The following is a 57,671-nucleotide window of genomic DNA, read 5'->3' on the forward strand; positions in this document are numbered from 1 at the left end:
ATGCTAACATATAGATAATTTAATTTAGGCGGTGGATATGTATTGGACTCAGACGTTGACTCGGATAGTTGGCTAAATAACCTCGATTTTCTTAGAGTACCTCTTATTATTTTGAGAATGTAGATTGTAAACAATCTTATATTACACGCAGTTAATAAATAGTAAGTAGGGAAAGTGAAAATATATTAGGAGGTGAATCCTTTAGTTTTTACGAAACTAAGGGGATTAGTTGGACATATTTAATTTAATTATGGTAGCGGTTTTAGTCGCATGTACCGCGTTTTTCGTGGCAATTGAGTTTGCTATTGTAAAAGTAAGAGGATCAAAGATTGATCAATTTGTATTAGAAGGAAAGAAGGGTGCGTTGGCAGCTAAGAAAGTAACGTCAAATCTGGATGAATATTTGTCAGCTTGTCAATTAGGTATTACAGTGACAGCAATGGGACTAGGGGCATTAGGTGAACCAACCATTGAGAGACTTTTACATCCTTTATTTGATAAGTGGAATATCAACCCTTCCATTGCAGGTGTATTATCTTTAGGAATTGCTTTTACTTTTATGACGTACTTACATGTTGTAGTTGGTGAATTGGCACCCAAAACATTTGCGATTCAAAAGGCTGAGAAGGTTACTTTATTGCTTTCAGCTCCGCTTATCTGGTTCCACAAAATCATGTATCCGTTTATTCGATTGTTGAATGGCTCTGCAAGGATGATAACAAGACTATTTGGTTTAAAACCAGCATCAGAGCATGATGTCGTACATACAGAAGAAGAATTACGATTGATTCTTTCGGAAAGTTATCAACGTGGAGAGATTAATCAAGCTGAATATAAATATGTAAATAATATTTTTGAATTTGATAATCGTATTGCAAAAGAAATAATGGTCCCTCGTACAGAAATTATAGGGCTTCATGTAGAGAATTCTTTAGCGGATCATATAAATATAATCCGTAATGAAAAGTACACACGCTACCCTGTATTTGGAGAAGACAAAGATGAAATCATTGGCATGGTGAATGTGAAAGATTTCTTGATTCGTTATATGAGTAATGAATCAAAAGAATTTAAATCTATTTCCTCGTATACGCGTCCAGTAATTGTAGCAATAGAAACCATACCAATACATGATTTATTATTAAAAATGCAAACGAAACGTATTCCATTGGCTGTATTATATGATGAATACGGCGGTACAGCTGGTTTGGTAACAATTGAGGATATACTAGAAGAAATTGTAGGCGAAATCCGTGATGAATATGATGGAGATGAGCTTTCACCAATTCAAAAAATGAATAATGATCATATTGTCGTAGAAGGTAAAGTGCGTATTAGTGAAATAAATGATTTGTTAGGATTACATATGAATGATAGTGATGTTGATACAATTGGTGGTTGGATTCTAATGCAGAATTATGATATCCAGGAAGGACAAACCTTATTTAGTGAAGGATATGCTTTTACAATTCTTTCAAAAGACCCCCACCAAGTTAAGCGTGTTGAAATACAAAAAGAAATTTTAGAAGCAGCAACTGTATAGTTGCTGCTTTTTATAGGGGTAGCAGAAAATGAAAGCAAAGATACTTGTAACATTAACCTTACCTGTTATGTTATTAGCAGGTTGTACAACCGAAACATATGGACTTACACAGTCAGAGTTCAGACAAGTAGATAAAGAGTTTAAAGCAGATAAGATGATAAAAGACATGAAACAGTTGCATTATAGCGATGAACAAATTGAGAAACAGCTAAGAATGGCGTTAGCACAATTAAAGTATGAAGAGGAAATGAAGAGGAAAGAGAATGACAAGTACAAGGGTATAGAGACGGAAGAAGACACCAAGAAAGACAAGAAGAAAGAATCAATAGGGGACAATGAAACAGTCTATGAAAAGAAAGCAAAAGAAAAAGTAACGGTAACGGAAAAAAGATATCCGTATCAGTTATACGAAATCTATGCCAGACTTCAGTATCAAATTGAATATCTAGGTAAGGGGATGGAAAAATCAATTAATGAGCGTAGTGCTACCGTGAACTACACAAGAGAAGAATCAAAACTGGTTGATATGCAACTAAACTACATACTTAACCTGGTGCCAATCGGAAAGTACGAATCAAACTATCCTTTACTCGAAGAAGGTGTATCAAAGTTAAGAGAAGCTTTAGAACTCATTGTAGACTTTGGTATGAGAGCGCAAAATCCGTTATATCCTGATAACAAATTACCTGAGGGATTCGACAAAGCCAATGATATGATTATAGACGTACTGAGCACATGGCAACCGATTTTTGATGAAATAGATAAAGATTTCCCTGATGCGAAACGTAAAGCAGAGAAGAAAGTAGAAAGGAATTTAAATGATGATACAGAAGGTGGATTCCGTATTCATAAATTAAATCCTAAAAAGGTAAGCAGAGAAGAAAATAACAACGATTATTAACGGGGGGATGACGTATGAAATCGAAGAAACTAATCACGTTAGCGATTCCGGTTATGTAATTAGGGGGTTGTGCTACGATTCAAGATTCACCAAAGAAAGAAACAAAGACAGAAGAGTCAAGCAAAGCGAAAGCTACTGAACAAGATAAAAAGTCTACTAGCGTGAACTACCCGCCACTTAACATCCTAACGGACTGTTTGAAGTGGGGGCTTCTCGGTTAGTCGTTACTTTTGGTAGCTAACGAATTCGTCCTAAGACAGCCGAGCTAACTCCCTTGTTCCAAGGGTTATTTTATTGCTATCTATGCTAACGCCAATAGGCGTATTGCTTCATTTTTGATATTGATAGCTGCGTTATAATCTCTATCGAGATTTACACCGCATATACAAGAATAGACTCGCTCAGACAATGACATATTTTTCACATTTCCACAACTGCTACATGTTTTTGTGGAAGGAAACCATTTGTCTATTTTCACAAGCTGTTTGCCTTGTTCATTTAGTTTATAAGCTAAGAAAGAAGTGAACATACCCCAAGCATTATCAGCGACGCTTTTTCCAAAATGAAGTGCTTGCGATATTCCCTTCATATTTAGATCTTCAATAGCTACAACATCAAAATGAGTAGCTAACTCTTTAGACTTATGATGAAGGAAATTCTTACGTTGGTTTGCTACTTTTTCATGCAGCTTAGCTACACGGATACGTTGTTTATCCCAACGCCCTGAACCTTTTGTACGTCTTGATAATACTCGTTGCGCCTTTGCTAATCGGTCTAACATTTCACGATAGAACTTAGGATAATTGGCTCTCTCATCCTCAGAACTGACGTATAATTGATCCATCGCAAAGTCTAATCCAACAACTGTTTCTACTTCTTTTTGTACGATCTCTTTTTCGTATTCAGTCAAAATGGACACATAGTATTTACCAGTAGGTGTCATAGAAATCGTACATGACTTGATTATATGGTCTTGTGGTATTTCTCTATGCTGTTTGATACGTACCATTTTCAGTTTTGGCAATTTGATATGACCGTTAAGCAACATAATATTTCCGTTCACTACATTCGTTGTATAAGACTTTCTGTCTTTTTTGCTTTTGAATGTTGGGAAGTCATTTTGACCACTAAAGAAATTTTTATAGGCAGTTTGCAAGTTTAGTTGAGCATTTGCCAAAGCTAATGAATCCACTTCTTTTAACCACTCAAATTCTGCTTTGTATTTTGCAGGCGTGGGAAGCTTTTGTTTCTTTAGTTGATCCTTATCATCTTTATGTTTTTCATACGCTTCTTTCCGTTCAGCTAACATTCTGTTATACACGAAACGTACACAACCGAAGGTTTTACATATAAGATGTGCTTGGTCTCCTGTTGGATGCAAACGGAATTTATATGCTTTATTCTGCTTTGTCATATCATTTCACCTCACTTTTCACTTTGATTTTCAATATATGTTTTTACTACGTCTATTGGCGAACCACCAGTAGTTAGCAAGCAAAAACTTCTTGACCAAAACATCTCTTTCCAAAGTTTCTTTTTCACTTGTGGAAAGTCTCTTTTAATAAGTCGAGAACTTGCACTTTTATAAGCATTGATGAATTTTGTCATTTCTGTATTAGGGTGTGCCTTGAACAAAATATGAACATGATCTACATCAAGATTCCATTCAACTAATGTGATGTTATAGTTTTCAGATAGTCGAACAAACATATCTTTTGCATAGTCTGACATATCATCATCAAACACATTTCTTCTGTATTTCACGACCAACACAAGGTGATAATACAACAAGAATACTGAATGGTTATTACTATCTAATTTCATTTATATACCAGCCTTTATCATTTATAAGACTGATTATATCAGAGGCAAAATAAAAAGGAAAACCTTTGGGCTACGCCAAACCGAAATTCATCTCCCACCTACCGTTGGGCTACGCCCTTCACACGCTTGAGGAAGGAGAATTCTTTCGGGAAATTCGTTAAAAATGAAAGGTCTATTGTAGGTAAGTATGGTATTGATTTAGGAGAAGGAGTCAAAACAATACTCGATTTAAAAGATGATATGACATTTGCTTTTTATAAGTATGGGGATTTCTCAAGTAGAGATAGTCTAATGAAAGGAACATACGGGTTAGACGTACCTTCTTTACAATTAACATTAAAATTAACAAGCGTAACTGAGAATGGTCATAAGACTCAAAGAACTGAGAGTTTTAGATATCAGGTACAAAATTATGATTTAAATATGTTACAACTTTATAGTGCAGACGAAGATGTCCGTATGAGATTGATTAAACAAGGGTAAATATATTAGTAGGATTAGGTGAAAAAGCCTAGCTCTTATTTTAGGGGGATATTGCATAAATGGAGCGGGTTATACAAGAGTTTTTTTCTCCAAGTAAAAACTATAAGGTTCAAATCATTAAAAGAAAAGATGGTCTATATACAACAGAAGCGTATAGATGGATGGAGGATTGTGGATATGAATTTTGGAGTTATATATCACAAGGATTGACTTTGGTAGATAGTGAGGAACATGCGCGGAAGATTGCTATGGAACAACTAATAGAATGTTCAAGAGAAAGGTTTAAAAATACATAATTATATTTGTAAAATTATAAAGAAGTATAATGTTTTATTATTAGTGAAAGAACAAAAATCATTTGTAAGTGAACTTAGTAGTATCAATTTCTAGATTTATATACTTTTATGAAAATACATGAAGTAAATTCCATTTTATCTTATTTGTTTTATAGGAATTATAAGGTATACTAAAAGTAGGTACAAAATGTATCATTTGAAAAAGAGTGCAAGGCAAAAAGGAATCCGTAAAGGATTCCTTTTTGGTTTTTTTTAAATGAAGCAACGTTCTAATTATCTATTTATTTTTTATGAATGAACTACCACTGTATAATATTAAAAGTGATTTTTGGAAAATTCTCATATTCCTGCAACAAAGCAAAGGTATGTTATGTGTGTTAACTATAAAGAGAAAGAAGGGGAAGTTATGAAAAAATTTTGCTAATTATTGCGTTATTAGGCATAATGAGTTTTGGAGTTCAGGAAATGAATATAAGAGATGATGCATACCACAAGGGCGATTCAAAAATTAGTTTTTGGGATTTGAAAAGAACGGGTACTAATTTCATGAATAGTACGTCATTACCTGAAAACTATAAAAGTGTAAAAGAAGCTAATATTGAATATGTACGTTTACCACCTGATAAATGGGCAAAAGATAAAGATTTTCTATTTGAGGATAAACCAGATATTTCTGGAAAGAATTTACTGATAGGTAATGCAGATAACTATCAGGGAGTAGTAAAGGAGGATTTAGAAAAATTAAAGGCGGATGTAGATGCCGCACAATCACAAGGAATGAAAGTTGTTCTTACAATGTTATCCTTACCTGTTGATCGATGGCGTCAATTTAATAATAACAAGAATGACGACAGAATATGGGAAGAGGAGAAGTATCAAGAACAAGCAAGTCAATTTTGGAAGGATCTTGCTTTGGAATTAAAAGATCACCCCGCGATTGATGGTTATAATGTTATAAATGAACCACATCCAGACACAACTAAAGATAATAGAGATTATGGTTTTTTTAACAAGAAGCATAAGATGACCGTTTTGACCAAATTATGCTTCCACCAATTTAAACCTTCTAATACTCCTTTTTATAAAAAAGCATATAAATACTTTACTCTTTCCAAAACTGTTCCAGTAGAATGACAATCATGGTACCTACGAGTAATCCATTACTTAAAACATATTGTAAGGAAGGTGGAATTCCGCTAAATGCACTTTCTGGAAGAAACATTATTCCCAAACTGATTAATAATGCAATTCCTAATATAGTTAATCGCCGTTGATTTAATTCTTCACGTAAAATCGATTGAAATGAAATTCCTATCATTTGGACAAATGTTGCTAAAAGTGCAGCATTAGCAATAGGACCTGGTAACATGGATATAAAGCTGACAATTGAGGGAATAAAGGAAATTCCTGCTAACATAAGACTTGCTATAAGGAACGACTTCACTTTTCTTTTTCCTGTTAGTTGAATAAATCCTGCTGATGCAGGTAATGGTACAATTCCAATTGTAGAGAACAACGACGAGATAATATGTGAAATACCTCCGACCCATACACCACGGTTCAGTGTTTGCCTTTCATTTTCTTTAGATAACGGAGCCACTTGTTTTACAGCAGAAACAGCAGCAATCGTATTTGCAACTAAAAGGAATGTAAATAAAGTTGCAGTTAGAGTCATTCCAATATCAAATCTAGGTGTCCCACAAGCAAATATCTATGGAAAGAACTTGGTCAAAAAATAAATATGACGGGGTAGGCTGTAGGAAATCGAATTCGGAGATTAGAGGATTTAGGGATTATTGAACAATATACAATCGCAATAAACCGAATCAAACTAGGACAAACAATAACTGCATTTGTTACTTTGTTTGTAACAACAGATAACCACCAAAAGTTTATGAATTTCTTTCAAAAAGAAGAAGGGATTTCTGAAGTACATCGTATAAGTGGTGAAGGATGTTATTTGTTAAAAACACATTTTGCTTCTAATGAAGAATTGGATAACTTTTTAGGGCGACTATTAAAGCATGGGAATTATCGTGTTAACCTATCAATAGGAAAGTTAAAATAAGGTTTCTTTTCTTCGGAGGGGATAGTAACGTTATTTGCTAATCCTTATTTGTATAGAGATAATAAAGTCGTTAACTTTTTATCTTGGATAGTAAGAGACTTACTACAATTTGTGTGTAGTAAGGCTTTTTAACAATGTTTGAAAAATGCGAGTCATTCTATTCAACAATCGGGCTAAATTTTTGAGGGAAACAGGAGACGGTGTTTTTCAAAGGGAATCATAAAACATTGTGCTTAATAACAGGTATACATCCGATTTCTTTAAGAGCTATTCTACGGAAGTCACGAAGGCTACCGTAGAATAGCTCTCTTATCATTAAGTTATTACACAAAACCCCTTTTGGGGAATTAATGGGGCTATCACGTAAAGGACCTAGTGAATAAGCTAGTAGTTTTGAATATCCTATGTAGCTAATAGGTGTTTTTATTTGCTGTTTTGTAGAATTCATGGCCAGCATATGGGTTAATAATTAAATTACGGCAAATTTATGCTTCCAACTGCGGCCAACTTATAGGTGAAGTGACAATTTTTGGACGGAAGATTACGAAAAATGGCATGTTTAGTTTGTAGAAATGCCTAATACAAGTGTATATTAACGTGTAAAAGGGCTGCAAGTAATTAGCAGTCCTTTTTGCATGTTAAATAAGGACTTACTGAGGTTATAATGAGAAGAAAAAGAACCCTATAGGGTTCTTTTTCAAGGCATATTAACAGTAAGGAGAATCATGAAATGCTACTTCAAATCTTTATTAGGGGAAAGATTTTGAAAAAGCTTAACATACATCTATTTTTACATAAATGTAATATATAGTAAATTGATAATATTTATACTTATTATTACCAATATTTAATTAAGATAGTTAACACTATTTATATAGTGTTAACGAAGTGCATATTTAGAAAACTAATAATAGCCCCAAGTTAGTTATATATGTCTAATATTATATTTTATTTGCTAAAAGAGCTTATAGATATATCATTTCGAAATTTAATTAACATATAAATAATTTTAACTGAAATTGGGTATGTATTAACTAAAAGTAAAAAAATAAACAAAGACCCTGTAATAAATACAGGGCCGGATACAGGGTTAAGGGAACGCATAGTTTCTTAATATCATAGTAGCATATATTCTTTGTATAGCTACATGAGGACTTTGACAAAATTAAGAACAAGACAGAAAATCTGTAGGAAAGTAAATATAGTGCTGGAAATGTGATTTTAAATTAAACTATAGGCATATTGAAATGGATGAAAACTCTTGAGTACCATGATTAAATTGCCTTTAAATATGAGGTTTAGGTTAGAGGGATAATTGGATCTTATTGAAAAGGAAAAATGTTTTTTAGATTAAAAGAAGAAAAGATACCTTTTGGGTGTCTTTTCTTTAGGTAAACAGTTCACATATTGCTGAATTAGATACGAAACCATAATTCGACTACGAATTAAATCCTAACATAATCTGAACAGAAAAAATATGTAATATTATATTTTTAGTTTTTAATTATTTTATTCAATATAGAGAAGCAACGTAAATAAAAGGGCATGCAGTCGTATCAGCAGCCCTTTTTAGGAGGAATTCAAGACACCATTAGGACACGTATTGGTAAACAGGTTCAAAAATAGTATATGTGAAAAGAAAAAGTCCTATACCAAAAGTAGACAGGACCTTATTTTTTTACATTTTAAAAAATGAAATTCCGTCCTTTTGAAATCAGTACAGCACACACTTGGTTTGTAATGAATTTAGAAAAAGTATACATGAAAATGGCAGACAACTATTTTGTTGCCTGCCGGTGCCAGTGGGTTGAATGAGTTAGTCAATTCAATAAATTGTGCTATCCCATTACCAGAAGAGTGAAGCCGCTAGTTCAAACGGCTTAGATATAGTTTGCCTAACAAAGAAAAAATTATAAGTAGAGATTTTGTTTACTCTATATGAAAAGATAAATAGATATTCATCAGACAAGGATAATTTAGCATACCTTGAATAGGGTGTAGGAACGAATTAAAGAAAAGGATATTTGTTTAGGAAGGGACTGACTCAGGAATGGGACTTTCGGACAGGATTTGGGGAGCGATGATTGCCTTTGGCATTGCGACTAATATCGTTGCTTGTATAATGGCAGTATACATTCAAAAATATGAGCTAATGATAAATGAACTTACAAATATTTTATTTTTAATAATTATCTCTTTAACGTTTATTAAGATGAAAATTAACAAATGGGTGGCATTAGGATTTACATTGGTTGTAATAGAGAAAGGTATTCAAGCGGGATATGACTTCTACACACATAATTATTATAGTGTCAGTTGGAGTTTAGCTATCATTGTCTATTGCATATACGAGATGGAAAAGTATTATATTGAAATAAATGAATAGGCGCAACAAAAAGGTGTTAGTAGGCGGAATTCTTTTTAAAATACTATAAAAAAGACACTACAAGAGTGTCTTTTTTTTGAAAATACTCTATAATTAACTTTGGGGAAGGTAATGTTAGAGTATTCGTTTAGCATTATCTTTATATTTGATAAACCATGAAATCGAAAGATTTTGTGGTTTATTTTATGAACAATAGATATTACAGTATTGGCAGTGAGCTATTGATCATTATAAGCATTAGGAGAGAGGGGTTCAAAGTCTAACATCGAATAACGGTTCCGGAATATAGTGTTGCGAAATGATCTCCCATATCCCAAACGGTACTTGCCTGTATATAGCCCTTAAAGCCTTCTGAAGAATAATAAATCTCTTTTGGTATACTTTCTTCAGTTTGGAAATGTGCTTTAGAGTACTTTACATAATGGTTTTTAATAACTTTTGATTCGGGAACAATAGTGTTTTTTTGTTCCATTGTTTGCCTAGCACTAGAAGTTGGTATGAATTTTACAGAATCTTGGTAATTAGTATCTAAGGTGTCAGCTTGTACACTGTGTGACGAAACAAAGGTACTTAAACTACTTCCCACGATTAAAGTTGCAAATGCTAACTTTGAGAATTTTGCTAATCTACTCATTTTATAATCTCCTTTTCATAATTTTGTAAGGTACCTCCTTACACCTCACAGTCTATATCCACTACAAAAGGGTGTACATACATATTGATAGACAAATTTCTACAAAATACCTCATGTTTTGGCGTTTATGTATAATAATCCAATGTCTAATAATCTATCAAAAGTAAAAAGGTAGGTCTTATATAAAAGAAAATGAATAATTTATGCAGAGTTTGTATATAAGATTATTGTTTAAATATTCTAAAATGAGTTGATAAAGATGTTGGTAGGTTTTTTGGAAAAGAAATGATTCCCTAGGTGAAATTTGAAAGAAAGATTCTCTGTTAGAGTTTTTATAAGGGAATTCATTTTCGTAGATTTAAAATGTAAAATTAACTAAAGAATTAAGTACAAGCACACATTTTAAATAAAGGCTCTGTCGGTGGTCGTCTAATAAATGAAATGACTGATGCTTATGATAGTTTGCGTCTAGCAACATTCAGTGTATAAACGAATGAATCAAGAAAAGGGTGAAATATTGGATAACTCGAAATGGATGCCTTTAAGTAATGTTGATGATGATGAGGAAATTTGGGCAGGAGCAAGAGTTAGGTTGTACAATGTTGATATGAATAGAGAAGACAAAGAAAATAATTTCTATGAATATATTATTTCTTATATCTATGACAACAATAACTACTTACAATTAACTAATTTAACAAGAGGAAAAGCAGGCTATGTTATTTGTGTCATTGAAAAAGAATTACCAAATAATTATGCATTGGGCAAAACATTAAAGCAAAGAATAGGCTTAGAAAATACCTATTTTAGATTTGAATGTGAATAATCAACAACTAAGAGAAGTACCAACTCTAAGGTGTCTTCCCATATTTAATACTTTTTATCAATAATTAATATTAACAGAGCCAAAATAAAAAAGTGAGAAAAATGATAAACATTCTTCTCACTTTCATCAATTAGGGTGGCATATACATAAATATGCGTCTGGGTAGATTTTCGGATGAAAAATCCACATGCATAGTATAACAAAAAAATTAAGGTTTTTTGCATGTAATATTGCATATAAAAAATAGTAAAGTTTTAAATTTAAATATTAAAAACTTATATATACATGTTACAATGTAATTCTCTAATTTATTTTATTCTCCTATTTAGAATTTGTGGTTTAGTGATTCAATAATACAAAAGTGGTTGTAATAAATAGATAAATCAATGAAGTAATACAGTTAGAATGGTTAAAAGGCAGTTAAATATAATTATTAAAAGAATAAATGTACTTAGTTAGGTTTTGTGAATTTATTATGGTAAGGATTTCATCTGATTGGAATAGCGCTAAACTAAATTTTTATCCAAACGAATCCAATAATTATTTTCAAAATGAGTATATGTTTCATCCAGTTTATATTGAATAATTCGTATTCTAATAATTGCTCAATATAGAAAAATAACATATTTAAAAGGAGGATAGATAAAACTCTACCTGTGAAATTTAAATTGCTAAATTATAAAGTATCAATAATAGGATGTAATTATAGTTCCGTTTCTAATGGTACTATAAATGAATGTGGAAAAAATAAAGGAGAAAAATTTAAATAGACTATAAAAGTAGTAAAAATGAAAAGGAGAAGTAGCTAGTGTTTAATATAAAAGAAAGATTGGGACAAATAAAGCTTAAAACGAAGTTGTCTATGGCATTTATAGCAATATTAATTATACCAAGTCTTATTGTAGGAGTATCATCTTATAATAAAGCAAAAACAGATCTTAATGAAACAATTCTACAATCAGCAAAAGATAATATAAGTATTTTAGATAAGATTGTTGATGATGAATTAGAAAATAAGCATACAGATGTCACTCATTTTGCAAAGGTACTTACACAAGGTGATTATAATCCTGAACAATCGCAAAATGTACAGAGTAAATTTGATCAATATATACAGTTACATCCAGAAATAGAAACGATTTATACAGCATCCAGTAACAATCAATTTATTCATGCACCTGTTGGAAAAATACCAGAAGGGTTTAATCCGTTAGAAAGCAGTTGGTATAAGGATGCAGTAAAAGCAAATGGAGAGATTATTGTTTCATCTCCATATAAATCAAAGGCTACAGGAAATATGGTAATTGCAATTGCAAAGCAAAATGCAGATAAAAGTGGTGTCATTGGCGTAGATTTGAATATTACAGATATCGTAAAAACATCCAAAATGATTAAAATTGGAAAGCAAGGGTTTGTATCTATAGTCAGTCAAGATAAAACAATAGTTGTTCATCCATCACTAAAGCCAGGAGAGAAATTAGAGAAAACTTTAGCGGATGAACTGTACAAGAAAGAAGATGACGTAATTACTTATAGCCTTAACGGGGAAGATCGAAACATAAGCTTTAAGACAAACAAAAAAACAGGTTGGAAAATAGCTGGCGTAATGCCTACGAAAGAAATTGAAGAAGCTACCAATCCTATTTTTTATAAAACGCTCACTATAATAGGGGCTTCATTATTGTTAGGTGGCATTGTAATTTTATTCATACTTAGATCTATTATTAATCCACTAAGACAATTAGTTATTTCGGCCCAAAGAATTAGTCAGGGAGATTTGACCGAGAAAATAGATATTCGTTCAAAGGATGAACTTGGTCAATTAGGCGGTAGTTTCAATACAATGGCAGAGTCGTTACGTAATATTATTTCTCAAATTAACACATCTGCAGGACATGTAGCTGCGTCTTCTGAGGAACTAACTGCTAGTGTAGAACAAGCAAGTGTTGCGACGGAACAAATTACAAAAGAGATGGAAGAGATCTCGAACAGTGCAGAGGTTCAAAATAATGAAGTTGAGTCTGGAGCTGAATTAATTGGTGAGGTAACACGAAATATTCAATATGTAGCTGAGAATGCATCTGAAGTATCGGCTTCATCCATATACACAAAACAAAAAGCCAATGAAGGTGAACAATTAGTAGAACAAACTGTAACACAAATGCAGTCTATCCATCACTCTGTTTCTCAATCCGATAATGTAATAAAATTATTAGATAAGAAATCGCAACAAATTGGAAGTATATTAGAAGCGATTCAAAATATTGCGGAACAAACAAATTTATTAGCATTGAATGCAGCAATTGAAGCAGCTAGAGCAGGAGAACAGGGACGAGGGTTTGCAATTGTTGCCGATGAAGTTAGGAAGCTAGCAGAGCAATCGTCCGATTCTTCGATGGAAATTGGCAGTTTAATTAAGGAAATACAAGCAGACGTACATGAGACTGTAAAAGCTATGAATGAAGTAGGAGTAGAAGTACAGTCGGGAATTAAGGTTGCGAATGATACAAAACAAAGTTTTTATGAGATTTCAAAATCTGCAAATGATATTGTATCAAAAGTGCATGGTATGGTAGAACTATCAAATAAAATGACAACTGATGCAATGAAAGTCGATACATCAATTGATCAAATATCTATAGCTGTAAAAGAGAATTCTTCAAGTATGCAAACGATAGCTGGTTCATCTGAGGAACAACATGCTTCTATGGAAGAGATAAATTCTTCAGCAATACAATTAGCGCAGATGGCGGAAGAACTTCAAGAGTTAATTGGTGGATTTAAGATTTAAAGAGTGGAAATGAAAAAAATTATAACATAGTAAATAAGTATAATATGTACTCTCTACACGTATTGAACAGGCAGATAAGCCATTTAAAAACCCTCCATTTGGAGGGTTTTTAAATACATTTACATTAAATTTGTTGCGGTGCACCAACATCACTATATGAAGGAGCGGGATAATGTCCATGAGTAGCAAGTTGATCTGTTTTAGAAAACTGAGAAATTCCCACCGTTAACACCCCAATGAAAGCAATGCCAGATAATAATAAGCTGATTTTTTTCATCATTTTAAGACTCCTTTTTCAATTAATTTTAGTCTTGCTTGATAACAAATATGGAAATAGTCACTTACCTTTTTGTGGTTCTCTAATTGTCTACATTTTGTGGCAAATAATTCAGCGTATTCGACAACATATTCCCATAACTCTTCTTTCTCAAAGTATAAGATTCCTTCTTGAATGATTTTTTCTAATTCTTCCAATGGAATGTTTTCGTTTAATCTTTTTAAAATAAAGAAGTGATGTAGATATTCTTCGTTATGGATTTCTCTGCAGATCTTTAATCCCTTAACAATGAGTTTGCTAGCCGTTGATTGTTCTCCTAATTTATAATGTTCCTTAGCTTGTAGGAAGATAGCCTTGAAGTGTGTAGGGATTTTCTCTGTTACTTCTGAAAGGTGACGAATAGCTAAAGTAGACATACTTTGATCAGAGTACAGCCACCCCATAGTACTTTTTACGTATAACAAAGAATCTTCTGCCTTATTCTTTTGTAGTAAATCAATTGCACTTTGTAAATATTCTTCAGCTTGTTCGTACTGTTTTAAATAGATGCAGCAACCACCTAACAAACTATTACAAAAGGCTGTTTTTACTTCATAGCCTTCATACTTTGAAAAGATTGCTCTCGATTTATTTGCGTATTCGATAGAAGCGAGCATGTTATAGGTATGGTGATAAAAAGTAGCAATTCTATAGTAGAATTCAGCGTGTTCAATTTCATCTGGTATGTCTACTAGTATCTTTTCTGCCAGTTTATAATGTTCCTCTGCCTCAGTATAATTTGATATAAAAGTGGAATGGATGGATTTAAAAAAGTGATAATAGAAGCGTAGAAAATGGTCTGTAGGCATATCATAGTCACTAATGGCATCAAAGCTATTTTGTTGAATACCAAGGCTATCTGTTAAGACATTGTAACGGAATTCAAGTAGTGAGTAATATAGTAATAAATTTTGATCTTGATGTTCTTGATTTGGCTCAGTGCTTAATTTGCTGATTTTTTCATCAATTTTCTTTTTTAGATTAGTAGCTTTTATAACTTGTTGAGATAGCATAGATCGATACCAGTCGTTCAATAGAGCGGTTAACTGCTCATTTCCTTTTACTGAGACACTCATAATATACGCCCCCATCTTATAGAAATATCCTAATCCCATTTAATTATAAACATCATAACAAAATAGAAGAAAAAATGGAGTGATTTTACAATATTTTTCAAGAAAATTCATAAAAAACAATCAATTCGTGTCGAAAATACTTAGATTATAATACCAAAAGGTCACTAAAAAGATGATACGAATCCTCATACTTTCTATTAGGTGAACCAAGAAACTGTGATTGAAGATTTATGAAGTTTCGTTCTCTTAAAACGGATTAATTACGTATTAATTTTAAAATTATTTTATTTGGTACTATAATGTGTATCACAACGAAATGTCTAAACTTTGCGTATGTAAATAAGAAAAGAATAAAGAAAGCAAAGAAGAACTTGTAGGAATTCCTACAAGTTCTTCTTTAGATAATGTAAAAAGGTGAAACAGACTATCTTATTATTCGTAATAGGGAAATTATCTAATTTATAGCTGGATTTCATTATATAACGGGTATCAACATTTAGAGTTTTGATGTTTGGAAATTATGTGATTTCAAAAAAAGATGTACTGTTTTGAAGGTTTGTTTTTATTTTTGATTAAAGACAAATTAAAGACTGGTAGGGGAAAAAGTTTATAAAAGAGAAAGTCTCCTTGACTTGTTCTAAAAAGATGATTCTAAAAGTTATTTGTGTATAGAATAAGTAAGTCATGAATTCATCACCATTGGTGATAGTAAACATTCGGTTCAATATATTAGCAAGCAACTTGGTGGAATAGCTACAAGAAGGGGGAATTATAAAATTGTTAAAGCTCGGTATAATTCTAAAATATCAGATATAAATAGTGGAGTTTTTACCTTATTTACTTTTCGGGTAGGATAAGTACAAAAAAATAGGGGGGTGTTTCTTTGGCCGAAGCTCTTTTGACAGGGATAGTTTTTTTCATAACTAGAACAAATAAATTAATAATCGCATATACTGTATTGTCGTTAAATCAAGGCATTATTTTCTCAGAACAAAGGAATCACATATTTTTTAGTGATTCCTTTATTATACAGTATAAAGTCAATAATTTATTTAAAATATAACCGAAGAAATACAATCTTTGTGAATGGACGATTACATCATTCTAGGTATAGTAGGTTTATAATTTAGACTATAAAATTTAATGTGTCTGTTATTATTTTAGCCAAGAGGACTCCTTACTTAAGGAACTCACAGCAGGTATGAGTGAGAGTAATTCAAAGCATGCAATATTGTTTAATTTGGCTAACACATAGATTTATCATCTCTGTACTGGTGTAAGAATTATAATGCTTATACCAATCTATTGTATTTTCTAAAGTCTGTTGTAGGGACCATTTTGGCTGCCAATCAAGATTGAATTTTGCTTTGCTAATATCAAGGTTTAGTAAATTTGCTTCATGAAAATTTATTGGACCTATATTTTCTGCTGTCCAATCCCCGCCGCCCCAAATATCTAGTAAACTGGTCACTAATTTTTCTACTGGAACAATATTGCTAAGGGATGGTCCGAAGTTCCATGCTCCTGAATAAATGGTACCATTATTTATAATTTTTTCTGTAAGGAGTAAATACCCGCTTAAGGGTTCTAGTACATGTTGCCAGGGTCTAATAGCAGTAGGGTTTCTAATTATAATCTTTTTGTTTGACTCTAATGCTCGTATACAATCAGGAATAATTCTATCTATTGACCAGTCACCGCCACCAATTACATTACCAGCTCGAACGCTTGCAATTATTTTCTTGTGATGAGAAAAGTTTTCTTCTGGAAAGTAAGAATTTCGATAGGAAGAAATTAAAAGTTCGCAGCATCCTTTGCTTGAGCTATATATGTCATGGCCGCCCATAGGGTCAATTTCACGATAACCCCAAGGCCATTCTTTATTTTCATAGCACTTGTCACTTGTCACCATAATTCCTATTTTAGCTGATTCATGTAATCGAATTGCCTCAAGTACATTCATAGTTCCTACAACGTTTACCTCGTATGTTTCTCTAGGATATTCATATGAATACTTAACTAGAGGTTGGGCAGCTAAATGGAATACAATTTCAGGTTTATAATCTGTAAAAACCTTATTTAATTTATTAAAATCTCTAATGTCTCCACGGATATCAATTATATTATTTTGAAGGTTAGTAATGTTAAAGTTATCATTTTTATTTTTAGGATCCAATGAATATCCAATTACAGTAGCACCTAATTCATTTAACCATAGGGATAACCAAGAACCTTTAAAACCAGTATGTCCAGTAATTAAAATTGTCTTTCCGTAAAAAGCATCGTTAAAGTTTTGGTTTAACAATTAATCCACCTCCTTTAGTACCCTATTTTTAGGGGGTTAGGTATAAATGTTTATTATTTTTATACCAATTAACTGTTTTTATAATTCCTTCTTCAATATTAATTTTAGGTTCCCAGGAAAGAGAGTTTTTTATTTTTTGGACATCTGCTTCAGGAACCCATCTTTCATTTGTTCTAGAGGAAATTGCACCGTAATTTGGTCTGGAATTGGTTTTCAAATGTTTGAATAATAATTCTACATAATGTTTTAAGGGGTGAATAGTGCCGCTCCCAATATTGAAAATTTCATTTTGTACAGTAGTATTTTCTACTGCTAGGATACAGGCATCTATTATATTTTCTATATAACAATAATCTCTTAATTGATTACATAAAGTTAAATTTACTTCTTTGTTTTGTAATACTTGCAAGATTATATAGCTAAAAATTTTATGTGGCTCCTCGCCTTCTCCGAATATGCCAAAAGGTCTTAATGTTATAAGATTAATGCTGTTTTCGCTAGCAATTTGATGGGCGAGTATAGTAGCAGCAGCTTTGGTACTTCCATAGATATCTACAGGGTTTAGTAACATATTTTCATGAATAGGTTCCATCTTGTTACCGTATTCAGAACTACTCCCAAAATTGATGATTTTTTTACAATTCACAAATTTTGCTGCTTGAATAATGTTACAAGTCCCTAAAACATTTGTTTCTATAGCGTGGATGTAATCTGTATGGGCAGAATTTACACCATAGGCTGCTAGGTGAAAGATATAATCGGGATTAATTTTCTTTATTGCATCTTGAACTTGCTTTTTATCTCGTATATCTATTTCATAGGTTTCAATATATTTTAGAACATCCTTTAGTCTCCAACAGTTTGATGGTGTTCTTATAAAAAGAACAATTTTTGCTTGTAAATTTAAAAGTCTTCGTGCCAAGTGAGAACCAATAAAACCGTATCCACCAGTAATAAGGAAAGTTTTATTTTTAAATGAAGTAATCATAGTGATAATCTATCCTTTATTAAGATATATTTTTAGTTGCTGGAATAAATAGATTTATTTTTTAATAAGGAAAGTATCAGTCTTAATTGTGATGAGGTGAGGGGTATTTAAAATAATTTTTTATTGTTGCTGTATCAATTTGGTCAGCAAATAAAGAGGAGGGAGATTTTTGAAAAGTATTATGAAGGGTATGACATGTCTTGTTCAATTGTTCAATATAAGGAATGTATATATAATCTAAAACTGCTGGAGGTAATTCTAAAGTTTCTTGTTTCCATAAATCGAACTCATTTGGATTAATAATTTGCATACTTCCAAAATGAAAAGCAATTAATTCATCTTGATCAATAAAAACTTTGTTATCTGTTTTGGATATAGAACTGCTATTTAAAATGACATTCCAAGGTGCTGCATCAATACCTTTATGAGTCATGATTTTTATATTAGAAAAGATGTTAGGAATATGATTTAAATATTTTTGGTCACCCCATCTATTCATTTCAACATCATAATGATTATTGCAATATTCTAGGCATTTATCTTTCCACCATGTTAAAATCTCTTTACTATTTTGATCGTTTTTGAAGCCTACTAAACCAGCTTGGTATATACCGTGTATGTTTTCAATTTCAGTAGAGCTTCTTTGAGGGCAAAGGAATACAGAGTATTTCCACCATTCATCAAGAATGATATTAGGTGCTGTAAAGAAATACATATCAGCATCACAATATATAATGTGATCAACTTCCGGATAAAGACTCAGGACATGTAGACATAGGGGTGCTTTTAATGTCCAACAATATTCTTGTAAACTTCTATCATTTTTTATACTGAGGAGTTCATGATTTTCAATATCTTTTACCGGAATTAGTATAGCGTGCTGTAATTTTAATTTCTTTAATATTTGATAAGTTAAATCATCCATACAACAGATCCATACAGTAAATTTGGCGTTGAAATTTTCTAAGGAATAATAAGAGGTCAATCCTTGAATTAATCGTTCTTTACTTATAATCATTGAAAAATTCATAAAATGATTGGATTGATTCATTTTTCTTCTTAATTGTGAATCTTTATATAAGGTTTGAGCTTTATTTATATCTTTTTTACTTAAAAATTGTTTAGTATCTTTATTGAATTTATCTTTTAATTGATTTAAAACAAATTGAATTCTTTCTAAATAAGGAGTGTAAATATGGTTTAATATATTATTGGGTATTGAAATTGCTCCCAAAGACCAAAGATCAAAATCATTTTCAGTAAAGATAGTAATACATGCAAAATGATAAACAACTAGTTTGTCGTTTTCAATAAATATATCGTTTTTAGTCTTGTCAATTTTATAATCGTTATTATATATACAGTTCCAAGGTGCAGCATTTATACCTAAGTTATTTGAAATTTTTACTTTTGGAAAATATATAGGGATATAATCTAAATACTTTTGGTCTCCAAATTTCCCCTCCTCAGCCTCGGCACTGCACCAATCTAGACATTTATTTTTCCACCATCTTACACTTTTTAGTCCATAGAGATCATTCTTAAATCCAATTAGACCAGCCTGATATTTTCCATACATTTTTTCTACCCAATCACGATCTCTTTGGGGGGTAAGAAAAATAGAGTATTCACCCCATTCTTCAAAAATAATATTAGGATCAGAGAAAAAGCATAAATCACCATCACAATATAGAATAGATGGTAAATCATAATTGACCAATAAATATTCTATCAAGACAGATTTTAAAGTCCAACAATATTCATTTACTTTTCTTTTTCTCTTAATTGCTTTTAGTTCACTATCTTCTAATTCTTCAACTTGTAAAAGGTTTACATTAATTAAATTCATTGCTTTTAATAGTGAATATGCAGAAGGGTCTATACAACAAATCCACAATGTAAATTTTTCTGAGTACTGCATTAATGATTGCTGTAAAGCAATGATTTTCAAGACATATTCACTACCTACAATGACACAGAAATGATTATTTAGATCATGTTGTTGATTATAGAATTGGGGATTAATTCTTTTTTGAGTATTTTTTTTGGAAAGATTTGAAGCTTTAATTCCTGTTGAAAGCGGGTTAACTATTTTCTCATTAGAGGGGATATACAATCGAGGTAAACTTATTTTTTTATCATTAGAGTTCAACGCTTATTCAGTCCTCTCCACTAAAATTTATTAGGATTCCAACTTTCATCTACAGTTTTTAAATCTTTAGGTGTATCGACACTAGCCCAAAAGTCATTGTGTTCATAGACTGCGAGCTCATTGTCTTTTATTAAATTGCGAAGAGGATCTTCTTCTAGAACACAATCATCACTATTACCTAAATAATCAAATATTTCTTTGTTAAATACAAAAAAACCGCCATTAATTACTTCATCAAGTAATGGTTTTTCTTTAAAATCAATAGCAATTCCATCTTCGACCGCCAACAGACCATATTGACTATTTTTTTTAATGCCAGTTAATGTAGCAATTTTTCCTTTTTCTTTATGGAATGATATGAGTTGATCAATATCTATATTGGCTAATCCATCGCCATAAGTTAATAAAAATGTTTCCCCCTGTACAAAGGGTTCAAGTTTTTTTAGTCTTGCTCCGGTCATTGTATCAATTCCTGTATCTATAAAATGTATATTCCAATTTTCTAATTCCTGAAGTAGCGTATATTGACTGGTCTTAAAATTTAAACTAAAGTCATTTTCTTTCCAGCTAAAGTCCATAAAATATTCTTTAATTTTCTCACCTTTATATCCTAAGGGCAAAATGAAATCAGAATGTCCATATTTTCTATACCAATTCATTATATGCAAGAGGAGAGGCTTTCCTTGAACTCGAACTAATGGTTTGGGAATGTCCTCTAAAATTCCTTGCATCCGGAGCCCTTTTCCACCACACAAAATTATGACTTTCATAGATTTATTTCCTTCCTCTCTATATATTTTACTAATTTAAACTATGTAGTTTGTTTGATAAATGTATACACGGTTGTACCATAATGACAATCAACTAAAAAATATATGTTAGATTTATAGTTAAAATGCTGATTAAACGTGAAGAATACGCACTGTAGTTTCTCATCAATTTTATGTAAATTAGATTATTTTAAAATCAATTCTTTAGTTTATTTAATACTAATGAAAGAAATTGCTTGTTCGTAAGATAAAAGAAGGGGAGGGAAATCAAGAGAATTGAAGAAGCTTATAATTAAAAATCTAAGAAGATAAAATTATACTGAAAATAAGATGAAGTATGGATGTAAGTAGTCGTTAACATATTAAATAGGAAGAACATGCTGATTGTAAAAATGATTTTAAAGAAATTAGCAGAAGAATAGCGAAGGAAATTAACTATTTAAAGGAAAAGTAAACAAATATTCCATTTTACAGCCCTTCCCGAACGAGAAAGCCCCTCGCCTTTAGGCATGGGATGAAAGTGAGGTTGGATAAGGAGTGCACTAAAAACCGCAAGGTTTGTGGCACTCTAAGTATCCAAAATGTTGGTATCTTTTATTTTTTCATCTTTCGTGTTGCAGTTTTGTTATCCAACTGATACGATGCGAACATGATGAATGATTATAGAAGAACCAAAACAACCGTGTCATTAATTAACTATCATTTTGTGTTTTGCCCGCGATACAGAAGAAAGATTTTTCTTAACACAAAAGTAGAAGAACGTTTCAAGGAGTTGGTTCAAGAAATATGCGGAGAATTGGATATTTCTATTGTTGCAATGGAATGCGACAAAGACCACGTTCACTTGTTCTTAAATACACCACCAACACTTAGTCCTGCTGATACAATGGCAAAAATTAAAGGAGTGACATCAAAACGTTTGAGAGAAGAGTTTCCACATCTTCAACACTTGCCGAGCCTATGGACGCGTTCTTATTTTGTTTCTACTGCTGGAAGTGTATCAAGTGAGATAATAAAACATTATGTTGAAAATCAAAAAACGAGGGGGTGAAACTTGTGCCACAAACCATCACGGTTAAAGTTAAATTGCTTCCAACAAAAGAACAAATCATGCTATTGGAACAAAGTAGCCACGAGTATATAAAAGTCATTAATGCCCTTGTATCTGAAATGGTTGAAGCACAAGTTAGGTACACTTCGTATCACGAAGAAATTTGCTAAATGGATTGCTCAAATATCTGTCACGATTCCTACAAACGAAAAAACGGGAACAAAGATTTTAGGAGTAGACTTAGGTCTCAAAGTTCCTGCGGTAGCCATCACAGATGATGATAAAGTTCGTTTCTTCGGGAACGGTAGGCAAAACAAATTTATGAAACGTAAGTTTCGCAGTGTTCGCAAGAAATTAGGAGAAGCTAAGAAACTGAATGCCCTTCGTCAACTTGATGATAAAGAACAAAGATGGATGCAAGACCAAGACCACAAAGTAAGTCGTGTAATCGTTGATTTTGCAACGGATAATAATATTTCTGTCATTCGATTAGAGCAACTAACGAACATTCGACAGACGGCACGAACAAGCCGTAAAAACGAAAAAAATCTACACACTTGGTCATTCCATCGTTTAGCACAATTCATCGAGTACAAAGCGACATTAGTTGGCATAAAGGTCGAATATGTGGACCCTTTTTATACAAGTCAAACATGTCCGAAATGTTCTGAAAAGAACAAGGCGCAAGACAGGAAATACAAATGCCAATGTGGGTTTGAGAAACATCGTGATATCGTTGGGGCGATGAATATTCGCTACGCAACTGTGGTTGGCGGTAATAGTCAATCAGCCTAAGAACCTATATGGTCTGTCTTAGGAGGGGTGATGGCACACCCTCATCTTGAAGGCTGTTCAAAACAGAAATGGACTGCGAATGCTTAGTCATTCAAGAATCCCATCCGTTACACCGTAAGGTGTAGGACCTGCTGGGAGTGTCAAATGCTATAAATTTAAAAAAGAGCACCGTATAAAGGTGCTCTAGCGATTGAATTAAATTTGTAAAGAACCATTTATTCAATAAAGAAGGACTTATGAATTATTATATGAACGGTTTATTAATTAAGTGTGTATCAATTAAATGGGAATTGTATTTCTCTACACCTATTTTAATTTACCGGCAAAATCATGTTAAAAGTAAGAAGGAAATTATTAAGCTAACGTTATTTTGCTTAAAATATAATCCCAATCGGAATTATCACCTTCCCATCTATCCTGATAACGAGGGAGTTCAATTGAACAAACCTTCGATATTCCCCAATTTTGTACAACAATATTAGATATCCCCTCCTTAAAATTAACAATAAGAATATTAAAATCCTTATTTGTAATTTCGGATAATACGTTTTGCAATTCAACTGCTTCATCTCGATTTCCCCAAATCCTAATGAATAAAATCGATTCACTGCTATTTATTTTTTCAAGGAATCGATTAATTCTAGTTCCTAATTTAGATTTAAAAGAAGGATAGGTTGATTTCCAATCCTTTTCTGAGTTAATTGGAAAGTCATGCATTGAAAAACAATTATAATAAGTGTCCTTTATACAGTAGGTAATTCTTTCTGCCCATTTAGTTTGATTATCAAATTCTGATTCAATAAGACCGTAACTTTCTGAACCTTCTATGACCATATTTTCTAACTTCATAAATTTTTCAAATCGATTTTGAAGTAACCTGTTTACATCTGAAAGTGATGGATAATAAAACCAATCTAAAGGTCCAGAAAATGTTCTTAAATGGTGCCTTTTGATTTGGTTGGTGACTTGACACAACCCTCCTAAACTTACAATTAAGCCATAGGATTTTTGTATATCTTCTAGATTCATCCTTATCATCCTTTTTAAAAATAATTTAAATTATGTGTTCAGTATATGATGCAATAACATATTGATGTGGACCTATATATCAAAGTACATTGAGCTAAGACCATCGTATAAACTTAAAAAATTAAAATTCCTAAGTTAAGAGCTTCTATCTTTGACGTTATATCATGGAGTTGCTATTGGAATGAAAGCTGGTAGGGATATCGCACCAGAGTTATATACTATCCAGTAACTTAAATTAAAAACCAGTCCTGGATTACTGTAGTAAAATTGTTGTCTTTTTAAAAGAATCCTTAGATAAAAAAGAAAACTCTATTGGTTAGCATTTGACCAGTAGAGTTTTCTTAGAAGTAGTATCTTTTAGATAATAATTATTAATGAGGAAACTTCTAATGAGAAATGCTTTTAAATATAAGAAGGGTACTATTCTAAGTATTTTTCGACAAAGTGAGAGGGATATGAAGAAATAGGGGGGCCTATTTTAAAGTAGGATAAATTATTTTTTGAAATTGGTATATAGTTCTTTAACAAATAAAGTTTTTGCAATATGTCTTTATCTATAGGATGAAGCATGGAATCTGTCATTATGAAATAATTGTGATGATAGATAAATACTTTGCCTTCCGGTAGGATCGTGTGATTAGATATATTCGGATAAATAGGTGATCCGTCTAAAAATTGATCTAAACTATGTTGTGAAACTCTAATAATATCTTGAATTGAAAATTTAAATTTGCGAAATGCTATAGTGTTAATAAATGGACGTTTTTGATTATTTTCTATATAAAATAATTCTCCTTTTTCATTTTGCACAACCCGTAGATTGGGTATTGATGTTGTAAGGCTTATGGGTGGACCTTCTGTATATTTGTAGATAAATGGATCGGGAATTAAGACAATTTCATTTTGATTATATTTGAAGTAGGAAAGCATCTCTTTTGAAATGAGCCTACGTTTAAAATTATCAATTAAAAATACTTCACCCTGTGAATTACTGAACAAAATACCATTTAAATCTTTTGAAGGGAGGTTAGCATACAAGTTTTGGAAAGAGAATGGTGTTTTAAAAGTAATATCAAGCACTTTGTTAATGGGATAAAAAGGTTGGAATGTATTTAGGCGTTTCCAAAACATCGCATCTCCAACAAACCAATATAAAGGATTTGTATCCCAATATCCACGGTACTTTTCATAGACTTTTACTAATATTCTTTTAGTATGCATAACTGAACAGTGATCTACAACATTAGCAGCTGTATATAAAATTTTCGAAGCTTCTCTCACAAATTCATTTGTAGGTTGTAAGTTATAATCAACATGCTTTACGTATTGGGAAGAGTACACTATATCAATTTCAGGATGTTTTTCTAAGAAAGATAACATTTCAGCTAATCTGTTTGGAAGGTATATAGTATCATCCGTTAGATAGCAAATATAATCCCCACATGTTAATGGAAGTGCCTCATTGATAAGTTTTGCATATCTTGTAGTTTTATATCGTTCATCATTTTGTATAAAACTATTCTTATAAGTAATTCGAGGATCCTCTAGATAATTTTTTATGACATTTATAGTTTCTGGACAGGAGTTATCATCCATAATAAAAAGTTCCCATTCTTTATAAGTTTGCATTAGAACACTTTCAATAACTTGATTAATTAATGACGGCTTATTATAACTAGTAAGGATAATTGATATTTTGGGTTGCAAATACTTCACCTCTATTGAGAATATTGAATGTGTTTTTTCTAGTGAAATATAATAATTAAAGCTTTATTAACACTTTCTTTTTTATTTTAAATAGTTTATTACTTTTTCATAGATATGGTATGGACTATAGTGGAGAAAAAAGGATATAGGTGAATATAAATAATGCTATTAATTTTTTATAGGTAAAGAAATCTTTTTTAAAATTATCGGAACGGTTTGTCCTTTCTATTTATATAATAACGTAACTGTTTTTGTATTTGTTGATAAGGAGGAGAGGGATATTTGCCTAAAATTTCAGTTATAATGACAAGTTACAATAAGCCTGCGTTTGTTGAAAAATCGATATTAAGTGTATTAAACCAAACTTTTCAAGATTTTGAGCTTTTTATAATGGATGATAATTCAGATGAAATAACGCAGAAGGTGATTCAACCATTTATAAATAAGGAAAATGTACATTTTTATAAAAGTAATGTAGCTCATATTTCTGAAAGGACAAAAAAAGTCAGATATGCGGCTTTAATTAATGAAGCACTTAAGCATGCTAAAGGGGAATATATAACTTATATTACAGATGATAATCAATATGAAGAAGAACGCTTGAAAAAGATGTCTAGTTATCTTGATGAGAATGAAGATGTTCAAATTATTTACTCTGCATCAAAAACGATTCATATAGATGAATCAGATATGCCTATTAAAACTGTTGAAAGACCTGCCAAAAAAATTACAAATAATGCGCCATGTACCATTGATCATTGTTCTATTATGCATAGAGCATCTGTTTTACCAATTCTTGAAAAAAGGTGGAATTCTTACTGGGATGAAGATCCTCAGTTTTACCGGATAGGAGATGCACGTTTCTTTTGGAGATTAAATCACTATTGGGATTTTTATCCCTTAGATGAAATTTTAGATATTAATTATATTACTCCTCATTCAATACATGCACAGTTATTTGCAGAAGAAAAAAATGAATTTGTGCAATTATTACCACCACAAAGAACATGCAAAGAATTAAGAGAAGATCTAAGAAGAAAAAGAGGGTGAAAAATTGAGTGACATTTATTTGAAAAATTACTGGCTATTAAATTTAGAATATATAAATATTTTTTCAGAGTTAAAGTATCATAACATTCCTTTGCCATTACTGAGTAATTTTTATCAATATTTAGATGAAGATATAAAAAATAAAATGAAAGATGATAATTTTTACAAGCAATTGTCAATTGAACCAATAGCGGAAACACAGTTACAGTTGGAGTTTGAAAAAATAATTTCTGCATTTCAATCAAAAATAAAAAGAAAAAATAAAGATGGAATAATCCTGCTAAATTCAGATTATCTCCGTTTTTCAGTAAGTAATTTTACCCACTTTCATCCAAATCAAACTAAGATATTAACAAGATCAAAAAAACCAGAACTTTATGGTCTTCCTACAGTTTGTGCACCAGATTATATAAATAAATCCCCTAATAACGCAAATGTTTATATAGAAAAAGCTAAAGAAATCTTTTTAAGGTTTAATAAACACCCACTACTATCAAACACGTTTTTTCAAAAAAAATTACTCAGCGACCTTCCTATCATGATTGAGAAACTTAATGTGGCTCATTTTATTTTTAAAGAACAAGATATATCTGGTGTGATTGTTGGTACTACGGAAGATATAACAAGTAGAGCTCTTACTTTTCTTTCAAGTAGTGAGGGTATACCAAGTTATTGCTTGCAGCATGGCGCAATAATGGGAGAAGAAGCATACTTTCCGGTTTTCGCAACAAAACAGGTCGTATATGGGAAATATGAAGAAGGTTGGTACCTTCAAAAAGGGGTCACTGAATCTCAAATTGAAATATTAGGGCACCCCAGATATGATGAGATCTTTGATAGAGTATATATGGATGAAAAGAATTTTTTTAATAAATTAAAAATAGACACCTCTACAAAATTGGTTTTTATTGCAACCCAGCCATTTAAAACTTCATTTTATACCGAACTGACAGAAAAGCTAGTAAAAGACAAAAATATTACGGTTATTATAAAGCCTCATCCTTGGGAAAAAGGGCGCAACCTAGTAGGAGAATATATTAAGTTAAGTAACACATATCCAAATGTTAAATATATAACAAATGAAGTGAACATGTATGATGTTATTTTACATGCAAATCTTGTGGTTATCTCAAATTCAACAGTAGGATTAGAGGCAATGTTATTAGACAAACCTGTAGTTGTTTATAAATCTTTATTAGAGGAAAGGGATTATAAATATTACGATACGCTAGATTGGCTTGTAAACCATTCTATGGAGGATGTGACTAGTACGATTAAAAAGGTTCTACATGATCCTTTACAATCTAATTTAGCAAAAGAATTAAGAAAAAAATTTATTAATGAAAACTATCCGCAAGAAGCATGCACAAAAAGATTAATAAATTTAATTCAAGGTGAAAAAGATTAAACTCATCACCATTTATAAATATTTGAAGTAAAAGATTATATCCTCAGTTTTCAATGATTAATATGTATCTTAAACTTGCAATGGAAACGTGTGTTTTAATATCCGATAAACCAGTTTATCTCTCAACAAACGGCTTGCTAATGGAACTACACACAAATTGAAGAGAGGTTTTCTTAGCTAAAATTAATTTTTTAATATGAGGAGGTATATATTTTCATGTTTTTTAAAGATAAAAACGTTTTAATTATTGGTGGAACAGGAACAATTGGAAAAAGCATTCTTTCTAATGTTCTACAGGAAAAGCCAAAAGTGGTAAGGGTTCTTAGTAGAAGTGAATATAATCAATTTTTATTACAAGAAGAATTTAGGGATAAAAATCAAAATATTCGTTATTTAATTGGGGATATTCGTAATTATGATCGAGTATTTAGTGCGATGGAAAATATTGATTATGTATTTCATGTGGCCGCGATGAAGCATGTGTCTTTTTGTGAATATAATCCGTTTGAAGCAGTTTTGACAAATATTTTTGGAACACAAAATGTAATAAGAGCCGCAATTGCTCAGAAAGTAAAAAAGGTAGTTTTTACAAGTTCTGATAAAGCGATTTCACCAACAAATAATTACGGTGCAACAAAGTTGACTGCTGAAAGATTGATTACATCAGCGGAATATTCAAAAGGTTCAAGTGAAACGATATTTGCAAGTGTTCGTTTCGGAAATGTGATGGGGTCAAGAGGATCTGTCATTCCTTTATTTGAAAATCAAATTAAAGAAAACCAAAAAATAACTGTAACGGATCTTAGTATGAGTAGATTTATGATGACACTGAATCAAGCAACTATGTTAACAATTGAAGCAATGAAAATAGCAAAGGGTGGTGAAACTTTTATATTAAAAATGCCAGTTATTTCATTAAAAGATTTAAGTGAAGTGATGATAGAAGAAGTTACAAAGTTATATGGATTGCCCAAGGAGAATATAAAAATTGAAGAAATTGGGTTAAAACCTGGTGAAAAAATGTATGAAGAACTTATGACGCATGATGAATCTTTACAGGCTTTTGAATTACCAGATATGTTTATCATTCCTAGCCCTTTAAAAAAGGGAACTCAATATGAAAATGCAAAATGTGCGAAGGCTGGGTTTTATCGTTCTGATCATCAAAATGCGATTTCAAAAGAAGAGCTTAGAAATTTAATATTAAACCAGCAACTATTAACAGGAGGGGAGAAACTATGAAAATATTAGTAACTGGTGGTGCAGGTTTTATTGGTAGGTGGGTTGTAAAGAGATTATTGCAGGATAAGCATGAAGTATGGTTATTAGACAACCTAGCTAATTCAATTACTGCAAATATTACCGAATTTGCACACGATTTAAATTTAAAACAATGCATTCAAGGGGATATTAAAGATCAAAAATTAGTTGCTCAATTATTTGAAAATAATTCATTTGACCTTTGTTATCATTTAGCAGCGAGTATCAATGTTCAAGATAGTATAGATGATGCTAGATCAACTTTTGAAAATGATACAATAGGTACTTTTAATTTGTTAGAACAATGTCTTAAGTATGATGTCAAAATGGTCTTTATGAGTACTTGTATGGTATATGATAAAGCTACTAATATACAAGGGATATCGGAATTAGACCCAATTAAACCAGCTTCTCCATATGCTGGGTCAAAAATTGCTGCTGAAAACATGGTTTTATCTTACTATTATGCTTATAAGCTACCTGTAGTGGTTATTCGCCCATTTAATACGTATGGTCCATTTCAGAAAACAGGTGGGGAAGGTGGAGTTGTTGCCATTTTTATAAATAATAAATTAGATAATGTACCATTAAATATTTATGGGGATGGGAAACAAACGAGAGACCTTTTATACGTTGAAGATTGTGCAGATTTTGTTGTGGCAGCAGGATACTCTGCAAAAGCAAATGGTCATATCATCAATGCTGGAACAGGAAAAGATATATCCATTAATAAATTAGCAGAATTGATTTCGGAAAATAAAGTAAGTATTCAACATGTAACTCATATCCATCCGCAAAGTGAAATCCCAAAATTATTATGTAACTATGAAAAAGCAAAAACAATATTAAATTGGGAACCGAAAGTTTCTTTAGAAGATGGAGTTAGTAAGACAGAAGAGTGGATTAAATCTTTAAAAATTTACCCTAAGGAGAAAGAGTAATGGTAAGGGGAATTCTCGGTATGCATGGAGGAAAGCCTGTTAGAGAAACTTATCTACCATATGGTCAGCAACAAATTGATGAATATGACATTCAGGCTGTTGTAGACGTATTAAAAGGGGATTTTTTAACAACAGGACCTATGGTTCGACAGTTTGAGGAGGCTATAGCGAAATATGTGGGAGCAAAATACGCTGTTTCCTTTTCAAATGGTACAGCTGCATTGCATGCTGCCTGTTATGCGGCTGGCATAACTGAGGGAGATGAAGTAATTACAACTCCAATGACATTTGTAGCAAGTGCAAATTGCATTTTATACCAGGGGGGAAAGCCGGTATTCGCCGATATTGACAATGAAACATATAACATTAGTTCTAAATCTATAGAGGAAAAGATTACAAGCAAAACAAAAGCCATTATTCCCGTACACTTTACTGGGCAGCCTGTAGAGTTAGAAGCAATACAAAAAATAGCAAAACAAAATAATTTGATTATCATTGAAGATGCAGCCCACGCATTAGGAGCCACATATAAAAATAAAAAGATTGGTTCAATTGGTGATATGACAATGTTTAGCTTTCATCCGGTAAAACATATTACTACCGGAGAGGGCGGAGTAATTACCACAAATAATCCTCTTTTTTATGAAAAACTTGTTCAATTCCGTACGCATGGAATTGAAAGGAATCCCCAAAAACTTCTTGAAAATCATGGGCCTTGGTATTATGAAATGCAATTCTTAGGTTACAACTATAGAATAACGGATATACAAGCTGCTCTTGGTTTATCACAGTTAAGTAAATTAGACTCTTTTATTAAGATTCGAAAGAAATATGTAGACATCTATAATAAAGAATTTAGTTGTTTATCTGAAATTATCATACCAAAGCAATTGCCTCAAACCAGTTCGAGCTGGCACCTTTATATTATTCGTTTAAATACTAAATTATTAAAATGTAATCGAAAAGAAGTTTACGAGGCGTTACAAAGAGAAAATATCGGTGCGAATGTGCACTATATACCCGTACATTTACAACCGTTTTATCAAAAATTAGGTTATGAAAAAGGTATTTGTCCACAAGCAGAAAACGTATATGAGGAAATTATTACGCTTCCTCTATTTCCTAAAATGATAGAAGCTGATGTGTGGGATGTAATACAAGCTGTGAGAAAAGTTCTTTCGTTTTATAGTGTTGTTAAAAATTAAATGAAAGGAGTGTTATTATAATTGCAAAAACCAAAATTATTAAGAGCGGTTACAAAAGTTGATATTAAAAAAGGAGAGATTATTACAGCTAATAAAGTAACAATGGAGTTAAATGTTGTAGAAAATGCGCTGAACAAGCTTGAAGCAGAGGAATTATTACCTCAGGTAGCTGTATATAATTTGTCTGCAGGTACCCCATTAACAAAAGAGGTTATTGAGCCTCCTAAGGTAGTAATAATTGTACTTTGCCGCTTAAAATCTACTAGATTACCTTTAAAAGCCATATTGCCAATACACGGAGTTTCTTCCATTGAACGATGTCTTATAAATACATTAGCTATTCCAGGAAAACATCAGGTCATACTTGCTACTTCAGATATTGCACAAGATGACCCTTTGGAAAAATTTAATTTAGATGGAAAGGTTAAGGTTTTTAGAGGTGATCCAGAAAATACCGCTGATCGCATGTTCCAAGCTGCAAAACAAGAAAATGCGAACATTGTCATGCGGATTACAGGAGATTGCCCAGCTGTGTCACCAGAAATTAATACTTTTTTACTAGATGAACATTTGAAAAGTGGTGCAGATTATACACAGGCAGAGTTAAGTACGTTACCTGTCGGAACAGCAGGCGATATTTTTACATTAGAGGCAATTGAACGACTACTACAAACCCCAAAACCTTTAACCTATGCAGAATACCTTCCATTTTATTTTATTAATAATCCACATTTATTTCGTATCAATATAGTGAAACTTCCTCCACCATTTTGTTACCCTACTTGGAGGTTAACATTAGATGAACAACCGGATTTAGATATGTTCAATGAACTTTATAAAGGTCTGAATGTAAAATCTAAACCTTTATTTTTTCATCAAATAAAAGATTACATCCTTCGAAATCCTGAACTTATTGAAATGAATAATCATGTGAAATTGAAATGGGCAAATCAACAATCATTAGTAGATGAGTTAAATAGAGAAACGAAATTATAAGTTAATAAGTTATAGTGCTTTTAGTGAGGAGGGAGTATCTTGCTTGAGAAAAAAATTGCCTTTCGCGCCGACGCATCTATTGAATTAGGTACCGGTCATATCATGCGTTGTTTAACACTGGCTCAAGAGTTGCGAAATAAAGGTGCTCAGGTATATTTCATTTGTCGTAAGCTGCAAGGTGATTTGCATCAATATATTTTAAATAAAGGATTTCATGTGTTTGTATTAGATGGAGATGGTGAAAATACGAATTTCTTAAGTGCAAAAAACGAGAGGTATTTAAATTGGCTAAAATATCATTGGTTTGTTGATGCGCAGCAGACCAATGATATTTTGTCGCAACTTCCCAAGTGTGATTGGTTAATTGTTGATCATTATGGATTAGATAATAAGTGGGAGTCTGCTTTAAGAAAAAGTGTAAGAAAAATTATGGTAATCGATGATCTTGCAAATCGAATGCATGACTGTGATTTGTTACTAGACCAAAATTTATATGATAACCTTAATGGTCGCTATAAAGATTTAATACCAGAGCACTCATTAGTAAAATTGGGGCCTAAATACGCTATATTACGACCAGAGTTTCATGCAGCTAAGAAGATTTCACGAAAAAGAACAGGAAAAATTGAGAGGATTTTTATTTTTTTTGGTGGCCATGATGTAACAAATGAGACATTAAAAACGTTAAGAGCTTTACAAAATATAAATAAAGATAACTTAAAAATAGACGTTGTGGTAGGTAGCCAAAATCCTCATAAAGAGGATATTCAAACTTATTGTAAGAGTGTTACTAACGCTTCATATTATTGTCAAATAGAGAATATGGAAGAGCTTCTCGTACGAGCGGATTTAGGGATAGGAGCTGGGGGCACAACCACATGGGAACGATGTTTTCTTGGATTACCTTCTATAACAATTACAACTGCCCAAAATCAAATTGAAGTAACAAAGGCTGTAGCTAAGGTTGGAGCTACATGGAATATTGGTACAGCTGAAAATGTTTCGGATAAAGTAATTGCGAAATGTCTAAACAAACTTTTATCAGATTCTAAAATAGTGAAAGAAATGTCTAATAAAGCTCTTTCTATACAGTGTGCCAGTAATACAAATGAAATAGTAAAAATTATTTTAGGAGGATAGTATGTTAGATATTGGGGATTTTCAATTGAAAAGTTTAGAAAAGAAAGATTTAGAACTTATTTTAAAGTGGCGGAATACAAAAGAAATTCGGTCGGTTATGTATAAAAATCATCAAATAACAATAGACGAACATTTAAAGTGGTATGAAAAGCTAGTAATAGATGATACAAAGGTTGCAAGATTATTAATATATAAAGAAAAACCAATTGGATTTGTTAATTTTACAAAAATAGATAAAATGGATCGAACTTGTTATTGGGGATTTTATATAGGTGAAAAGCAAAGTGTAAGACGTGCCGGAACTGTATTAGGTTTATTAGCATTAGATTTTATTTTTGAAATCAAAGACATACACAAAGTATGTGCAGAAATAATAGAATCAAACCGTATTAGTTTAAATTTCCATCAGAAAATTGGTTTCCAAGAAGAGGGAAGATATGAAGATTATATTTACAGGGACAATGATTATGTTGATGTCATTACAATGACCTTGTCCCGTGAACAATGGGAGGAAAGAAGAGAATCTATAAAAAAAGAGCTTGAAGGTGACAAAAATGAGTAATGTATATATCGGAGGTAGAGAGATTGGCAATAGTTTGCCACCATTTATTATTGCAGAAATGTCAGGAAATCATAATCAATCATTAGATAGAGCGTTGCAAATTGTAGAGGCAGCTGCGGAGGCCGGGGCACAAGGATTTAAAATTCAAACATATACACCAGATACAATGACTTTAAATATAGAAAATGGTGATTTTTTAATTCATGATACGAAAAGTTTATGGAAAGGCAAATCACTTTATCATTTATACAAAGAAGCATATACACCATGGGAGTGGCATAAACCAATTTTTGATCGCTGTATAGAGTTAGGAATGATACCATTTAGTACGCCTTTTGATGAAACAGCTGTAGACTTTCTAGAGACATTAAATGTTTCATGTTATAAAATTGCATCTTTTGAAAATACTGATATTCCCCTCATACGTAAAGTAGCCGCAACAGGAAAACCAATAATCATTTCGACAGGTATGGCTTCAATCGCTGAACTAGATGAAACAGTAAGGGCTGCGAGAGAAGAAGGGTGTAAAGAACTAATTCTTTTAAAATGTACAAGTACGTATCCTGCATCTCCAAAATCTACAAATATAGTTACTATACCTCATATGAAAGAGTTATTTAACTGTCAGGTGGGCTTATCAGATCATACACTGGGAGTAGGTGTATCTGTAGCAAGTGTTGCCTTGGGAGCTACAGTAATTGAGAAACATTTAACGCTCTCAAGGTCGGATGGAGGAGTTGATGCTAAATTTTCAATGGAACCAGCTGAATTTAAATTATTAGTAAGCGAAACTGAAAAAGCATGGGAATCTTTGGGGAATGTATATTATGGACCTACTGATATAGAAAAAGATTCTTTAAAATTTAGAAGATCATTATATGTAGTAGAAAACATAAAAGCAGGAGAAGTCTTTACAAATGAAAATGTTAAAGCTATTAGACCAGGGAATGGCTTATTACCAAAGCACTTATCCAAAATTATCGGGAAAAAAGCGAGTAAGGATATAGAAAAAGGGACGCCTGTTTCATGGGATTTAATTTAATGCCGAGGAAATTAGAGCGTTTATAGAAAGACTTATAATGAAAATGCTATTTTTAGTAGGAGGTAAATTTAAAAGGCCCTGTTTTTAGACAGGGCCTTTTAAAAGGGCAAGACATTCAACAACTGAAGGTACCTTTATATTACCATTATTGGGATTTTGATACCATGTACTTGGTGTTGAGAAATAAAAAGGTAATCGTCGCTGAATTACCTTTTGATAAAATAGAGTACTTTCAAACATAATATATTCGAAGTCTTATGATATGTGTAAATAAAATAGCAGCTAGTGTAAGCTAGCTGCTTAATACAGAAAAGAGAAGAACTACAGGGACGGTTAAATGAGTTCTGGCTTTCGCCTATCTTTAGTATTGACGGAATATTTAGTTTTATGCTGACAAACTTAAAAAGAGGATCTATAAAAAGATCTCTTTAAGGAAGAAATGAGATATTGAAAAGTGAATTAGGTTTTTTAAATTCAAGATAATATATGACTATTTCATCATAATGTGACGATGATACATAAAAGAGCAGCCAACAAAAGCTAACTGCTCGGCTCTCGACCAAGAGAGTTAGAGTGGGAAGAATTTAAGGCGGATTTATTAAAAGCCTTGTCTACAGTATTAACGACATATTAAGTTTTATTCAAGTGTCTAGAGGGAAATATATAGGGCATTCAATTTTGAATTACTTGATGAAAATACAGTGGATTAGGGGATAAGTGGAGTATTTATTGAAATGACTTAACGTAACAAAGTATCCTCCTGTAGCTTCTCCATCGATGATGGCACTATGTAGCTTTTGAATGTATGGTCGTCCAATAGATTCTTTTGTATATCTTTTTACTTCAACAAATTTCACTTCATCATCTTTCCAAAGAATAATGTCTTTTCCTCCATCATTAGAACCTGGTGTAACTTGCGCTCGATATCCTCGAGAATTAAACAAGTCAGCGATTAAATATTCAAAGTTTCGCGGGTCAGTTCTTTCTGGATATTCACGATTCTATGGTTCTCTTAAGTATTTCATGCGAATCTCTTCTTCAGGGACCTCGGGTGCTTTAAGTATTATTCCTAATCCAAAAAGGATGACTAATGAAATGATAGCCCAAATCATACAATTCACCTCAGTATGAGTATAACCAGCGGAACACTATTCTATCTCTTCATACCAAATATCCTCAAAATATATAAGCAGAAATATTACGGTGATATGCCAGTGATTCATTTTTTACGGCTACTAAATACAAAAAAGAAACTTAAAGGGTTAGTACCTAATTACAATACGTTTGTGAAGATGGATATAATAGAATAAATATAAAAAGTGTTAAAAAGTTTGTAAACGAATCGGCTAATATCTATACAAAAGAAAATATCGCTGATATTTCACCTTCAATAATAGCTAAAATTAACTAGCATACACTGATACGAAATGTTGATAAAAAAATCCTTAATACTAAAAATGTAGTAGCAAACTTGTTATAATTGGTCCAAACGATGTTTATTCTCCATCTCATTGAAAGTGCAATTGAATCTTCAGGGGAATTGTGGTAGATTTCTATAGGGAAAAGACAAATTAAAATGCTTCTTCATAAAATTGAAAAAACATTTTAATTTATTAAGAATGAGTATTGAAGCAAAGATATTATTAATTTAATAAATTAATGAATGTGTGATTGTATAGTAGTCGTTATAAAATGGATCCTCTCATAAAAAGTATGCTGGCTAATAACTCTTGCATGAATTTTTTCGACCATTAATCTTTTCGAAATTGCATCATTTAAATAAAAAGATAATTTGTTTAAGCAGTCTTCAAAACTGTTATAGGATACAATTTCATCTTTATTGAAGAAGGATGAAAGGTCAGGTTTTTCTTCAATAATTTGAAAGCCTTGGCAAGCGGCAATATCAAAAGCGCGATTATTAATGGTATTATTTTTCACTTTATTTTTATTTTTATTCTGTGGAAATAGATGACTACGATGAGGATTTAAAATAAGACTAGCATTATTATAATAGAGTGCAACTTCTTGAGGTGGAATCCATCCTTCTATAATCTTAATTCTTCGGTGATTCTTCCATTTTTTTAATAACTTATTTCTCCAGTGTTGACCAATAATAGTATAGTGATAAGGCGTTTTTTCCAAGAGAAACTGTATCAATTTTACTCGGTTAGGATAAGGATATCCAATCAACAATACTTCACTTTTATATTTTGAATTTTTTTGATTTGGTTTAAATAGTTCTATATTAGTTGCTAATGGTAAGTGATATACATTGGTATATCCTAAAGCTGTGTAATATTTAAGTGCTTCGCTATCAATAGTAAATATAAAATCGAAGTTTTTTAATAGAAGAAGAGAAGTATCTATATAAAATGGATCCTCAGTTAGCCACACAGCTAATTTAATGTTCCTTTTTTTAAAATATTGAGTTGCTTTTTGTGGTAGATAATTACCTAATAAGGTGAAAACAATATCGGGATGAAACGTTGTTGTAATGAAATCCAATTGCTGTATTAATTCACTTGGCTGTACTGCTAACCATTCGAATTTTTGATCAATAAGAGTTCTTTGTATGCTTTGATCTAGATATTGATAGATTTTTGAGTAACCAGAAGTAATGTATAAGAGTTTCATATTTCAACACCTGCTTTTAGGTTTAAAATATATTATGAGATAAACGTAATACTTTCTATTTCTTTACAACTAATCTTAGTAATACTTGTAGTAGGAGGAGTAACTGAATTTTCCTCTTCTAATGTGACTATACAAGTATTAGGGTTAAAATTTGTAAACACAGCAGGACCAATAATATTCCCAGATTTACCAGTCACAGTAACGACTTCGCCTGGTTGTAAATTTTTAAAAATACTACATACTCCACCTGAACAACCAAATAAATTGCATAAGAACAAATTTATCCCTCCTTTAAACAATATACTATATCATATGAAATTTTGTAGAACGATGTGTAGACAAGTAACCTTTAGAAGAGAAAAAGTTTAAATTAAAGCATCATATTGAAATAATAGATGCAATAGAATGTTACATATCAGGGTGTACTGATTAGTACAGTCATTAGATTTTCTTAAATAGGGATTAAGCTAGAAAAATATGAAGCTTCTTAAGGAGTGGTTAAAGTAACACTTTCTATATCTTCACAACTAATAAATATAGTATTGGTTGAAGAGGGGGTTATCACATCTTCTTCTACCAACACTACTGCACATATATTCGGAAAGAATAGTGAAAAAGTAGCAGGCCCGATAATTTGACCTGATCTAGTGGTAACTGTAACTACTGTTCCTGTTGGCCACGAAGAGAATAAAAAACAAGCTAAACCTGTACAATCTGCCATATTAAATCCTCCTAGTTTTAAGTTTTAATTAAAATAATAAAGTCCAAACATTTTATAGTGTATGTGTAAGTAACATGAAGTGCTTGGACTAATAGAAATCACGTTCTGATATTATCTCTTTATGTTCAGTGAGATAACTACTAAATCCTATAATACAAAGGTTTAATAAATACAACATGGTCGGAAGGGTTAATGAAAAAGATATTCTATGACTTAGTAATTAGCTATTCCAAGGTCCAAATACTATGAATCGGAATTATAAAATGAGAAATTGGGATATATGGGGCTATGATGAATGATATTTGAATAGGATAAAATACAAAGCTAAAGTTTTCGATAGTGTTGATGGAAATCCCGAGCAATTAAAAAATTTTATTTATATGTAATTGTTTTAAAAGTATTTTCTAAGAGTAACAAGTGAAAGTTTTAAAAATGTAGTAAAAAATTGAACACAAGATTCATTCAAAAAAAAGAACACAGATCAGTGCTCTTAGAAAGTAAACTATATGGTTTTTGGATTAGTATATAGTATCATATGCTCGTTTTTTTTAAGGGTGTAAACAAAATTAAATAAAAATACTACATATGAGATCTTTAAAAGAGTAATAGCTCAACAGGATTGATTTGCAAATGGGTTGTTGGCTACATACAAACTAAATAACAATAAACTTATTAATAAATTTATATAAACAAAAATGGTTGAAAAGAAACTTTTTACATTACTAAATTCAATATTCAGGTTCTTATATGTATAAACGGATACTGTGAGATAGTAATGGGGCAAGGATAGATTGTAAGGAGAAAATTATATAAGTGATTAATTAATATAAAAACATCCTATTATTGTATATGTGGAAATTTGATGTTTCTATGCAGTTCGCTTCATGTAACTCATAATCCAATGTCTATTGGCATGTGATGTAATTAAATGTAGTTAGAATACAGGATAATATTGAAAAATATAAAGTATGTAGTGTTTGAAACAAATTAAAGAAGTAACATGGGGGATTCATGCATATAGTAATTTTGTTGATTTAATTTAACTGAATGTTCATTAAAATCAGATAAAATAATAGTGTTTTTAACTTATAATATTGTTTATAAGATGAAATAAGGCTAAGGTTGAGTTAATTAAAAAATAAATTTTAGATAGGAAGAGGATAATGAAGACCAGAGATAGTTATAAAATTATAGTAATTGGTTCTGGGACTGCAGGACTATCTTCTACTGCACATTTGTTACGAAATGTCCCCCTATTGAAAGAAAGTATAGCAATCATTGATCCATCAAAAAAACATTACTTTCAGCCACTATGGAGTTTAGTGGGGGGAGGTATTGTTTCAAAGGAAAGAACGATGCGTGATCAAGAATCGCTTATTCCAAAAGGAGCAACGTGGATTCCTAAAAGTGTTGTTAAGTTATTTCCGACTGAAAATAAGATACTTTTAGATGATGGACTACTGCTTGAGTATGAAATTCTTATTGTAGCAGCGGGTATACAAATAAATTGGGAAGGTATTAAAGGCTTAAAAGAGTCTATTGGGGATAGTGGGGTTTGTAGCAATTACTCTTATAAATATGTTGATTCAACTTGGAGAGAAATTGAAAAATTTAAAGGAGGAAATGCGATTTTTACGCATCCCAATACTCCTATTAAATGCGGTGGTGCTCCACAAAAAATTATGTATTTAGCAGAAGAGTATTTTTGTAAAATTGGTGTAAAAAACAGAAGTGAAGTAATGTTTTATTCTGCAAATAGTAACATCTTTCAGGTTCCTCGATATGCAAATACTTTAGAACAAGTACTAGAAAGAAAGCAAATTATAACGAACTATAATAAAAACTTAGTAGAGATTATCGCTGAAAAAAGAGAAGCAATTTTTGAAGATACGCAAACACTGAAAAGAGAAACTGTACCATACAGTATGATCCATGTTGTTCCACCAATGGGGCCACCTAATTTTATTAAAGAGAGTGAGATAAGTGATTCTCAGGGGTGGGTAGATATAGACCCTTATACTTTGCAGCATGTACAGTATAAGAATATTTTCGGACTTGGAGATTGTACCAATTTACCCACCTCTAAAACTGGAGCGGCAATTCGAAAACAAATACCTGTCTTAAAACAAAATATTATGGACGTACTTAACGGAAGAGACTTGCATGCTAAATATGATGGATATACATCCTGTCCGATTGTTACAGGATATAAAAGTCTTATACTCGCTGAATTTAACTATGAACATGAGCCCCAAGAAACGTTTCCATTTAATCAAGCGAAAGAACGGTATAGTATGTTTTTACTTAAAAGATATATGTTTCCCTATATGTATTGGAATTTAATGCTGAAAGGGATCCTATAGGAGAAGATAAAAAGTGGTTATAAACAGTTGAAAAGAAATTTGAAATAACTATTTGGAGGGAATAGCTATGCTTTTAAAATATTTTTATGATGAAAAATTAGCACATGCTTCCTATTTAGTTGGGTGTCAGAAGGAAGGTGTAGCAATTGTAATTGATCCAGGTCGCTATATAGAACAATATATAGAGTTTGCTAAGAAGGAGGGGATGGAAGTAATTGCTGCGGCTGAGACTCACATTCATGCAGATTTTCTTTCTGGATCTAGAGAACTTTCTAATCTTTATCATGCAAATTTATATGTATCTGATGAAGGAGATTGTGATTGGAAATATCAATATCTCAACGAAGGTCGATACAAATTGGTTAGAGAGGGCACAGAGTTTAAAGTAGGCCATATAAAATTTAATGTAATTTCCACCCCAGGGCATACGCCTGAAAGTATTTCTTTTTTAGTGACTGATACAAGTCAAAATAATATTACGAATGATAAACCGATAGGAATTTTCACAGGTGACTTTATATTTGTAGGAGATATAGGAAGACCTGATTTATTAGAAACAGCTGTTGGTATGAAAGATACTGCACAAATAGGGGCGAAACAATTATTTGATTCTATACAAAAAGTAAAAATACTCCCTGATTATTTGCAAATATGGCCATCGCATGGTGCGGGAAGCGCATGTGGAAAAGCATTAGGAGCAATTCCAACTTCTACATTAGGTTATGAAAAAATGTTTAATTGGGCATTTCAGTGTAATGAAGAAAGTGATTTTATATCAACTTTATTGACAGGACAGCCAGAGCCTCCAAAGTATTTTTCATTAATGAAGAATTTAAATAAGTATGGTCCTCCAATTCGTAAGAAGAGAAAGATTACTGCTATTAATACAGTAGAAGAACTTCAAGAAGTTATGAGAAGTGTCCAGCAAATAGTTGATATAAGGGATGTAGAGAGTTTTGCTTCTGGTCACATTGAGAAATCAATTAACATACCGTATAACAATTCTTTCACAACTTGGTGTGGATGGTTACTAGATTATAAAACAGAGACTTTAATAATTCTAGATGAGGAAAAGGTTAAGGTTGAGGAAGTCATTAGGGACTTTGAATCTATTGGGCTAGATAATATTGTTGCTTTTGCACCTTTAAAAGTAATAAAAAAATTTGATATATTAGAAGGCTACAAGGAAAAAACATCAATTGAATTATATCGGTATATAAAAGATAGAAGTGTTAAGGTTATCGATGTACGTAGTAAAAAAGAGTGGGAGGAAGGACACCTTCATGATGCAATACATATTATGTTAGGCAATCTATTTGAGAAGATAGATTCTGTACCGAAAGATTGTCCAATAGTTTTACAATGTCGAACTGGTTTGCGTTCCGCTATAGCAGCTAGCATCTTACAAAAAGCTGGTATAAAGGAAGTAGTTAATTTAAAAGGCGGATTTCTCGAGTGGAAAAAGTTTGGATTACCATACGAGAATTAATTTTTATCTAGTAATTCATTAAATTAGATATTTATCTTATTAATTAATAGCTTATGTTATTACAATTATAATAAAGATTGGGTGATGAAACCAGTATTGTAATACATTGTATATTGTATTAATATTTATATATTCTTGTTAAATATTATAGAATTGGGTGATGATATTGATGAAAACAATTAAATCTATAACATGTATGTCAGTTTTATTATTCATTTTTACATTATTTTTACCAAAAAATTTAGCATTCGCAGAAGAGACGGATAAGGTTTGGGATCCAGAGAAAGGGACTATTTCTGGTTATATCTGGTTTGATGAAAATGAGGATGGTTGGATTGATCCTGAGGAACAAACAATCGCACCTGAAATAGGTGAAATAAAGTTATATTTAATTAATGAAAATGAAGAAATAGTTGAAGAAAAAATAGTGTCTAGATTACAAAATGGGCAAGCTCATTACTATTTTGAGGTAGAAGAAGGAAAGTATAAAATACGAGCTGAGTTTACTGAAAAGGGAAAATATCAGCTTACTAGAGATGGAAGAGATTCATTTTTCAATTCTACAACAAACGAAACAAGGTATTATGAAATTATGAAGTCATACAATATAGATAGTATTCAGCTCGGGTATAAAAAGCTTCTTAAGTCTATTTAAAGTAAGGAAAAAAGCTAAAGGTGATAGTAAAAAGGTTGGATTTCAATTTTAAGTGGGGCATGCGCCTCTCTTTTTTTAACAGATTTGTTGATTATATTATTTGATGTTATATGAGAAAAGTGGAGGCGTTTATCGTTGATGATTTTTGGACGATTAGATCGTGAACAGAGCTTTCATGTTTTATTTTGTAACTTCACTGTAATGGAATTATGTACGACTACAGCACCAGAACATTGAGTTTTCTAGTTCTTTACAATAGAGACTTTTACTTTATTGTATCATTAGATTAATCTCACAGAACGAGAAAATGTAATGTGCTCCTATTTTAGGGGTTTTTCATTATTGGTAATTTCATGTACCGTATTTAAAAATAAATCCAATTTGGAAGAAGTGAAGCAGGATGAGCTTCCTACAAAAGTGAAAGAAAAACTTGCTGCGAAATAATAAAAAGGATTTGGCCTTAAAGGTCAAATCCTTTTCTGTTTTCAAAATCTTTTTGTGAAATGAATATAAATCCATATCTTTTAAATTGAGATGTTGTTACGCCGTAACTAGTTTGTTTATTTCCACTAATTACTTAAGTCTTATCATTTTTGCAACAAAACTTATCCGTCCATTTGGTAAGGCATCGAATAAACCTTACGTATACCACTGCGATTTCTGATAACTTACATGTAGAGATATCACTCAATATAACAAAAATGTAATGTTAATGAAATGTAATTCCACCGATACTAGTAATGAAATTATATAAAATGAAGGGGAGTTAAAGAATTTTTATAATGAAAAAGGAGAAGTATTAATGCGAAATATATTAAGTGTAGAAAAAATTGAAAAATATTATGGTAATAAAGATAACGTAACAAAGGCTATAGATAATATTAGTTTTAAGGTAGATGAGGGAGAATTTGTTGGGATAATGGGGCCTTCAGGAAGTGGCAAAACTACATTACTTAACTGTATATCAACGATTGATCATGTTACGACGGGAAAAATAATGATAAATAATAGTGACATTACGCGGTTAAAATCAAAATCACTAGATAAGTTTAGACAAAATGAATTAGGGTTTATATTTCAGGACTTTAATTTATTAGATACTCTTACCGCTTATGAAAATATTGCCCTAGCGTTAACTATAAAAGGTGAGGAAAGTTCAGAAATTGATGGGAAAATACAAGCAGTTGCAAAATATTTAGACATTGAACAAGTATTAAGCAAATACCCTTATCAAATGTCAGGCGGACAAAAACAAAGGGTTGGTTCGGCAAGAGCTATCGTAACAGATCCATCTTTAGTACTTGCAGATGAACCAACAGGATCGTTAGATTCTAAATCAGCTAGATTATTACTTGAAAGATTTGAAAGTCTAAATAAGGATTTAAAAGCTACAATACTTATGGTTACTCATGATGCATTTACAGCAAGCTATGCTCATAGAATTCTTTTTATTAATGATGGCAAGATATTTATCGAGTTGGTAAGAGGAAATGATTCCAGAAAAGAGTTCTTTACTAAAATTATCGAAGTTATAACCCTTCTTGGAGGTGACGATAATAATGTACTCTAAGCTTGCTATTGAGAATGTAAAGAAAAGTATTAAAGATTATGCAATATATTTCTTAACACTAACACTGGCTGTTTGTATATTCTATAGCTTTAACTCCATAGAATCACAAAAGGCACTTATGGAAATTAGCGCTTCAGATAAAAAGTATGTGCCTACAGTAATGAACGCTATCTCAAATGTGTCAGTATTTGTATCCGTAATATTAGGTAGTTTAATATTGTATGCAAATAATTTCTTAATTAAAAAACGTAAAAAAGAATTAGGAATATACATGACTTTAGGTATGGGAAGAAGAAACATATCCAGAATATTAGTAACAGAGACATTTCTAGTTGGCGTTATATCTTTAGTGAGTGGACTTATAATAGGTATTGGAGTATCACAGGGATTATCTACATTTGCATTAAAGTTATATGAATTGCCCATCAATAAATATAAATTTACAATTTCAACAGGTGCTATAGGTAAAAGCGTATTCTACTTTGGAATCATGTTTTTGCTTGTTATGTTATGTAATGTATATGTTGTTTCTAAATACAAAATAATTGATTTGTTAACAGCAGGTAGAAAAAACGAAGATGTAAAATTTAGAAATCCTCTTATCTATGTAATCACATTTATAATGTGTGTAGCATCACTTGGATATGCATATGTGACTGTACTAAAAATTGGATTGAATTATCAAAATCCTATGCTCGTGGTATCAATCCTTCTTGGCATATTAGGTACATTTCTGTTTTTCTTTAGTTTATCTGGATTTATATTATATGTTGTAAAGAAGAATAAAAAAGTCTATTTTAGAGGGTTAAATATATTTATCATCAAACAAATAAATAGTAAGGTTAATACAAATTTTATATCCATGTCTGTAATCTGTTTAATGTTATTCCTTACAATGGTGACTTTATCTACAGGAATCAGCTTTAACAGAATAATGAACGCAACAATAAAAGAAACAACACCATTTGATGCCAGTATTACGTTGATGAATAGGGGTGAAAGTTACACGATAGAAGACGTATTAAATACATCAAATTTTAAACTAAGTAATAATGAAAAATATGTATCTTATAATGTATATTCAGCAAAGATGGAAGTGGGGGACGTTGTACCAGAAGTAACTAAAAATGCTAAGAATTTCGTTGTGGATTTCATTAAAGTATCTGATTATAATAAAATTTTAAATCTCAAAGGTGAAAAGAAAATTACTTTAAATAACAATGAAATTTTACTTTTATCAAATGAAAGCCGGTTGGTTAATTCGATAAATGAAAGATTAAAAAATAGCAATAAGGTGAATATTAAAGAAAAAGAATATCTGGTAAAACACGCTAAAGTTATACAAGAGAATCTTTACACTTCTGATGTGCCACTTAATTTCTTCGCAATCGTTATAAATGATGAGTTTGTATCAGGCTACAAAATTGGTACATCCGTACTTAATGTAAATTATTTAGATGGAAATAGAGAAGAATATAATAAAAAATATGATAACGTTGCAAGGGGCTTTTATGACGAAAATGGCCCGAAATTAAATATTGCATATATATCAGGCAAATCAAAGGATGAAGTTCGTGCAGAAAGTAAGGGATTGAAAACCATCATACTGTTTATTGGGATATATATAGGTATTGTATTTTTAATAACGAGTATGGCTGTATTAGCTCTTCAACAATTATCAGAAGCCAGTGATAGCATAGAGCGATATAAATCTTTGAAGAGAATTGGTTCAAACGGAACAATGATCGACAAAACGATTTTTATTCAAACTTTCGTATACTTTAGTCTTCCAGTTATTCTTGCCCTAATGCATTCTGTAGTTGGAATTTATGTAATCAATAATTTTATTAACGCAATTCAAAAAACAAACATTACTTTACCAGCATTGATGACTGGCTTAGTCTTTCTTGTAGTTTATGTAGGATATTTCTACACGACATATGTCGGGTATAAAAATATTGTAAAAAGTAATACTTGATTTTATAATGCGCATTAAGGCTATTACACCTTGTTTCTCAAGATGTAATGGCCTTATATTCTGTATAGGGAGGGAAAAATCATGAAAAAAATCATTCTGATCGAAGATGATGCAATCATTAGAGAAGAATTACAACATTTTTTTATAAAGTATGGATATGAAGTACAGGCTCCTACAGATTTTAATCATATTATCGAATATATAGAAAGTGAGAATGCAGACCTTATATTACTAGACATAAATCTTCCTGTGTTCGATGGCTATTATATATGCAGAGAAATACGTAAAACTTCAGATGTTCCAATCTTCATGGTTACAAGTAGAGATAGTGATGTAGATGAACTAATAAGCATGAATTTAGGAGCGGATGATTTTATAACAAAGCCTTATAATACAGAAATACTATTAGCAAGAGTAACAAACATTTTAAGAAGAACATCTGGAGATTTCAAGATAAATCATATCTTAATTTATAGGGATTTTAATTTAAATCTTTCAAATGCAACAGTTACTTATCAAGACAAATCTGTAGAATTAACTAAAAATGAAGTTAAAATACTCTCATGCTTAATAAATAATCGCGGAAATATTGTAAAAAGAGATTCACTTATAGAAACTTTATGGAAATCTGATTATTTTGTGGATGATAGCACCTTAACTGTTAATATAAATAGATTAAGAAAAAAGCTTGAAGAGATAGGTATAGAAAATCCAATTGCAACAAGAAGAAGCTTAGGGTATATAATGCCATGAATATAGGTGAATTTATTAAAGATAAAATAGTAGTAATACTATCAAATATACTGGTATATATCATACTAGCAGGTATATTGCTGACTGCGCATGTTCCGTTCATTATCATATTCTTTGTCTTTTGTATTTGGTTTTTTCCATTGATTTCATATATGGCTATAGAATTTATAAGATGTAAAAATTATTATAATGAGATTAACGGCATATTAGAAAACTTGGAGAAAAAATACTTACTTCCAGAGGTAGTAAAGGAAGCAAATTTTATACATGGGGAAAAGCTTAACGCTATATTGAAAGAAGTAAGTAGAGATATGCATGAAAATGTAAAGTATTATAGTGATATGCAATTGGATTACAGAGAATATATAGAGACATGGGTGCATGAAATTAAGACACCAATAGCTTCTACAAAGCTTATAATTGAAAATAATCAAAATGAAGTAACGAATAAAATTGACTCTCAAATGGATCGGATTGAGGGGTTTGTAGAACAGGTTCTGTATTATTCTCGAAGCTCTAACGTGAATAAAGACTATATGATAAAGCCAATCAATCTTGATAATGTAGTAAGGAATGTAATTAAAAGAAACTATAGGGATTTTATTCATAAGAGAATAAAATTAGATATACAGGATATTGATGAGATTGTATATAGTGATGGAAAATGGGTTGAATTTATTATTAATCAAATAATAGGAAATTCTATAAAGTACTCAAATAACAAAGAACAAATGATACGTATATGCTCAATTAAGAAAACTAACTCAGTAATACTAACTATAGAGGATAATGGCGTAGGAATAGTAACTAAAGATATAAATAGAGTTTTTGAGAAAGGATTTACTGGAGAGAATGGAAGAAGATTTAGCAAAAGTACAGGAATGGGCTTGTATCTATGCGAAAAACTGTGCTCAAAATTAGGTATGAAAATTACCATTGATTCTGAAGTTAATAAGGGAACTAGGGTTACATTAATATTTCCGTTGTCAGGTATGGTAACTTTTGAACCTTATTTATAAAATAGATGCTGCTATCTTTCCACGAATTTCGTATGAAACTTAAAAACAAACGTAAAACGGTATGAAAAGACTAGAAATTCTCTTTATACCGTTTGTATTATTTAGTCATTTAACGAATTCCCCGAAAGAATTCTCCTTCCACAAAAACATGTAGCAGTTGTGGAAATGTGAAAAATATGTCATTGTCTGAGCGAGTATATTCTTGTATATGTGGTGTAAATCTCGATAGAGATTATAACGCAGCTATCAATATCAAAAATGAAGCAATACGCTTATTAGCGTTAGCATAGATAGCAATAAAATAACCCTTGGAACGAGGGAGTTAGCTCGGTTGTCTTAGGACGAATTCGTTAGCTATCAAAAGTAACGACTAACCGAGAAGCCCCCACTTCAAACAGTTCATTAGGACGTTAAGCGGCGGGTAGTTCGCCATATGGGTATATTTAATTGTGAATCAGATCAATGTTAATCTGGATTAGTCATTACTATTTTTGATGCCCACTAATACTTAACGTAAGATTTGGTTTGGTTGCTACACAGACCTCGTAAGCGAGAAATTGTACACTATATAAAACAGTAAAATAAATATCCGATCCCTTAGCGTAAAAGGAATCGGATATTTTGTGTCTAAATTCTGTTCAAACGCACAGTTTTCTTTTTTGATATTGTGACTCTATGCCCATCAAGCTAAGATTTTTAATTACCTCTAAAACGGAAAAGTTATTTCTCTACAGTCATTTATGAAAAGTTAATCGAATTTCTTTTTTTACAGATGATTAATTTTTAAAAATTATACTCAAGGGTTAGGGGTTTACAATAACTTTTATGAACTATTAATACTTCATAAAAGTTATTGTAAATTTTGTGAATGAGTGTTTTTGACTTTCTACTTTAATAAATCCATGGTGAGCTTCGATAATTGATTTCGCTAGTGCTAAGCCAATTCCAATGGAGCCTTCTTTATTAGAATTTTTTGTTTTGTAAAATCTATCGAATATATATGGCAAATCTTCTGATGCAATACCTTCACCAAAATCTTGAATTATTATTTCAGTATGAATAGGAGAGTTTGTGACTTCAATATAAATAGAACTATTATCATTTGAATGTTCAATGGAATTCTTTAAAATATTTAATAAAGCTTCTTGCATCCAAATACTGTCATGGAAAAGTGATATTTTTTCATTGGTTTTTAAATGTATGTTCATATTTTTTTTATTTAATTTACTGTTCAAACTAGCAATGACCTCATAAATTGTATCAATAATATCAGAGTTTTCTTTTTCAAATAGTATTGCTCTAGCATCTATTTTTGAAACTTTTAATAAATTATGTATTAAAAAGTTGATTCTTGAAATTTGAACATCATTGTTGTGTAAAAAATGATATTGTTGTTCATTTAATTTACCTTGTAATAAGATATCATTGTTCACTGTAAGTGTTGAGAGTGGTGTTTTTAGTTGATGAGAAATATCTTGTAAAGTTTGAATTAAGAATTGTTTTTCTTCCATTAAATTATGCATACTTTTTCTAATAACATTTTTCAGTTTATGAAAAGAATTAGCAAGTTTAGCTAGATCACCTTCTCTATTTTCCTTGATATCAATGGTGTAATCACCTTCAATAATTTTATTCGCTGCAGCTGTTACATTTTTAATTTTTAAGAAAAAAGATTTATATTGTAAGTAATTTAGAAAAATTAGGATTAAGCTGAACCCTATTGCTCCAAGGAACATGTATATATTGTTTTGGGATATATGTTTATTTAAATAAGGAAAAAGTCTTGAATCTAATTCAGCAGATAGACCATATTGTTTTAATAGCATTTCTCCATCACTGGAATAATCTTTTTTATTGGCTGTATCATTTGTAAGTGCTTGTATTATTTCGTATTCATTTTCTGGGTTTTGTTCAATTAGTTTGCCAGTAATTTCACTCCAAATAGTAATATAATCATTTTTTAAATGGTCATATAGAATATGAACTGTGATAACTTGATATATAATAAATAAAAAAGAGATTAATGCTAATGTAAGTATATTAATTTTTATTTCTCTATTTATCATTAAATTACTCCTTACTGACGTCTTTATTCCAGAAATATCCGACACCTCTTTGTGTGATTATACAGTCAGGATTTTGTGGGTTATCCTCAATTTTACTTCTCAATCTTTTTACATAAACAGAAAGAGTATTTTCATCGAAAAACACTTCACCTTCATCTGCTATTTTTTTCAATATCTCATTTCTTTGTAACACTTTATGAGGATTTAGCATTAACGTTAATAAGAGTTTGTATTCTAAATGTGTTAAATTTATACTTTTTTCATGCTTAAAGGCTCTGGCCGCTTCAACTTCAAGCTGTATATTTTCAGACCTTAATATAGTATTAGAAGCTGTTTTAATTTTTTTTCTTAATTGTACTTTTACTCTAGATAATAGCTCTTTTACCCTGAAGGGTTTTGTTATATAATCATCTCCACCAATATCAAGCCCCATTACTACATTTGCCTCCTCATCCAGTGCTGTGAGAAAAATAATAGGTATATCACCTTTTCTTTTAAGATGGGTACATAAATCATACCCATTTCCATCTGGGAGCCCAACATCCAATATAGCTAAGTCAAATTTATTATTTTCGTATTGGTCTTTTGCATCTTGTACAGTAGAAACTCTTATAACCTCAAGTCCTTCTCCTTTTAGAGTAAACTCAATAGCCATTCCTAGATCGTTATCGTCTTCAACGAATAATACTTTATCCACAGTATCTCTCCTCATTTGTCTTTGATTATGGCAGTATTTTAGATTATGACAGTTATTTTACACGTTGATTGGCTAATTTAAAATAGTTTAGTATGGAAATGGACTTTTAGAGGCTTTTCTGAGTATAAGCATAAACCCAAATCGGCTTAAAGCTTTTCAGTACATAATGAGATACAACAATTACTTAAAGCAGCATATTTACTTAATTCATACATGTACTTGCTTATATTTTGAAAAACCTTGTAATAGTGTCTTGTTGAATTTGTACGTTTTTATACAATCAGTAAAGTTTTGTTTAAGTTATCTTATACAAAAATGTAAAATGAAATTTGAATTCGCATTAATTATGTAAATGAATTTTAAAAAACAGATCATTGAGAATAAGAGCCGAATGGGAGCGGATTTTTGAGAATTTGAAAAGTATGTGTGTACTTAAATAAATGTATAAAAGCCGTTTAATTTTAAAGTATATGTTGATCAGAGTTACGAGTATATAAAAGGTTAGATTTAGCAATCTTACTAAACTGTAAGATTAAAGTATATATAGTAAGACAAGAGTTATTCAATTAACAATTAAAGACGTCTATACTGAAGGTAATCATTCTTTATTAAGACTTGTAGCATTTTAGCCACTGTTTATATAAAGAAAAAACCTACTGTTCTAATCCCAGATTAAACATAGTATATGAGGAGGAAGAAAATGAAAAAGATAATAGGATTTCTAGTAGTAACAGCAATTTTTATAGGTATAGGGTTTGCTGTAAATCGGTATATAAATGGTCCCTCACAACCAGTAAACGGTATCATGGTATCTGGAACGAAAGAAAATATATCAGCTGTTAAAAATCTGTATAAAGATCAAAACGTACGAACAGCAGATTATAGTTATAAATTGGTCACAGAAATAATAAAACAAGAACTCACTACCGAACAGAAAGAAGAAATTAAGAAAGAATGGAAAGAAAAAGGAGAAAATATGACTGAAGAAGAGATGGACAAGCAACTTGATAAATCATCTGTTAGCAAGAAACAATATGCGGTTATTACAAAATCTACAGCTGAAAAATTCTTAAAAAAAGGAATTGTAAGAACACCCTTATCTAAAGAAGATAGTTCAATGACTTCAGCCCCGGTAAAAGAAATAAAAGAATTAGCGAGTGAAAAAAACTTATTTTATAGAAAAAAAGCGGAAGATGAGGAAGTTAAGGATGGAAATTTAAATTTAAATGGACAAATGATACCTGTTCAACATATTGAACAAAATAATTGGATTGGCTATTTTTCATCACCGATAGTAATTGTTAATGAGGAAACATATAAACAATTAAAAGAAAAAGAAGTAAGCCTTTCGTTAATTCAGTTTACAAAAGAAAATTTTGATTATAAAAATAAAAACAAAGTAAAAAAGGTGGTCGACTACGTTTCAAAAGTGTATGCAGTAAAAGACGAGAATGGTGAGTACGATAAGGATAAAATCTATTTTGTAGAGATTCAAAATTAATCTGTGAAAAGGATGAGTTGTATGGAGGTTGTTAGATTAGAAAATGTAGTAAAAACATATGGAGAGGGAGAAACGCAAGTACAGGCGTTAAAAGGAATTAATCTTTCCATCCATAGGGGAGAATTCGTAACCATAGTTGGAGCATCAGGTTCTGGTAAAAGCACCTTATTGCATATTTTAGGAGGGCTGGATCATCCGAGTTCGGGAAATGTGTTTATAGGTGATGAAAATGTCTACAATTATAAAGATAATGAACTCTCTATTTTTCGCCGAAGAAAAGTTGGCTTTATATTTCAGTTTTTTAATTTAATTCCTGTCTTAAATGTACAAGAAAATATTGCTTTGCCAGCTCTATTGGACGAAGAACAGGTAGATGAACATTACCTGGATGAAATTATAAAAACGTTAGGGTTAAATGAAAGACGAGATCATTTGCCTTCTGAATTATCAGGTGGTCAACAACAAAGGGTTTCTATTGGTAGATCTCTTATAAATAAACCCGATATTATCTTAGCGGATGAACCAACCGGAAATCTAGATACAAAAAATACAAAAGAAGTTCTGAATTTATTAAAAGTAACGGCTAAAAAATATAATCAGACGGTAATTTTAATTACCCATGACCCTGCTATCGCATCAAACTCTGATCGAATTATAACCATTACAGATGGCATGATTATTTCAGATAAAAAATTAGTGCAAAATCAAGAGAAATGTGGAGGGGAGGAGTATTGATTCATAGTTACAAACAGTTAAGTCAAAAATATCTCAGAAGTAATATAAAACGTACTCTGCTAACATTAACAGGTATTATTCTAGCATTGGCGCTAATAACAACGATTGGACTTTTTTTTAATAGTGGATACACTTCGGGAATTGATAATGCTAAAAAAGGTTCTATGGGTTCTGCAAATATTTCAGTTAAAAATTATAATCAAAAGCTTTTCAATATGATAAAAAGTAATCCGAATATATCTTCTTATGGCATTATAACTCCAGGAGAGGTGCTCCATGTTGATGATATAGTTGTTTCTTATATGTATGCAGATCATCAAGCATTGAAGCTGTTACAGTCTAGTATTCCTGTAGAAGGTAAGCTGCCTTCAAATGAAAACGAGGCTGTTTTGGAAAAATGGATGCTGCCTTACTTCGGTCACAATCTTAAATTAGGCGGTATGTTTACTATTCATGAAAAAAAATATAAACTTGTTGGTTTGCTAAATAAGTCTAGTAGTACTCAGGAAAATAAAACTGGTCAATTATTTACATATAAAAATAAGTTCAAAGTTGGTGAAGGTAGCGTATTGATTGAATTGCATAAGTACGCAAACTTTGATGAAGTTGAAAACCAATTTAAATTATTGACGAACAAAAAAAATATAAGAGTAAATGACGAATTAAAGAGAGCCTTAAAGCCTAGTGTGGAGATAATGGTGGCAGCCGCTATTAGTATTGGGATTGTTGTGATTTCTACGATTGTTATTATTTACAATGCATTTCAAATTAGTATAGTAGAGCGAATGAAACAGTTTGGTCTATTGAGGAGTATTGGAGCTACAAAAAAACAAATCAGAAAAATTGTGATAAGAGAAGCAACATTTCTTTCTATTATTGCTATCTTTTTTGGGATTTTGTGTAGTATATCAGTAGTCTTTTTACTTAATCAAGTACTGATAAACGTACTTAAAAACTCTATGGGATATACAATTAAATTAGATTGGTTAATTATATGTGTAAGTTCGTTAATTACATTGATAACTGTTTATATTTCAAGCTATTTTCCTGCTTTTTTTGCAGGTAGAATTTCACCGCTACTGGCCGTAAGTAGCCGATTGGCTATAAAAAAAGAAAAAATAAAGAAAAAAAAGAGAACAAAACTAAAGAAACCACTATCTTTTCCGTTAAGTATGGCATTGAAAAATATCCAAAGAAATCCCAATAGATATACAGTTACAATTTTGTCTATTATTATAAGTAGTGTACTGTATATCACGTTTACGTTTCTCATAGATACTGTCATTCAGCGTAAACAACCGGAAATTCAAGCTCTAAAATCGGATATATCAGTTACGGTTAATTCAAATTTAGACAAGCCTAGCATAGATCGTATGAGTCGAAATATTTATAAAGTTAATAACGTAGAGAATCTGTACAAGCAATATCAGGCAAATGATTTTTATACGAAAGTACCAAAAAATAAACAAATTAAAGAATTACAAGGAAATGAATCACTGTATCATAAAGTAAAATACAATAATCAAACTGTAGAAATTATGGAAACACAAATAAAAGCATACGATGAGAATAGTTTAAAGAAACTAGCTGAAAATGTAACTAGTGGAAGAATTGATATTTCAAAATTAAATCGTGAAAAAGAAGTTATTTTAGTAAAGCAAGCTGCATCAAATGATATGAATACAAGTAAAAAATATATAGGTTCTCTAAGTACTTTTCAGGTAGGGGATGAAATCCAAATAACAAGTCGGCAGGAAAGAAAACCTACAGAGGAAATCTCCTACAATGAAGAAAAACTAGAAACTTTAAAAATAGCTGCAATTGTAGAATTGGATATTTTTAATATGAGTAGAGTGATGGATACCATAACTTTTATTACTAGTGAACAAATAGCCGAAAATATTACACCATCTCCACAAAAATTAACAGGTTTTGAAATTGATTTAGAGAATCAATCTCAGGCTGATGCTACAATTTTAGATATACAAAAGAAACTGGGTGGAGATGCATCTATAGAAGTAAAAAATAATATTGTTCAAAGTAATTTCCATACAGACAATATACTTTATATAAAAATATTAGGGTACGGATTTATAGCTGTTATTACACTAATTGGTTGTGTAAATATTTTAAATACCATCACAGTCAGTATCATTATGAGAAGAAAAGAATTAGCTGCTTTAAAATCGATTGGTATGTCGCAAAAGGATTTGAAAAAAATGGTTATATATGAAGGACTCCTGTACGGCTTCTTTGGAAGCATACAAGGAATCTTTTTCGGCTGTATGTTGTCGTATATTCTTTATGTAGCACTGTCAAATACGGTTTCGTTTGAATGGATTATTCCTTATCAATCTAGCTTTATCACTTTTATAACCGCACTGTTGATTAGTTATGTATCGGTACTATTTCCGCTTCGGAAAATTAAAAAGGATAACGTTATAGATGTAATTAGAGAAGAATAGCAGTAGTTAAAATAATATGTGATTCTGAAGTTCAACTGAGATACGTATAAAACGATTGGTAATCTGTATTATATTTCAATTGTACAGTTCAAATCGAGGAATTCTAAAACATAAAATACACCTAGTTAATAGGTGTATTTTTTAGACTTGAAAACCACTTATGTAGTAGAGATTTCTCTCGGGTACAGTGTATCACATTAGAAAACATGCGTATACATCATATTTGTTACGTAAAATGGATTTCTTTTGGTATACGATTCAATTAAAATTTAATTTGATCTCCTTTTGGGAACTTAGATACCTTCGCCAGGTTCTGTATTAGAAGGAGCCCCGCCATGGTCCCCATCTGCTTCTAGTTTTGGAGCTGGATAATGTCCATGCGTATCTTGTATCGGAACAGGTGTTTCCCCGCGGTTTAAAGCAGGAGCTCCACCAGTATGACCATGTGATTCTAGCGAAGGAGCGATTAAATCTGCATGAGTCTCTTTTTTAGGAGCCATTCCTTCCCCATGTGTATTTGTAAAGGAAGGAGCCCAAGTATCTCCTTTGTTGTATGATGAAATAGGAGGTCTTCCGTGATCATAAGCAGGAGCCCATGAATCCCCATGTGACTCTAATTTCGGAGCAAAAGTTTCTCCATGTTCAGCTTTTACAACTCCGCCATCTCCAATGTTTACACCAAAAAGAGCAAAACTAAAGACAGATAATCCTACAATCGTTAATCCAAGTTTTCCTTTCAAACTATACCTCTCCTTTTTGCTTTGTTTTTTCTATTTTGTCTAAACGTGGTAGATAAAATGAAACAAATCGTAAAAAATTACTAAATTGATACGGTATACGACTAATTTTGTGTAAGATTTTGTAAAACCTCCTTTAAAAAAAGAATTTTCTAAAAATTATTTTCGACAAAAATCAACGTGCGTAGGAAGTTGTTTTTTAGAAGTGCCGATTTATTTGAAAAAGGGAGAGTGATCCACTGTAGAATCCAAGTAATTACTTAATTGACCAAAAGTGTTAAGCAAAAAAGAGCATCTAACATAAGTTAAATACTCCTTATTTTAAGACTATTTTCAGTTATATCTCTAATGGAATAGTTAGCACTAAAATTAACAATAACAGAAACTTTTTGATGTTTATTGTTTATGACATGTCCATGCAGATAAATTTCATGTGTTCTATATTCTTCTGATGGTTTAATTGTTTCGATTACAATATCGAGATTTCTTTCTTTCTTGAAGTAACCGATAGTTACTAGTTCAGCAGTCTTTTTTACTTCTGGCCATTCCTCGTTGTATTCTTTTGGAATGAAATGAGCTGACGCCAAAAGTATAAATACAATAGGGATGGTAATAAAAGCTATACTTATAATTCCATAGCGTAATAAGTTTCTTCCCATTAAATGACACCTACCAATGATGTTGTATTAAATATGGTCAATAGTCTGTATAATAAACCAACATTAACCAATTTACTATCAATT

44 protein-coding genes and 7 pseudogenes are annotated in these 57,671 nt (G+C 31.3%); 31 read left to right on the plus strand and 20 right to left on the minus strand.

Annotated elements, in window-relative coordinates; all coding sequences use genetic code 11:
- The first annotated feature begins 229 nt into the window (after nt 1-229).
- Nucleotides 230-1,543 (plus strand): hemolysin family protein, encoded by a 1,314-nt coding sequence (locus AC241_RS27505; protein ID WP_050844942.1) that lies wholly within the window; start codon nt 230-232, stop codon nt 1,541-1,543.
- Between the two features lie 28 nt (nt 1,544-1,571).
- Nucleotides 1,572-1,791, plus strand: a pseudogene (locus tag AC241_RS36070) (hypothetical protein); the annotation flags it as partial.
- Nucleotides 1,792-2,745: 954 nt separating this feature from the next.
- Here AC241_RS36070 and AC241_RS27515 read toward each other — a convergent pair.
- The gene (locus AC241_RS27515) at nt 2,746-3,858 is read right to left on the minus strand and encodes an RNA-guided endonuclease TnpB family protein (protein ID WP_050844945.1); all 1,113 of its coding nucleotides are present in this window, start codon (nt 3,856-3,858) and stop codon (nt 2,746-2,748) included.
- Nucleotides 3,859-3,869: 11 nt separating this feature from the next.
- Nucleotides 3,870-4,268 (minus strand): IS200/IS605 family transposase, encoded by a 399-nt coding sequence (tnpA, locus tag AC241_RS27520; RefSeq protein WP_050844947.1) that lies wholly within the window; start codon nt 4,266-4,268, stop codon nt 3,870-3,872.
- Nucleotides 4,269-4,394: 126 nt separating this feature from the next.
- On the opposite strand from tnpA (AC241_RS27520), the gene AC241_RS27525 reads away from it, so the two are divergent.
- The 3 genes and pseudogenes from AC241_RS27525 to AC241_RS27535 form a co-directional block, all read left to right on the plus strand.
- Nucleotides 4,395-4,751 (plus strand): DUF3994 domain-containing protein, encoded by a 357-nt coding sequence (locus tag AC241_RS27525; protein WP_050844949.1) that lies wholly within the window; start codon nt 4,395-4,397, stop codon nt 4,749-4,751.
- Nucleotides 4,752-4,810: 59 nt separating this feature from the next.
- Complete coding sequence (locus tag AC241_RS27530) at nt 4,811-5,047, plus strand: hypothetical protein (RefSeq protein WP_050844950.1); 237 nt, start codon at nt 4,811-4,813, stop codon at nt 5,045-5,047.
- Nucleotides 5,048-5,417: 370 nt separating this feature from the next.
- Nucleotides 5,418-6,070 (plus strand): annotated as a pseudogene (locus tag AC241_RS27535) (cellulase family glycosylhydrolase); the annotation flags it as partial.
- Between the two features lie 79 nt (nt 6,071-6,149).
- Here the strand turns inward: AC241_RS27535 and AC241_RS27540 are convergent.
- Nucleotides 6,150-6,758, minus strand: a pseudogene (locus tag AC241_RS27540) (purine/pyrimidine permease); the annotation flags it as partial.
- Here AC241_RS27540 and AC241_RS34395 point away from each other — a divergent pair.
- Together AC241_RS34395 and AC241_RS27550 are read left to right on the plus strand one after the other, a co-directional pair.
- A pseudogene (locus AC241_RS34395) lies at nt 6,729-7,115 on the plus strand (Lrp/AsnC family transcriptional regulator). The pseudogenes AC241_RS27540 and AC241_RS34395 sit on opposite strands and share 30 nt — an antisense overlap.
- A 2,050-nt stretch (nt 7,116-9,165) precedes the next feature.
- Nucleotides 9,166-9,501, plus strand: coding sequence for a hypothetical protein (locus AC241_RS27550; RefSeq protein ID WP_050844954.1), 336 nt, complete (start codon nt 9,166-9,168; stop codon nt 9,499-9,501).
- 259 nt (nt 9,502-9,760) lie between these two features.
- On the opposite strand, the gene AC241_RS27555 is transcribed toward AC241_RS27550, so the two are convergent.
- Complete coding sequence (locus tag AC241_RS27555) at nt 9,761-10,135, minus strand: hypothetical protein (protein WP_050844956.1); 375 nt, start codon at nt 10,133-10,135, stop codon at nt 9,761-9,763.
- Nucleotides 10,136-10,670: 535 nt separating this feature from the next.
- On the opposite strand from AC241_RS27555, the gene AC241_RS27560 reads away from it, so the two are divergent.
- Together AC241_RS27560 and AC241_RS27565 are read left to right on the plus strand one after the other, a co-directional pair.
- Nucleotides 10,671-10,961, plus strand: a complete 291-nt coding sequence (locus AC241_RS27560; RefSeq protein WP_050845376.1) for a hypothetical protein — start codon at nt 10,671-10,673, stop codon at nt 10,959-10,961.
- 808 nt (nt 10,962-11,769) lie between these two features.
- The gene (locus AC241_RS27565; protein WP_050844957.1) at nt 11,770-13,752 is read left to right on the plus strand and encodes a methyl-accepting chemotaxis protein; all 1,983 of its coding nucleotides are present in this window, start codon (nt 11,770-11,772) and stop codon (nt 13,750-13,752) included.
- A 124-nt stretch (nt 13,753-13,876) separates the two neighbouring features.
- On the opposite strand, the gene AC241_RS27570 is transcribed toward AC241_RS27565, so the two are convergent.
- From AC241_RS27570 to AC241_RS27600, 6 genes are all read right to left on the minus strand, one after another.
- Nucleotides 13,877-14,032 (minus strand): hypothetical protein, encoded by a 156-nt coding sequence (locus AC241_RS27570; protein WP_155417078.1) that lies wholly within the window; start codon nt 14,030-14,032, stop codon nt 13,877-13,879.
- Nucleotides 14,029-15,144: a Rap family tetratricopeptide repeat protein gene (locus AC241_RS27575; protein WP_050844960.1), complete on the minus strand. Its 1,116-nt coding sequence runs from the start codon at nt 15,142-15,144 to the stop codon at nt 14,029-14,031. The genes AC241_RS27570 and AC241_RS27575 overlap by 4 nt, the downstream gene beginning before the upstream one ends.
- Nucleotides 15,145-16,360: 1,216 nt before the next feature.
- Complete coding sequence (gene rfbG, locus AC241_RS27585) at nt 16,361-17,449, minus strand: CDP-glucose 4,6-dehydratase (protein ID WP_050844963.1); 1,089 nt, start codon at nt 17,447-17,449, stop codon at nt 16,361-16,363.
- A gap of 28 nt (nt 17,450-17,477) precedes the next feature.
- On the minus strand, nt 17,478-18,437 hold the full coding sequence (locus AC241_RS27590; protein WP_050844965.1) for an NAD-dependent epimerase/dehydratase family protein: 960 nt from the start codon (nt 18,435-18,437) through the stop codon (nt 17,478-17,480).
- Nucleotides 18,438-18,519: 82 nt separating this feature from the next.
- Nucleotides 18,520-20,589 carry a hypothetical protein gene (locus tag AC241_RS27595; RefSeq protein ID WP_050844967.1) on the minus strand — a complete coding sequence of 690 codons (2,070 nt, stop codon included), beginning with the start codon at nt 20,587-20,589 and terminating at the stop codon, nt 18,520-18,522.
- Nucleotides 20,590-20,609: 20 nt separating this feature from the next.
- The gene (locus AC241_RS27600; RefSeq protein ID WP_050844969.1) at nt 20,610-21,359 is read right to left on the minus strand and encodes a sugar phosphate nucleotidyltransferase; all 750 of its coding nucleotides are present in this window, start codon (nt 21,357-21,359) and stop codon (nt 20,610-20,612) included.
- A 649-nt stretch (nt 21,360-22,008) separates the two neighbouring features.
- Between AC241_RS27600 and tnpA (AC241_RS27605) the strand changes: the two genes are divergently transcribed.
- Nucleotides 22,009-22,410: an IS200/IS605 family transposase gene (gene tnpA / locus AC241_RS27605; RefSeq protein ID WP_050844971.1), complete on the plus strand. Its 402-nt coding sequence runs from the start codon at nt 22,009-22,011 to the stop codon at nt 22,408-22,410.
- Nucleotides 22,411-22,415: 5 nt separating this feature from the next.
- Nucleotides 22,416-23,205, plus strand: a pseudogene (locus AC241_RS27610) (RNA-guided endonuclease TnpB family protein).
- Nucleotides 23,206-23,559: 354 nt separating this feature from the next.
- Here AC241_RS27610 and AC241_RS27615 read toward each other — a convergent pair.
- Both AC241_RS27615 and AC241_RS27620 read right to left on the minus strand, forming a co-directional pair.
- Nucleotides 23,560-24,234 carry a papain-like cysteine peptidase gene (locus AC241_RS27615; RefSeq protein ID WP_043938920.1) on the minus strand — a complete coding sequence of 225 codons (675 nt, stop codon included), beginning with the start codon at nt 24,232-24,234 and terminating at the stop codon, nt 23,560-23,562.
- Between the two features lie 420 nt (nt 24,235-24,654).
- A complete protein-coding gene (locus AC241_RS27620) occupies nt 24,655-25,941 on the minus strand; it encodes a glycosyltransferase family 2 protein (protein ID WP_050844973.1) in 1,287 nt (428 codons plus the stop codon).
- Between the two features lie 282 nt (nt 25,942-26,223).
- On the opposite strand from AC241_RS27620, the gene AC241_RS27625 reads away from it, so the two are divergent.
- The 9 genes from AC241_RS27625 to pseI all read left to right on the plus strand — a co-directional run bounded on the left by AC241_RS27625 (nt 26,224) and on the right by pseI (nt 35,545).
- Complete coding sequence (locus AC241_RS27625) at nt 26,224-26,991, plus strand: glycosyltransferase family 2 protein (RefSeq protein WP_050844975.1); 768 nt, start codon at nt 26,224-26,226, stop codon at nt 26,989-26,991.
- Nucleotides 26,992-26,995: 4 nt separating this feature from the next.
- Nucleotides 26,996-28,399: a CDP-glycerol glycerophosphotransferase family protein gene (locus AC241_RS27630; RefSeq protein ID WP_050844977.1), complete on the plus strand. Its 1,404-nt coding sequence runs from the start codon at nt 26,996-26,998 to the stop codon at nt 28,397-28,399.
- A 216-nt stretch (nt 28,400-28,615) separates the two neighbouring features.
- On the plus strand, nt 28,616-29,641 hold the full coding sequence (locus AC241_RS27635) for an SDR family NAD(P)-dependent oxidoreductase (protein WP_050844979.1): 1,026 nt from the start codon (nt 28,616-28,618) through the stop codon (nt 29,639-29,641).
- The gene (locus AC241_RS27640; RefSeq protein ID WP_050844981.1) at nt 29,638-30,600 is read left to right on the plus strand and encodes a dTDP-glucose 4,6-dehydratase; all 963 of its coding nucleotides are present in this window, start codon (nt 29,638-29,640) and stop codon (nt 30,598-30,600) included. The genes AC241_RS27635 and AC241_RS27640 overlap by 4 nt, the downstream gene beginning before the upstream one ends.
- Nucleotides 30,600-31,805 carry a UDP-4-amino-4,6-dideoxy-N-acetyl-beta-L-altrosamine transaminase gene (gene pseC / locus AC241_RS27645; protein WP_050844983.1) on the plus strand — a complete coding sequence of 402 codons (1,206 nt, stop codon included), beginning with the start codon at nt 30,600-30,602 and terminating at the stop codon, nt 31,803-31,805. Before AC241_RS27640 ends, pseC begins: the two co-directional genes overlap by 1 nt.
- Before the next feature lie 21 nt (nt 31,806-31,826).
- Complete coding sequence (locus AC241_RS27650; RefSeq protein WP_050844985.1) at nt 31,827-32,801, plus strand: cytidylyltransferase domain-containing protein; 975 nt, start codon at nt 31,827-31,829, stop codon at nt 32,799-32,801.
- A gap of 39 nt (nt 32,802-32,840) precedes the next feature.
- Nucleotides 32,841-33,941: a UDP-2,4-diacetamido-2,4,6-trideoxy-beta-L-altropyranose hydrolase gene (pseG, locus tag AC241_RS27655; RefSeq protein WP_050844987.1), complete on the plus strand. Its 1,101-nt coding sequence runs from the start codon at nt 32,841-32,843 to the stop codon at nt 33,939-33,941.
- Nucleotide 33,942: 1 nt separating this feature from the next.
- Nucleotides 33,943-34,503, plus strand: coding sequence for a UDP-4-amino-4,6-dideoxy-N-acetyl-beta-L-altrosamine N-acetyltransferase (pseH, locus tag AC241_RS27660; protein WP_050844989.1), 561 nt, complete (start codon nt 33,943-33,945; stop codon nt 34,501-34,503).
- Complete coding sequence (gene pseI / locus AC241_RS27665) at nt 34,496-35,545, plus strand: pseudaminic acid synthase (RefSeq protein ID WP_050844991.1); 1,050 nt, start codon at nt 34,496-34,498, stop codon at nt 35,543-35,545. The genes pseH and pseI overlap by 8 nt, the downstream gene beginning before the upstream one ends.
- 725 nt (nt 35,546-36,270) lie before the next feature.
- Here pseI and AC241_RS35915 read toward each other — a convergent pair.
- From AC241_RS35915 to AC241_RS27685, 4 genes and pseudogenes are all read right to left on the minus strand, one after another.
- Nucleotides 36,271-36,657, minus strand: a pseudogene (locus AC241_RS35915) (restriction endonuclease); the annotation flags it as partial.
- 544 nt (nt 36,658-37,201) lie between these two features.
- Nucleotides 37,202-38,179, minus strand: coding sequence for a CgeB family protein (locus AC241_RS27675; RefSeq protein ID WP_050844992.1), 978 nt, complete (start codon nt 38,177-38,179; stop codon nt 37,202-37,204).
- A gap of 32 nt (nt 38,180-38,211) precedes the next feature.
- Nucleotides 38,212-38,457: a hypothetical protein gene (locus AC241_RS27680; RefSeq protein ID WP_000477971.1), complete on the minus strand. Its 246-nt coding sequence runs from the start codon at nt 38,455-38,457 to the stop codon at nt 38,212-38,214.
- Between the two features lie 209 nt (nt 38,458-38,666).
- Entirely contained in the window at nt 38,667-38,900 is a 234-nt protein-coding gene (locus tag AC241_RS27685) for a hypothetical protein (protein WP_000752671.1), read from the minus strand.
- Nucleotides 38,901-40,063: 1,163 nt separating this feature from the next.
- Between AC241_RS27685 and AC241_RS27690 the strand changes: the two genes are divergently transcribed.
- The 8 genes and pseudogenes from AC241_RS27690 to AC241_RS33565 form a co-directional block, all read left to right on the plus strand.
- Nucleotides 40,064-41,263 carry an FAD/NAD(P)-binding oxidoreductase gene (locus AC241_RS27690; protein ID WP_050844994.1) on the plus strand — a complete coding sequence of 400 codons (1,200 nt, stop codon included), beginning with the start codon at nt 40,064-40,066 and terminating at the stop codon, nt 41,261-41,263.
- Nucleotides 41,264-41,330: 67 nt separating this feature from the next.
- The gene (locus AC241_RS27695) at nt 41,331-42,752 is read left to right on the plus strand and encodes an MBL fold metallo-hydrolase (RefSeq protein WP_050844996.1); all 1,422 of its coding nucleotides are present in this window, start codon (nt 41,331-41,333) and stop codon (nt 42,750-42,752) included.
- A 169-nt stretch (nt 42,753-42,921) separates the two neighbouring features.
- On the plus strand, nt 42,922-43,407 hold the full coding sequence (locus AC241_RS27700; RefSeq protein WP_050844998.1) for an SdrD B-like domain-containing protein: 486 nt from the start codon (nt 42,922-42,924) through the stop codon (nt 43,405-43,407).
- Nucleotides 43,408-44,209: 802 nt separating this feature from the next.
- Nucleotides 44,210-44,977 (plus strand): ABC transporter ATP-binding protein, encoded by a 768-nt coding sequence (locus AC241_RS27705; RefSeq protein ID WP_048564021.1) that lies wholly within the window; start codon nt 44,210-44,212, stop codon nt 44,975-44,977.
- Nucleotides 44,967-46,955 carry an FtsX-like permease family protein gene (locus AC241_RS27710; RefSeq protein ID WP_050845000.1) on the plus strand — a complete coding sequence of 663 codons (1,989 nt, stop codon included), beginning with the start codon at nt 44,967-44,969 and terminating at the stop codon, nt 46,953-46,955. The genes AC241_RS27705 and AC241_RS27710 overlap by 11 nt, the downstream gene beginning before the upstream one ends.
- An 81-nt stretch (nt 46,956-47,036) precedes the next feature.
- Nucleotides 47,037-47,708 carry a response regulator transcription factor gene (locus AC241_RS27715; protein ID WP_050845001.1) on the plus strand — a complete coding sequence of 224 codons (672 nt, stop codon included), beginning with the start codon at nt 47,037-47,039 and terminating at the stop codon, nt 47,706-47,708.
- Entirely contained in the window at nt 47,705-48,727 is a 1,023-nt protein-coding gene (locus AC241_RS27720; protein WP_050845003.1) for a sensor histidine kinase, read from the plus strand. Before AC241_RS27715 ends, AC241_RS27720 begins: the two co-directional genes overlap by 4 nt.
- 134 nt (nt 48,728-48,861) lie before the next feature.
- Nucleotides 48,862-49,017: pseudogene (locus AC241_RS33565) on the plus strand (zinc ribbon domain-containing protein); the annotation flags it as partial.
- Nucleotides 49,018-49,560: 543 nt separating this feature from the next.
- Here AC241_RS33565 and AC241_RS27725 read toward each other — a convergent pair.
- Both AC241_RS27725 and AC241_RS27730 read right to left on the minus strand, forming a co-directional pair.
- Nucleotides 49,561-50,793: a sensor histidine kinase gene (locus AC241_RS27725; RefSeq protein ID WP_050845005.1), complete on the minus strand. Its 1,233-nt coding sequence runs from the start codon at nt 50,791-50,793 to the stop codon at nt 49,561-49,563.
- Between the two features lie 4 nt (nt 50,794-50,797).
- Nucleotides 50,798-51,490, minus strand: coding sequence for a response regulator transcription factor (locus tag AC241_RS27730; protein WP_050845006.1), 693 nt, complete (start codon nt 51,488-51,490; stop codon nt 50,798-50,800).
- Nucleotides 51,491-52,190: 700 nt separating this feature from the next.
- Here AC241_RS27730 and AC241_RS27735 point away from each other — a divergent pair.
- From AC241_RS27735 to AC241_RS27745, 3 genes are read left to right on the plus strand one after another with little or no spacing between them, the layout of a single operon-like run.
- Nucleotides 52,191-52,991 (plus strand): lipoprotein BA_5634 family protein, encoded by an 801-nt coding sequence (locus tag AC241_RS27735; protein ID WP_050845008.1) that lies wholly within the window; start codon nt 52,191-52,193, stop codon nt 52,989-52,991.
- A gap of 21 nt (nt 52,992-53,012) precedes the next feature.
- On the plus strand, nt 53,013-53,726 hold the full coding sequence (locus AC241_RS27740; RefSeq protein WP_050845010.1) for an ABC transporter ATP-binding protein: 714 nt from the start codon (nt 53,013-53,015) through the stop codon (nt 53,724-53,726).
- Nucleotides 53,723-56,191: an ABC transporter permease gene (locus AC241_RS27745; protein WP_050845012.1), complete on the plus strand. Its 2,469-nt coding sequence runs from the start codon at nt 53,723-53,725 to the stop codon at nt 56,189-56,191. Before AC241_RS27740 ends, AC241_RS27745 begins: the two co-directional genes overlap by 4 nt.
- 293 nt (nt 56,192-56,484) lie before the next feature.
- Here AC241_RS27745 and AC241_RS27750 read toward each other — a convergent pair whose 3' ends face one another.
- Together AC241_RS27750 and AC241_RS27755 are read right to left on the minus strand one after the other, a co-directional pair.
- On the minus strand, nt 56,485-56,931 hold the full coding sequence (locus AC241_RS27750; RefSeq protein ID WP_050845014.1) for a hypothetical protein: 447 nt from the start codon (nt 56,929-56,931) through the stop codon (nt 56,485-56,487).
- A 302-nt stretch (nt 56,932-57,233) separates the two neighbouring features.
- A complete protein-coding gene (locus AC241_RS27755) occupies nt 57,234-57,587 on the minus strand; it encodes a hypothetical protein (protein WP_050845016.1) in 354 nt (117 codons plus the stop codon).
- Nucleotides 57,588-57,671: the final 84 nt, after the last annotated feature.

The organism is Bacillus thuringiensis, from assembly GCF_001182785.1.
In the GTDB taxonomy this organism is placed as follows: Bacteria; Bacillota; Bacilli; order Bacillales; family Bacillaceae_G; genus Bacillus_A; species Bacillus_A thuringiensis_S.

What these genes read in the sequence shown, in the direction of transcription:
- AC241_RS27515 (WP_050844945.1), bottom strand. Translation starts at nt 3,858, where the DNA reads ATGACAAAGCAGAATAAAGCATATAAATTCCGTTTGCATCCAACAGGA.
- tnpA (WP_050844947.1), bottom strand. Translation starts at nt 4,268, where the DNA reads ATGAAATTAGATAGTAATAACCATTCAGTATTCTTGTTGTATTATCAC.
- AC241_RS27530 (WP_050844950.1), top strand. Translation starts at nt 4,811, where the DNA reads ATGGAGCGGGTTATACAAGAGTTTTTTTCTCCAAGTAAAAACTATAAG.
- AC241_RS27550 (WP_050844954.1), top strand. Translation starts at nt 9,166, where the DNA reads ATGGGACTTTCGGACAGGATTTGGGGAGCGATGATTGCCTTTGGCATT.
- AC241_RS27555 (WP_050844956.1), bottom strand. Translation starts at nt 10,135, where the DNA reads ATGAGTAGATTAGCAAAATTCTCAAAGTTAGCATTTGCAACTTTAATC.
- AC241_RS27560 (WP_050845376.1), top strand. Translation starts at nt 10,671, where the DNA reads ATGCCTTTAAGTAATGTTGATGATGATGAGGAAATTTGGGCAGGAGCA.
- AC241_RS27570 (WP_155417078.1), bottom strand. Translation starts at nt 14,032, where the DNA reads ATGATGAAAAAAATCAGCTTATTATTATCTGGCATTGCTTTCATTGGG.
- AC241_RS27575 (WP_050844960.1), bottom strand. Translation starts at nt 15,144, where the DNA reads ATGAGTGTCTCAGTAAAAGGAAATGAGCAGTTAACCGCTCTATTGAAC.
- AC241_RS27590 (WP_050844965.1), bottom strand. Translation starts at nt 18,437, where the DNA reads ATGATTACTTCATTTAAAAATAAAACTTTCCTTATTACTGGTGGATAC.
- AC241_RS27600 (WP_050844969.1), bottom strand. Translation starts at nt 21,359, where the DNA reads ATGAAAGTCATAATTTTGTGTGGTGGAAAAGGGCTCCGGATGCAAGGA.
- tnpA (WP_050844971.1), top strand. Translation starts at nt 22,009, where the DNA reads ATGATGAATGATTATAGAAGAACCAAAACAACCGTGTCATTAATTAAC.
- AC241_RS27615 (WP_043938920.1), bottom strand. Translation starts at nt 24,234, where the DNA reads ATGAATCTAGAAGATATACAAAAATCCTATGGCTTAATTGTAAGTTTA.
- AC241_RS27635 (WP_050844979.1), top strand. Translation starts at nt 28,616, where the DNA reads ATGTTTTTTAAAGATAAAAACGTTTTAATTATTGGTGGAACAGGAACA.
- AC241_RS27640 (WP_050844981.1), top strand. Translation starts at nt 29,638, where the DNA reads ATGAAAATATTAGTAACTGGTGGTGCAGGTTTTATTGGTAGGTGGGTT.
- pseC (WP_050844983.1), top strand. Translation starts at nt 30,600, where the DNA reads ATGGTAAGGGGAATTCTCGGTATGCATGGAGGAAAGCCTGTTAGAGAA.
- pseH (WP_050844989.1), top strand. Translation starts at nt 33,943, where the DNA reads ATGTTAGATATTGGGGATTTTCAATTGAAAAGTTTAGAAAAGAAAGAT.
- pseI (WP_050844991.1), top strand. Translation starts at nt 34,496, where the DNA reads ATGAGTAATGTATATATCGGAGGTAGAGAGATTGGCAATAGTTTGCCA.
- AC241_RS27675 (WP_050844992.1), bottom strand. Translation starts at nt 38,179, where the DNA reads ATGAAACTCTTATACATTACTTCTGGTTACTCAAAAATCTATCAATAT.
- AC241_RS27685 (WP_000752671.1), bottom strand. Translation starts at nt 38,900, where the DNA reads ATGGCAGATTGTACAGGTTTAGCTTGTTTTTTATTCTCTTCGTGGCCA.
- AC241_RS27690 (WP_050844994.1), top strand. Translation starts at nt 40,064, where the DNA reads ATGAAGACCAGAGATAGTTATAAAATTATAGTAATTGGTTCTGGGACT.
- AC241_RS27695 (WP_050844996.1), top strand. Translation starts at nt 41,331, where the DNA reads ATGCTTTTAAAATATTTTTATGATGAAAAATTAGCACATGCTTCCTAT.
- AC241_RS27700 (WP_050844998.1), top strand. Translation starts at nt 42,922, where the DNA reads ATGAAAACAATTAAATCTATAACATGTATGTCAGTTTTATTATTCATT.
- AC241_RS27705 (WP_048564021.1), top strand. Translation starts at nt 44,210, where the DNA reads ATGCGAAATATATTAAGTGTAGAAAAAATTGAAAAATATTATGGTAAT.
- AC241_RS27710 (WP_050845000.1), top strand. Translation starts at nt 44,967, where the DNA reads ATGTACTCTAAGCTTGCTATTGAGAATGTAAAGAAAAGTATTAAAGAT.
- AC241_RS27715 (WP_050845001.1), top strand. Translation starts at nt 47,037, where the DNA reads ATGAAAAAAATCATTCTGATCGAAGATGATGCAATCATTAGAGAAGAA.
- AC241_RS27720 (WP_050845003.1), top strand. Translation starts at nt 47,705, where the DNA reads ATGAATATAGGTGAATTTATTAAAGATAAAATAGTAGTAATACTATCA.
- AC241_RS27725 (WP_050845005.1), bottom strand. Translation starts at nt 50,793, where the DNA reads ATGATAAATAGAGAAATAAAAATTAATATACTTACATTAGCATTAATC.
- AC241_RS27735 (WP_050845008.1), top strand. Translation starts at nt 52,191, where the DNA reads ATGAAAAAGATAATAGGATTTCTAGTAGTAACAGCAATTTTTATAGGT.
- AC241_RS27740 (WP_050845010.1), top strand. Translation starts at nt 53,013, where the DNA reads ATGGAGGTTGTTAGATTAGAAAATGTAGTAAAAACATATGGAGAGGGA.
- AC241_RS27755 (WP_050845016.1), bottom strand. Translation starts at nt 57,587, where the DNA reads ATGGGAAGAAACTTATTACGCTATGGAATTATAAGTATAGCTTTTATT.